The following is a 57,671-nucleotide window of genomic DNA, read 5'->3' on the forward strand; positions in this document are numbered from 1 at the left end:
GATTTCATTTTACAAGGACTCAGGCTGTGAGTCTTTTCTATTTGGTTAATTTGTTGCACTTACATTGTAAATCCGTCCGACAAAAAAGAAGGCCCACCGCCGCAACGAGCGGACGTGAGCCTTCCTTTGAAGCGTCAGGGGCCAGTTATGTCGCCCGACTCAGCGTGACTGGTTTGCCTTGAGGATCGCCTCAGCCTTGGCCTGCAGCGCGGTGAAGGCCGTTTTGCCCTCGGTGTTCTTGGTCAGCGTGTCGTCCACCGTCGTCATCAGCGCGTTGCGGTAGTCGGTGTAGCCGGCAAAAATGGTGGAGGCAAAGGCGTTGTTCGACGCGTCCACGGCCGCCTTGAAGGTCGGGTTGGCCTTCAAGTGCTGCTGGTAGGTCGCGTCCGCCGCGCCAGCCTTGGTGACCGGCACATAGCCGGACTTGGCGGCCCAGTAGGCGCTGTTCTTGGCCTTCAGCAGGAACTTCTGGAAGGCCCACGCGCCGGCCTTTTGCGCCTTGGTGGCGCCCTTGAACAGCACGTTGTCGTTTCCGTTCAGCGCTGTGCCGTTGTGGCCGTCGACGCCCGGAATGGCGGCCGTGCCCCAGTGCAGGCCTTTTGGCGCCTGCTGCTGAAGGATCGGGATGGAAGCGGAGGAACCGATGCCGAAGACCACCTTTTGGTTGATGAACGGCACGGAGAAGTAGCCGTCTTCGCCCGCGGTCCGCAGCATGCCGGCCTTGCGCAGGTCGAGCAGGGTGTTGACGGCGGCCAGGGTGGTCGGCGCGGTCAGGTTCGCTTTGCCATTGGCGCCGATCAGCTTTGCGCCACTTTGCTGGGCGAGCCCTTCCAGCTCAACATCGTAGGACTGATCCAAGGCGACCGCGGTCAGGCCGGCCGGCTTGAGCTTGGCGCTCATTGCAGCAAAATCGGCCCATGTCTTTGGCAGCGTCAGCCCGTACTGATCCATCAGGTCCTGGTTGTAAAACAGCACCCGCGTGGAAACCGAGTACGGCACGCCGTATTGCTTGCCTTGGTACTGACCCGCCGCCAAGAAGCTCGGGTAAATGTCCTTGAGTTGGCTGGCGCTCAACCTATTGGCCCCGGTCAGCATCTCGCTGTCCCACGGCTGGATGAAGTCATTTTTCACGTAGTCGCCAATGTTGGTGTAAGGCGCCTGCGCCATCGTGGGCAGCGTCTTGGACTTGGCGGCGGCCATGATCTTCTGCTGTAACGCGTCGTAGCTGCCCTGCGACACGGCAACCACCTTGTACTGCTTCTGGCTGGCGTTGAAGTCATCGATCATCTTCTGCTGCGCCTTGTTCCAGGCGCCTGTCATGCGGTGCCAATACGTGATCTTGACCGGGGCGGCCGCCTTGCTTGCGGCCTTGGTCTGGCCACAGGCGGCGAGGGTCGCCACCAGTGCGAGCCCGGCAACTGCTGCGAGTAGGTGCGTGAATCGTCTGTTCATCATGCGTCCTCCAAAGAATCGTTTAGTGTCTTGACACCCCCTATTATCCATATGTCGTCGCTAAAAGCAACGGAACCGGTCAGCCAAACGCGTTTGTACTATAAATGGAAAATTTTCATTGCCCGGGAAATAATCCCCTTCCGCGCGTTCCAGCGTCAATGCCGCGGTTGTCTAATCATGCGCCCTCCAGCGACAGTCCGCATTTAGGCTGTGACATCAGGCGCTGATTCTCATCTCACCCTCTGGGGCGGCTCTGATCGGCGGCAAGACGCCCCTTCGTGAACGTGCTACACTGTAAGCGCAAGTTCAATTCACGGAGGCCAACAAATGTCGAACGCATACGATGATCAGTCCTTCTTCGCGGCTTACGCCCAGATGCCGCGCAGCCAGCACGGGCTGGACGCGGCCGGTGAGTGGCCGGACTTCCAAGCGCTTCTGCCAGCGCTGGCCGGCCAGCGCGTGCTGGATCTCGGCTGTGGCTACGGCTGGCACTGCCAGTACGCCGCCGCACAGGGGGCGCAGTCGGTGCTGGGCGTCGATAGTTCGCCGCGGATGCTGGCGGAGGCCCGCGCCCATCACAGCGCCCCTGGCATCACCTACGAATTAGGCGATCTGACCACCTTCACCCGCCCCGCCGGTAGCTTCGACGTGATCATCAGCTCACTGGCCTTGCATTACGTCGCCGACCTCGCCGCTCTGATGCAACGCATCGCCGCGATGCTGGCGCCGGGCGGCGTAATGCTGGTCACCATCGAACACCCGCTGTTCACCGCGGAAGGGCATGAGCAGTGGGTGACGACCACCACCGGTGAGCAGGTGTGGCCGGTGGATCGGTATTTTGACGAAGGCGCTCGGGCAACCCAGTTTCTCGCCCACACCGTCACCAAGTATCACCACACCCTGAGCACGCTGCTGACCAGCGTACTCGCCGCCGGGCTAACGCTGACCGCCGTAGCGGAACCGCGCGGCACCGCCGCCGACATTGCGCAGCGTGCAGGCTGGACGCGAGCGCCGATGATGCTGATCGTGCGCGGAGAAAAACGCTGACCGGGCGCAGCCGCTCCTAGGCAGGTCCCGCAACAGGCGTGCTAGACCGCTTGGGCTGAACCGGCCTGTTTCACGTGAAACAATACCGTCGGCCCTACCTCAGCGATGAAGGTTCGCTGCCTCGCCCCTTGACCGGGGAAGGCCCGCCACCGCGCGCAAAAACCCGTCCTGCCACTACGGCAAGGACGGGTTTTGCGCGTTATTCGGCGATCGTGTCGGCCGCCGCGCTGGCGGTGGCGCGCTCGGTGGCGACTTGGTCTTCGGTGTAGTACTGCGCCTGCGCGTTGAACAGGTCGCGGTACAGGCCCGGGGCCGCCATCAGCGTATCGTGCGTGCCGTCCTGCACCAGCTGGCCGTGATCGAACACGACGATGCGCTGGGCAAACCGGGTGGAGGACATGCGGTGGGAAATGTACACGGCGGTTTTGGCGCCGATCAGCGCGTCGAAGCGCTGGTAAATGGCGTACTCGGACAGCGGATCGAGGGCCGCGGTGGGCTCATCGAGGATCACGATCGGGGCGTCCTTGTACCAGGCGCGCGCGATGGCAATTTTCTGCGCCTCCCCACCGGAGATGTCGATGCCGGTGGCGTCCAGGGCCTGGGTGATCGGCGTTTCGAGCCCCCGCGGCATGGCGGCCACGCGGTCCTTCACGTCGGCCACAGCCAGTGCTTCCCAGACCCTTGCTTCGTCATAGTCGGCACTGGCCGCCACGTTTTCGGCGATCGAATAGGCGAACAGGCGAAAGTCCTGGAACACCACGCCCAGCAGGCTCTGGTACTCGGCCTCGTTATACTTGTCGATGTTGATGTCGTTGAGCGTAATGACCCCTTCCGTGGGCCGATACAGCCGGCACAGCAGCATGATCAGCGTCGTTTTGCCCGAGCCGTTGGGTCCCACCACCGCCAGCCGCTCACCGACGTGCAGGGTCAGGGTGACGTGGCGCAAGGCCCACGTGTCACTGTCTGGGTACTTGAAGGAGACATCTTCGAAGCGAATGGCAAACTCGTTGTCCGTGCGCTTTTCAACCGGCAGGTGGCCGCTTTGGGTCGCGTCCGGTAGCGCGAAGAAGGTGCTGTAATACTGCAGGTAGTCGACCATGTTGTTGTACCAGCCGACGTCGCTGATGAACGCATTGACGGTGGTCATGAACTGCTGAAGGTAGCCCACCGCCACCAGCACGGTGCCGATGGCGATGCCGCCGCCCAGCGCCTGCAGGCCGATCAACAGGTACAGCACGCCGACCAGCAGGTTGACCGCGATGTTCGGGATCAGGGTGTAGTGCAAGTAGCCGAGCTGGCCGTACCAGTAGTTGTCGTTGCTGGCCTTGGTGGCGTCCCGCTGGATGGCCAGGATCAGCTCATCGGCGCGGTACAGCCGGATCAGTGGCCCGTGCAGAAAATCCTCCACGAAACTGCTGAAGTAGGTGAAGGCCCGGTTCCCGCGGATGATCTGCTGGATCATGGCCGCCTGGCGAACGTTGGCGTGGCGAACCGCCCACGCCCCGATGACCAGCGGCACCACCAGCAGCCCGACCATCAAAAGCGGGTACCCCGGGCCGTTGAACAGCCCGGCTGCCAGCGCTGTGGCGCGAACGTGCCCGCGGACAAGCGTGACGAACACGCCGACCGCAAACCCGGCCGCGATCACCACCGAGAACAGGTCGTGGAAGCCGTTTTCCAGCAGGCTGGTCATGCCGCCGTTCATCGCGGTGCCACGGCGCACCCCTTCGTAGGCCTCGCGCATGCTGGCGGACTGAAAATCGGGATAGCTGATGGTCAGCAGCTTGCTGGTGGTTTTGGCGTCGAGGCGCTCGTTCACCAGCTCTGTGTGGTCGGCCGCCAGCTTCTTGCCCCAAGCCGCGCCGGCGGTCAGCACGAACCGTGCCGTCAGGAACCCACCCAGCAGGCTCAAAAGCGCCGGCGTGGCCCAGTGATCGGCCAGCGCGATCAGCAGGCCGCCGAGAAAGGCAATGTTGAGGTACGGCACGGCGATCGCCAGCAGGGCCGCCGCGAACTCGATCGGCAGGGCCGCCGGGTCAACGTCCGCGACCACCTTGGCCACCGCCAGGTACCGGCGCACTAAATTGGTGTTAGGCTTCTTCATCTGCGGTCACCTCCGTCTGGTAGTACTTGCTTTGCACGGCGTACATCGTCGCGTAGTCGCCGCCTTGCGCCATCAGCGTTGCGTGGTCGCCACTGGCAGCGATGCGGCCGTCCTTGAGGAACAGAATGCGGTCGCAAAAGCGCGTTGAGGCCAGGCGATGCGAGATGAACACGGCCGACTTGTGGGCCGTCAGCGCCGCGTACTCGGTGTAAATGGCGTTTTCCGCCAACGGGGCGAGCGCCGCCGTGGGTTCGTCCAGCACCAGCACCGGCGCATCCTTGTACAGCGCCCGGGCCAGCATCAGCTTTTGCAGCTGCCCGCCGGAAAAGCTGATGCCATCATCCACGATGTTGCGCGTCATCGGCGTCTGCAGGCCCTGCGGCAGGGCGGCCACCACGGCAGCCAGGCCGGCTTCCGTCAGCGCCTGCTGCACCCGCGCCAGGTCTGGCGTCGCCGTCAGCGCCACGTTTTGCGCCACGGTCAGCGCCAGCACCTCACTGGTCTGAAACACGGGGGCAAACAGCGCGCAACGCGCCGCGGCGTCAAGCGTCGCCGCGTCCACGCCGTTGATCAGGATGCGCCCGGTGGTCGGGGTGAACAGCCCCATCATCAGCTGCGCCAGCGTGCTTTTGCCCGCGCCGTTGATGCCCACCAGCGCCAGCCGTTCCCCGGCGTGCAGCGTGAACGACACATCCGTCAGGCTGGCCGTCGCGCTTTTCGGGTAGGTGTAGCTGACGTGGTCGAACTGAATGGTAACCGGCCGCTGCGCCAGCGCGGCTGGGGCCGCAACCCCGGCCGGCGGCTGCTTGAGGGCCAGGAATGCGCGCACCTCCTGCAGGTCAATGCTGGCCTTGGTCAGCTGGTCCCAGTCAGCCAACAGCTTGGTGGTCAGGCCGACGAACTGGTTGACCACGCCGAACAGTAGCGTGAACGCGCTGAGGGTCAGCGTCTGGCTGACCATCCCCAGCAACAGCAGGCCATATGCCGCGCCATCGCGCACGAGGCCGGCCGCATTGCCGATCAGGCCGGCCACCAGTGCGCGGCTGCTCTGGCGCTTTTGCCACGCCATCCGGGTCGCGATCAGCTGGTCAAAATGCGTCTGGTACCATGTCTGCGTGTGGTACAGGCGCATGTCCTTCCCGTTGGTGTCCGCGTAGGCCGTGCGGCGCAGGTAGCTCTGCTGGCGCGCAGTGGCGCTCCAGGCGTCCTTGTTGGCCGCGTACCAGCGCCGGTAGTGCTGCATCGCCCAGTAAGCCACCGCCGCCGCCAGCAGCACCAGCGCGAACAGCCACGGCGTGAACGCCGACAGCGTGCCCATGAACAGTAGCAAGAGCACACCATCCGCCAGCAGGTTCTGGCAGCCAAAGAAAATGGCCTGCGCCCCGGCCAGCGTCCAGCTCACCCCGTTGGCAGCCGCGCGGTGGTACAGCTCCTGCGTGTCCGGGTCGACGAGCTGCTGGTAAGCCAGCCCGAAGACCTGCGCGTACATCGTCAGGCTCACCGCGCTGCGAACGTTGCCGCTGAAGTTATTGCCGTAGATTCTCAGGTAGTAGTTTACCGCCGTGGCGCCGGCCACCGCCGCCGCCATCCCCAGCGCCACCCCGGCGAAGTGGCCGAAGTGGGCGCTGGCGGCCAAGAGCCCCACCAGCCACGCCGGTAGCACCACGCCGATGACGCCGAGGATGGCGGTCATCACCACGTAGCCGAGCAGCGACCATTTGAGCTGCGGGTGCGCCTGGTTCATCACGCCCCAGTACCAGCGGATGTTATCGCGCAGCGAGTACTGCGCTTTCGGTTGTTTCATCGGACCCCTTCCCTTCATGACCCCTTCACCTTACAAAAAAACGACCGCGCTGGGTCGTTTTTTGCGCAAACGGTCAGTTTTGCCCCGTAAGCGGCAGGGCGATCTCTGTCACGAAGACCTCATCCTCGTACTGCCGGTTGATCACCCCATCGTACTTGGCGACTAGCTGATTGATGCGGCGGATGCCTAGGCCGCGCCGGTCGTCCTTAGTGGAGGCATAGTGCAGGTCGATCTGCTGCGCCACCGGCCGCGTGTTGGTCACGCTGATGTACAACTGCTGCTTCAGGATCGCAATGTAGACGCGCAACCGGCGCTTTTCCCCTGCTGGCTGGGCCGTGATGGCCTCCAGCGCGTTGTCCAGCAAGTTGCCGACGATCACGACTAGGTCCAGGTCAGCGATCAGCGGCTGCGTGCCCACGAAGACCTTGACATTGGTGGGGATCGCCGCGCGTTCCGCCAGCGTCAGCTTGGCGTTGACAATGGCGTCCAGCATCGGGTTGCCGGAGTGCACCAGCGTGTCCACCGTGTCGAGCTTGTCTTCCAGCGTGTCGAGGTAGGCGCGCGCCCGCGCCGGCTCGGCGTCATCCAGGTACGCCTTGAGCGCCTGCAAGTGGTCATGGTAATCGTGCCGCCAGCCGCGCATGTTCGCGTAGAGCGTCTGCACCTCTTGGCTGTACTGCGCCATCATCTGGTCCAGCCCGTGCGCAAACACGGCGTCCTGCTGGGCCAAAAAGCGCTGGATCAGCGTGCTGAGCGTGAGCACCGCCAACAGCGCCGTGCACGTCGCGGCCACCAGCGCACCGCCGGTCGTCAGCCAAAGGCTCGCCCCGATCGCCAGGCCCAACCCCACAAGCGCCAGTCGCACCGTCACAAGTTGTTGACTGCGCCAGATCAAACCGCCACCCACCAGCACCACGCCGGCCACCAGCCCACGCACGCCCAGCCACGGCGTCAGGCCGCTGGCCAGCAGCAACGGCACCGCCACCCCGCCGGCCAGCAGCGGCGCATGCTGACGCAAAAACCAGCCCGCGCTGGCCCCGGCAGCCACCAGCTCGATGGCCCAGCCCCAGCCGACCCACGCCAACCCAGCTGCCAGCCCCGCGGCCGCTATGATCAGCGCCAGCTGAACGCGACCGCGCCGCGTGCCCGCCACCAGCGGCACCAGCGTCGCGCTGGCCAGTGCACTAATGAGTATCGTCATGCGCTAACCCCCGATAATGCGCGAAGAAGGCCGCCTTGACCCGCGCGCGCTGGCTGCGCGCCACCGGATAGTGGCTGCCGTCCGCCATGACCACCGCACTGGCGGTCAGCTGCCGCACGAAGCTCAGGTTCACCACCACGGAGCGGTAGATCTGAATGAACCCTGGCAAGGTCAGGTAGTCTTTGAGCTGACCCGGGGCCTCCAGCACCTGGTCTTGCAGGTGAAACGCCAGCGCGTGGTCGCGCACTTCGATCGCCATCAGGTCGTACAGCGGCACCTGCTGGGCCCCGCGCCCGGTCACCACCAGCACGGTGGCCGGCGGGCGGTGCGCCTGCACCTTGGCCAAAAGCGCCGCCACCTTCGCGGCCGTCAGCGGCTTCATCACGTAGGCCAGCGCGTTCACATCGTAACCCTCGAAAACGTACTCGTCGTAGTTGGACACAAAGGCCAGCGGCACCGCGGGATCGATCGCCCGCACCGTTTTGGCCAGCGTCATGCCGTCCATCCCCGACAGCCGAATGTCGAGCACCAGCAGGTCCACCGCTGGCCGGCTGAACTGGTACGCCTCCGCAGACGCAAACGCGGTCACGACCACTGGCTCATGCGGCGTGCCGGCGGCCTCAAACAACGCCGCGTTGGCCGCCCGCGTGCGCGCGTCGTCTTCAATCAACGCAATCTCCATCATGCCCCTCCGCCTCGCGTAATTAAGCAAATTATAACACCCCGCCGCGCGCTTTTCGGGTATGCTGAAGAAAACGCTTGGAGGTGCCTCATGACATACGGCTACATCAAGAAAATTCGCAGTTTGGTCGGCCACACCCCGATCATTTTGAACTGCTGCGGCGGCATTTTGCTCAACGACAAGCGCGAGGTCTTGCTGAACCTGCGCCAAGACACCGGCAACTGGAGCCTGCCCGGCGGCTACCTCGAGTACGGCGAAAGCTACGCCGAGGCGATCATCCGCGAGTACAAGGAGGACTCCGGCATCGACGTGCGCGTGGTGCGCGAGCTGCACCTGTTCGACAAAGGCGAGACGCGCTACCCCAACGGTGACGTTGCCCACACCATCGCGATGCTCTACCTCGTCGAGCAGGTCGGCGGCGCGCCGCTGACCACCCCCACCGATGAAACCGTTGCGGTCAAGTACTGGCCGTTCGACCACCTGCCGCCACTGTTGAACCAGCAAAACGCCGATATGCTGGCGTATGCGCGGGAGAATGCGTAAGCCCAACCGGCAGGCGCGTCTGTGTCACCCAAGAAAGGACAATGCCTTATGCAAGCCATCGTGTTACGCACTCCCGGGGACGCCAGCGTCCTGCACCGCGAAACCGTTCCTACCCCCGAAGTAAAACCGGGGTGGTCCCTGCTTCAAGTCAAAGGCTTCGGGATCAATCGCTCCGAGATCTTCACCCGCAATGGCTGGTCCCCCAGCGTCACCCTGCCGCGGATCCTCGGCATCGAGGCGGTCGGCGTGATCGCCGCCACCACCGACCCGACGCGCCTGCCGGTCGGTCAGCGCACCGTCACGCTGATGGGCGGGCTCGGACGCGAATTTGACGGTGGCTACGCGGAATATGCGCTGGTGCCCAACGCCCAGCTCTACCCGGTAACCACCACGCTGAGCTGGCCCGAGCTGGCGGCAGTGCCGGAGACCTACTTCACCGCGTATGGGTCACTGCGCAACCTGCGGCTCACCCCCAGTGACACACTGCTGATCCGCGGTGCGACCAGCGGGGTCGGCGTGGCGGCGGCCAAGCTGGCGCGCGCCATGGGCGTGGGTCGCGTCATCGGCAGCACTCGGAACTTGGCCAAAACCGCCCAGCTGACGGCCGCGGGGTTTGACGCCGTGGTCGCCGATTGCGATGGCGTGCTGGACTGCCCCGCCGCCAGCGCCGAGAAGGTGCTGGAGCTGGTCGGCCCCCTGACCATGACCGACTCACTGCGCGTGCTCAAACCCGGTGGCATCGCCTGCGTCACCGGCGAGCTCGGCGGCGTGTGGTCCGCCGATTTTGACCCGATCAGCGCCCTGCCCACCGACGCTTACCTCACCGCCTTTTCCTCTGACAGCGTGACCGAGGCCAAGTTCCAGGCGATGCTCGACCTGATCACGACCCACCACCTCGACGTCACCCCGACGCGCACCTTTGACCTCGCCCACACCGCCGAGGCCCAGGCTTTTTTGGACAGTGCGGGCAGCTTTGGCAAGGTGGTCGTGCTGGTGTGAACCGAATGACGCAGATGGCCGAGATATAATTAACGGCCCAAGAATGAATCGCAACTGTCCCAGGACAGTACGAAACGAAAAGCAACGCCCTACCTAACGGATGTCTGCTCGTAACTCACTGCGTTCGAACGAGCAGAGCAAGCCGTATAAGCAAGGTCTCCTACAAAACCTAAGTTCGGGTTTTGCAGGAGACCTTACTTATACTCTGGGCTAAAAACGCTTTTCGTCTCAGCCTTTTTGTCTAGTTACCACGTATAATCCGCATCCTGAAAGACTTGGCCGGCATATGCGGCCCACTCGTCCACGTTGAAGTTTTGCCAGCCCACCTGATCCAGCCCCACCACCTGCGTGTTGTACGCCACGGGCTGGGCTTCACCGGTGAAGCCGTGCCCCGCGATGGTGTAGTGCAAGCGGTTGGCATCGATCAGCGCATAGTCCAGCCGCGCGTTCAGTGCGAGCTGGCCGGGGTGGTAGCCGGCGTAGCGAATGTTTTTGATCCCGTGAAACGCGCCACCGGCAGACGCCTCCGCGTACCAGTAGACGTAACCGGCATCGGCCGGACCCTGCTGGTCAGCCGCAAGCGTTGTGATCGGCGCCTTCAAGACTACGTAACGCGCCCCTGCGTGCCCCGGTGCGGCTTGCGGAAACAGCCGGAGCGCCGCCTCCGCTGGCGTGAGATTGGCTCGCCGCGCGAGGTCTTGAATCGTTGCCGTGCGCGTCATCAAGCGCGCGGCGCCGGTGCTGATGGGCGTCTCCTCCGTGCCCGCCAGCGGTTGCGCGGCGGGCAATTGCGTGCCCAGTGCAAGCCCCCCGGCCACAATGGCGCTGAGCCCGAGCGCCGCTAGCCCAACTTGATTCCTGCTCATCTGGTGTCCTCCATTAGCCAAATAGACAGCGTTTTCATATTAAGGCTATTCTACGCGCTCCGTCGGCTAATCGCACGAATTTTTTGTAACTGACCAAGCATCGACGAAGCAAAAATTGTTCGTTAGACTGACAGTGAGGTGATTCCAATGACGATGCGCATTAAAATTACGCTAAAACACTGGGACAACGACGCTGGCGTTCACATCACCAAGGAAATGCTGGCCGCCGCCCACTTTAATCCTGACGCGCCAATTCAACTCACGGTGAGCGCTGGAAAGCTCTTGATCCAACAACCGCGCCCCTCACTTCACGACCTGTTCGCGCATTATCACGACTTCTATCTCCCCACCGATCAAGAATCCGCTTGGCTCGCCGCTCCTGCGGTGGGCGCTGAGTTGCGTTAACTCAGCCCAGCCAGTCCGCAACGACTTGACCCGCACGCTGCGGGTCTTTTTTGATTGCCGCCGCGCTGATCAGTCCGCGCCATTTTAAGTGTTGACGCGCCGCAAGATGGAAGATATAATTTACCTCGGATGGAAGATAAACATTCCATCACACCGCCCAAAGGAGCTGTTCGCCGTGCCCAATCAAGTCCGCGCCCTGCGCCTGGCCCTGAACCTGACGCAACGAGAAGTGGCCGCGCGCGCCGGCATCACGCGCCAGACGCTGAGCCTGATCGAGAAAAACGACTACAATCCCTCACTGAAACTCTGTCTGCAACTCTGCTACATTCTCAACGCCACGCTGGATCAAGTCTTCTGGGTGGCGCCAACGGAGGAAATCTGATGAAACGAATCACTGATGAACGCCTGATCCTGCGCAATTTCAAGAACATTCGGCTCGCGTTTGCGCTGGAAAACCTCGTGCTGATCGGCTTCTTGATCGCGCAGGCCGCTCAAACCGGCGACTGGAGCAACCTGTTCGCCTGGGACAACCCGCTGGTGATCATCCTGATGACCGGCTGCTACACGCTGGTGGTGCTTTCCGTGGGCATCCGCGCTGCTATCGACGACAAACCCAAGCACTCGTGGGTGGCGGTGGCGCTGCTCGGCGTCGTGCTGCTGACGGTCATCACCGGCCTGTTTTACTTCCTGATGCTCGGCCAGCGCCGGTTCCTGCTTGCGCTGTTGTGCGGCGCCATCGTCACCGCAGTGGTGCTGGCGATCGACCTGTACTACCGGTTCAACTCACCGACAGACTAACCCAAGGGGCTGAGCCCAAAGGCGATTTTAGCCCAGAGAATTAAGCGGGCGGTACTGACAAACCCGTACTTAGGTTTGACAGTACCGCCCGCTTATTCGGCCAGGCCGCCTCTTTGGGGATTGTACTATTCGGAATAGTCGTGGCTCATTCTTGGGCCGTTAATGATGCCTCGGCCCCTTTTTGATCACTCGAACGTTTCGCCGCTTTCCGCCGCGATCGCGGCCCAGTCGATCCGCCGGTCCTTGAAGTAAAACTCGCGGTCGTGCTGGTTGACCGCGCGCAGCACGCGGCACGGGTTGCCGACCGCGACCACGTTGGCCGGCAGGTCGTGGGTGACGACGCTACCCGCCCCGACCACCACGTTATCGCCGATGGTAACGCCGGGGAGCACGATCGCGCCGGCGCCGAACCAGCAGTTTTGGCCGATGTGGATCGCCATGTTGTACTGGTAATCCAGCGGCCGCAGCGCGGGCCACACCGGGTGGCCGGCAGTGGCGAGCACGACGTTGGGGCCGAACATGGTGTTATCGCCGACGTAGATCGGGCCGTCGTCCACCATCGTCAGGTTATAATTGGCGTAGATGTGCCGGCCAAAATGGGCGTGGTGCCCACCCCAGTTCGCGTGCATCGGGGCCTCGATGTAGCAATCCGGCCCGATCGCGCCAAAGAGCTGCTGCAGCATCGCGCTGCGCTTGGTTTGCTCGGACGGCAGGGTCTGGTTGTACTGTACCAGCAGATCCTGCCACTTCAACTGTTCCGTCACGAGCGCCGGGTCGCTGGGCCGGTACAGGGCCCCACTGCTTAACTGATCCATTGGGTTCATCGCTTCTTTCTCGGGTATTCGAGGGAGATCATGGGTGACCAGCGTGCCCGGGGCTACCGTGACGCCGCTGGCAATGGTGATTCCGGGCAGCACCACCACGCCGGTGCCGAGCGTCACGTGCGCGCCAATGGTGATGGCCTGGTTGTGCACGTAGCCGGCGCGCCGCAGCGCCGGCCACACCGGGTGGCCCCCGGTGGCCAGGGTCACGTTGGCCCCGATGCGCGTGTGCGCGCCGATGCTGATCGGCCCGTCGTCCACCAGCGTGAGCCCCGCCGCGATCTGGACGCCGGCCCCAAGTGTCACATGCGCGCCGCCCCAGTTCGCATGCAGCGGACTGGCCACCGCACAATCCGGCCCGACCGCCGCAAACAGCGCGCGCATCGCGGCCGGCCGCTTCGGGTCACTGGGCGCCAACGCGTTGAAGCGCGCCAAGTCGTCTTGATGCGCCAGCTGCGCTGCGAGCATCGCTTCTCCGGTTGGCAGGTACAGCGACCCGTTGGCCAATTCTTCCCATGCCATCTCCTCACCTCCGTCTCATTGTAACCGATATCACACCAGTGTGGGGGGCCGTTCGGCGACAAAGTGCACGCGATCATAAAAAAAGCGCCCCTCACGCGGGAACGCTTGTATCGATTTAATCGTCGTCTTCGTCGTCATCCACTTCGACGAGGTCCTCCCAGGCCGTTTTGCCCAGGAAAGCCTGCAGCTTGCGGGTCTGGGTGTTGTTGCTGGCGCGCAGCTGGGTCAAAAAGGCGGCCATGGCCGGGCGACTTTCGCGCTCCGCGAGCTTGATCGCGCGGTCGATGAACAGGTTGGCGGTGGTGAGATCCTGCGCCGTCGCGGCGACCACCGCATCGGCATCCGCGTACTTCAGGCGCGGGTCCTCCGCGATTTTGGCGTAGGCGGCAACCTCGGCAGTGGTGGCCGGCGGCAGCTCGTTTTCGTCCAGCAACAGGCCCCCGAGTTCATCGATCTGGCTGCGGTTCAGCGCGATCAGGTCGGTGTACGCCTGCTGCAGGGCGTAAGACTGCGGGCCGTGGACGAACCACAGGGCCTGATGCAGCTTCACGTCCAGCACCCAGAGGTTGCTCAGGATGTGGCCGGTCATCGCGCCGGCAGTCGGCTTGTGGTGATCGACATCGGCCTGCTTGATTTCGGCTTGGTACTTGGCTTCAATGGCTTCTTGTGTTGGCATGAGATGACCCTCCTTAGAGATCCTTGACCTTGACTTGCTGCACGGTGTACCCGAGCTTGGCGACCACGCCGCTCAGCGTGTCGGCGCTGACTTGGCTGTCGTCGAATTCCGCCTTCACCTTGCCGGCGTTGAACAGCACTTTGACGGTGCCGACGCCGGGGGTGTTCTTGACCGCCCCTTCGATCTTGGTCAGGCATGACGGGCAGGTCAGCTCGTCCAGTTGCATGATGATTTTTTTGTTCATGAGAATCGCTCCTTTGTTGACTTACCCCCTTAGTCTAAAACCAACCGCGTCCGCGCAACTTGACGCGCGTCAAGTTTGCGCCATTTATTTCACGCGGCCGCCAAAATTGATCAGCCGCATCGCGTTGAAGATCACGACCAGGATGCTGGCCTCGTGCACGAACATCCCACTGGCCATGTAGATGAACCCGGCGATCAGCCCGAGCAGCAGGAACGCGACCACCGCAATGGCGATGACGACGTTCTCCCGCGTGTTCAGCACCGTTTTTTTCGCCAGGCGAAAGGCGTGGGTCAGCGCGGCAAAACTCGACTGCATCAGCACCACATCGCCGGTTTCGATGGCAACATCCGTGCCCGATCCCATCGCGATGCCGATATCAGCAGTCGCCAGCGATGGCGAGTCGTTGATGCCGTCGCCGACGAATGCGACGTGCTGGCCGTTGGCTTGAAACTGCTTCACATAGGTGACTTTTTGCTCAGGCATGAGCTCGGCGTGCACCTCATCGAGGCCCAACTCGCGCGCCACGGCCGCTGCCGTGACCCGGTTGTCCCCGGTCAGCATCACCAGGTGCTTGGCCCCGGCCTGGCGCAGCTGTTGCAGCTGCGCGGCGACGCCTGGGCGCACCACGTCGGCCACGCCGATCAGCCCCTGCACCTGGCCGTCAACGGCAATGAAGATCAGTGAGCTGCCACTTTGCTGCAAGGCATCGCGATCGGCCTGTTGCGCCGGTGTCAGCGTGACGCCGTGGGCCGCCAGCAGCTTCTCGTTGCCGGCGCAGGCAGTGTGGCCCGCGACCTGCGCGGTGACCCCTTGCCCCTGAACCGTTTGATGGTCAGCCACTGCCAGTGCTTGGTAATCGAGCTGGTGCGTGCCGGCGTAGTCAAGTACGGCGCGGCCCAGTGGGTGCGCGGACAGCGCCTCAAGCGCCGCCGCGGTGGTCATCACGGTCGCTTTTGTGGCGCCGTACGCGTGCACCGCCGTCACGGCGGTTTCGCCCTTGGTCAGCGTGCCGGTTTTGTCAAACACGAAGGTGTCGACCCTGGCGAAGGCGTCCATTGCGGTGCCCCCCTTGACCAGGATGCCGCGCTTGGCGCCGTTGCCGATGCCCGCCACGTTGGACACCGGCGCGCCGATCACCAAGGCGCCGGGGCAGCCGAGCACCAGCACGGTGATGGCGAGCTTGAAGTCGTGGCTGACGGCAAACACCACGAGCGCGATCAGCAGCACGGCCGGTGTGTAGTATTGCGCAAAGCGATCGATGAACTTCTCCGCGTGACTCTTAGTGTCCTGCGCGTCTTCGACCAGCTCAACGATCTTGGCGAAGGTGGTGTCGTCGCCGACCTTGGTGGCCGTCACCTCCAGCGCGCCATCGCTCAAAATGGTGCCGGCGTATACGGCATCCCCCCTCTGCTTGCGTACCGCGCGGGACTCGCCGGTGACCGCAGCCTCGTCAGCATAGCCGCTGCCGCCGGACACGGTGCCGTCGACCGGCATGGCCGCCCCGGTTTTGACCATTACGACGTCGCCGATCTCAACATCATCGACATCGGTCGCCACAGTGGTGCCGTCCGGCTGCAGCACGGCGGCCGTGGTCGGCGCTATCGCCGTCAGCGACTTGATGGACGCGCGCGTTTTCGCCAGCGTTTTTTGCTCCAGGAAGTTCCCGAACAAAAACAGGAAGGTGACGATCGCGCTTTCGTTGTACTCGCCGATGATGAACGCGCCAACCACCGCGATGGTGACCAGCAGCTCGATCGAGATGACCTTGGCCGCAAGTGCCGACCACGCGTGCAGTGCGATCGGCACCACCGCGATCAGGCTGGCGACCGCAAGCGGCAGCGCGAACCAGAACGGGGCGAGGCCCGCGAACTTGGCGGCGTACCCCAGCCCGATCAGCGCCGCGCTGCCCCAGGTGATGGCCGGCGTCTGCTTTTGGATCCATTGTTGTAACTTCATTTGCGCCACTCCCTTTGCTTTCGATACCCTCAGTATAAAGACGCTGGCGCGGCGAAAAATTGACCGGCGTCAAGTTTGGTGACTTTTTGTCAGTTGCACTGTGGCATAATGGATAGCAGGAAGGTGATTCGATGGCTAATTTGATTGACTACGCCCGCGCCGTGAGCGCGCAACCCTTTGCGACCCTGCCACCGACGCCGGTGGACGGGGTCATCCTCGCCCAGCTGGCCTACTTTCCGTTCGCCCAGCTGGCCGGCGCCCGCAACCGCTTCGGGACCCTGCGCGACCCGGCGGTGCTGACCGCTCTGACGCAGGACACCTGGCGCCCCGCGCAGAACCTTGCGCTGCTCACGGCGCTGGTGACCAGCCCCCGCTACCGTGATGTGCGCTGGCACTCGGCGGTCACCGAGCTGGACGTGGCGGCCGAAAAACAGTTCTCCGCCATCACCTTTTCGCTGCCCACTGGCGTGCACGTGCTGGCTTTTCGTGGCACCCGCGCCAACTTCGTGGACTGGAAGGAAGACTTCAACCTCGCGTACCTGCAGACGATCCCGTCGCAGCGCGCCGCCTTGGCCTACCTGACCCACGTCGCGGCCCACTACCCCGGACGCTACGCCTTGGTCGGCCACTCCAAGGGCGGCAACCTCGCCACCTATGCATTCGTGCACGCCGCCCCCGCCTTGCAGGCGCAGGTGCTGGCGGTGGTGAACGCCGATGGTCCGGGACTGGGCACGCCCCTCCCCGCGGCACTGCGGCCGCGGGTGCACAAGCTGGTGCCGCAATCCAGCCTCATCGGGACGCTGTTTGACCCGACACAGGATTACCAAGTGGTCGACAGCGCCGCGCACGCGTTGAACCAGCACGACCCGTTCAGCTGGCGCGTGCGCGGGCATGATTTTGCCACGCGGCCCGCGCTGGACGGCGGGGCCCAGTACACCCAGCGCAGCATCGCCGCCTGGGTGGCGAGCCTCGACGACGCCACCAAGCAGCAGGCCTTGGCCGCCGCCTACGCGCTGGTGACCGAGACCCAGGCCACCACGTTTGCCGAGCTGCTGGCGGACTGGCCGCAAACCACACGCACGCTGCTGGCCGGCCTGCGCGCCCAAGACGAAACCACGTCAGCGCAATGGCGGCAAGTGCTGGCGCAGCTGATCGCAGCGCTGTGGGCCAGCCTGCCCACGCCGGCACGACCGGATTGGCCGGCCCGTTTACCGCGTCTGTTTCACGTGAAACATCAAGGAGGTCCCGATGAAAAGTCCCCTCGTCTTTAGCGACATCGACGGTACGCTGCTCGATGATCACCACCAACTACCGGCCGCGGTGATCGCCGCGGTGCGCGACTACGCCCAAGCCGGCGGCCACTTCTGCCTCGCCTCGGCGCGGCCCCCGCGCGGCATGACTGCCTTGGCCGCCCGGCTGGGCCTCACCCTGCCACTGGTCAGCCTGAACGGGGCGCTGATCGTCACCGAAGCCGAAGCTGGCCGCTTCACCACGCTGTTTGAGCAACCGCTCCCGACCGGCGCCGCCGCCCATGTGGCGACCGTGGCAGCCACGCTACCGGTCAGCCTGAACCTGTTCGCCGGCCTCGACTGGTGCGCCGCGCCCAGCGACTGGGTGACACAAGAAGTCGCCATCACCGGCTTTGCCCCGACGCTGCGTGACCCGGCCGCCTTACTGGCTAGCGGCCGCGCCGTGCACAAGATCCTGTGCATGGGGGTCCCTACCGCCATCGATGCGTTGGCTGACGCGCTGGTCGACCAGCCGCTGACGCTGGCGCGTTCCAAGCCCACCTACCTGGAGATCACGCACCCCGCCGTGTCCAAGCGTGCGGCGCTGCACGCGATGGCGCGCTACTTCGATGTGCCGATGACGGCCACCCTGGCGATGGGCGATGGCGACAACGACCTCGCGATGGTGCAAGCCGCCGGTACCGGCATCGCGCTGGCCAACGGCACCGCAGCGTTGCGCACCGCGGCGACACATGTGGTGGCGGCCAACACCGAAGCCGGTGCGGCTCAGGCGCTGCGCGAGTTTGCCATGTGACACGCCGTGAGCAGCGCTTAACAGCGGCGCCTCATGGTGGCATAATGAATCTTATCGTTTAATTGTAAAGGAGGTGCGCCGCCGTGGATGACGCGCAACGAGAACAAGGCCCCTGGAAGCGCAACTTGTACGTGCTATGGTTCTGCACGTTTGTCGCCGGGATCGCCTTTTCAGAAATCATGCCGTTTCTGTCCCTGTACGTCGGGCAAATGGGCGACTTCTCCAAGGCGCAACTGACGTTTTGGAGCGGGCTGATCTACGCGGTGACCTTTTTGATCACCGCCATCGTCAGCCCGATGTGGGGGGCCTTGGCCGACCGCACCGGCCGCAAGGTGATGCTGATCCGCACCAGCTTTGGGATCGCGGTGGCGATGCTTTTGATGGGCCTGTGCACCAACGTCTGGGCGCTGTTGGCCTGCCGCTTCTTCCAAGGCTTTTTCTCCGGCTACATCCCCAACGCCCAGGCGCTGGTCGCCTCGCAGACTCCACGCAAAAAAGCCGGCGTGGCGCTCGGCACCCTAGTGACCGGCGCCATCTCCGGGACGCTATTCGGCCCGATCGTCGGCGGCGTGCTGGCAGAGCTGTTCTCGATCCGCAACACCTTCTTCATCACCGCCGCGCTGCTCGCCATCGTCGGGCTGATGTCGGCCTTTCTTGTGCAAGAATCCTTTGTCCCCGTTGAACACCCGAAAGGCGCCCCGCGCACCTCGCTACTTCAAAAAGTCGCCGACCCCAAGCTGATCGTCATCCTGCTGGTTTCGACCATGATCGTCCAAACTGGGAACGCCTCGATCTCCCCCATCATCTCCCTTTACATTAAGGAACTGATGCACGGTCAGGGCGCGTACACCGTCATCGCCGGCGTGATCGCCGCGCTGCCTGGCATCTCCAACATCCTGGCCGCCCCGCGGCTCGGACGCTACGGCGACACCCACGGCTCCGGGCGCGTGCTGATCGCCTGCTACCTGTTCGCGGTGCTGGTGTACTTCCCGCAAGGCATCATCGGTAGCGTCGTCGGTTTGGGCGTCTTGCGCCTGTTCGTCGGCATCTCGGACGCGGGCCTTTTTCCGACCATCCAGACCCTGTTGACCAAAAACACCCCGCCGGAAACGACCAGCGCGATTTTCTCCTGGAACCAGAGCTTCCAGGCCTTGGGCAACATGTTCGGTGCCTTCCTTGGCGGCACCCTGGCCGGCATCTTCGACTACAACGTCGTCTTCATTTCGACGGCCTGTCTGCTACTGATCAACCTGATCTTCCTGCGCGTCAGCGAACCACAGCTGCTGCGCAAAACCGACTGACCTGAAAACGCGCCATGACCGCTGCCCCGCTTAGGGCCGGTCATAGCGCGTTAGTTTATAAATAGATTGATAACGATTTCGATATCGGGTAAACTGTCGGCAACCATTATCTTGTGAGGTGCTTCATGACACACAAAACCGCATGGCTTGCCGGCCTGACCCTCCTGCTCACCGCCCTCATCTGCGGCGGCCTATACTGCTGGCCCCGAACGCTGACCTTTCACCACAGCTTTACGGTGGGCCAGTCCCCGCTACCGGTGACGATCACGGCCAGGAGCCTCCGCAACAGCCCCCGCACCCTGCGTTTCGCGCACGTACCCAAGCTCACGTTTTATAGCCAGCTACCCGCCGATGCCAATGCGGCGCCCTACACCCTGACCGCCACCCTGCGTGACCGCCACGAGCGCTTTCTCGCCACCTTCAAGTGGACGCTGACGCCGACCCAAGACGATTTGGTCGCCACGCGCCTGGTGACCCAAACCGTCACGCAGAAGCCGGTGCGGCTGCGCAACACCGGCAATCACCTTCGCATCACTATCCAAAATAGCCGCCACCAGCTGTACGCTAAAACCGCGGCGCTCACCTTGTCGGCGGCCAACGGGTCGTTTCAGTATTAATGCGCGAGAAGACATCATGGTAGTGCTGACACACTGATAGTAACGGCTACCCATCTTAGGGGAATCGCGTACGAGAATTATGAGAGACGTTCTGCGCGTTTTTCGCGTATTTTTGCCTTTTCCAGTATGATGGTTGAGACAAGGAAAAGCCGGACGGTGGCTAGCTTCAATCGAAAGATGGGAGTGATGCCTATGATTCTTTTGGGTTGTTGCTCTGAAAGGAACACTCATGAGCGTTTTCGAAGCGCTGTCCCTGATGATCGCTTTTGGCGGCCTGATTGTGGCAATCATGAAAAACGACACAAAAAAATAATCGTCTCGTGCTTGCCGGCTACGACGATTATCTTTTGTTAGGTAATTAAGCTAAGCTGGCCACCGGAGAAATCCGGCCTTGCCTTGCCGGTGGCGCATTGCGTCATCGGCTTTTTTAATTCACCAATAGTATAGCACGTGCCTTCAAAACGACCAACTTCAGGCCGTGGCCTCTCATAAAACTTAAGCTGTCCCCGCACCACTCCCTGTGCGTTGCTCCGGCCAACTACCGCCGTTTCGGCAGTAAGTTCACCCCGAAATTCACCACATACAGCATCGTCGAAAGCATTAACAAGAGAAAGAAAATTTGCGTCGGCTGATCCGTCACATCCAGATCCCGAATCACGCCGTACACGAACTCAAAGCAGGCCTGCTGAACCAGGACCAGGGTATTGATCAGAATCGCCAAGAGAAATCCTCGTTTGGTTCGCTCAGTGCTGAAAATCAGGGTGCAGACTTGTACACCAATGCCCAAACACCCTGCGATGACGAGTAAGTTGCGGATGGGTTCCATCGGTTTCACCCTTTCAGAGATGCGCATTCGCTCCCTCATCAGCGCTCACTTCTGCACCACATACGCGGTCTTGTAGCTCCACTGCGTTCCGGCCGTGTTGTGTACGATTCCCTTCACGGACGGCTGTTGCAGGAATGCGGTCACAGTCTGATACAGCGGCGTGAAGCCCTGGGTCGCGTTGAACCGAGTCGCGGCCTGCACCAGGTCGGCCCAGCGCGCGGTCGGGTCGTTGGCGTCGGTGGTGCTGGCCTTGGTCACCAGCGCCGTGTACGCCGGATCGTCAAAGTGGCCGTAGTTGTTGCTGGTGGTCGGCAGCGGGATCTGCAGGAAGGAGATTGGATCGTTGAAGTCCGCGCCCCAGCTGCCAAGCGCCAGGTCAAAGTCGCCCGACTGCTGCAACTGCCGCGCCATTGCACCCGGCACGGCGCGCAGGTTCAGCGTCAGCCCCGGCAGCTCCTTTTCCAGCTGTGCCTTCACGTAGGTCGCCGCCGTGTTTTGCAGCGCATCATCGTTAGCCACCAGCAACTCCAGCGTCAGCTGCCGCTCGCCCAACGCCGCCAGCCCCTTCAGCCACAGCGTGCGCGCGGTGCCCGGCGCGTAATTGAGCGTGCCCGGCGCGGTCGCCTCCTTGGCAAAATCGACCCCGGTGCGCGGATTCTTCGCCAGCCCGGAGGCGACGAATCCCAGCGGCACCGTTGAGCCGTTCCCCAGCGCCTTTTGCGTCAGCGCCGTGCGGTCCAGCGCGTGGGAAAACGCCAGGCGAATGTCCTGATTGCTGACGGCGGCCTTCACCTGACTGTCCTTGGCCGCGTAGTTGTACGCCAGCCAGGCCACCTGCGCGTACGGGTAGGCCTGAAACGCCGGGTCCGTCTTGTATTTAGGCACCTGATTGGCGGCCAGCGGGGTCATGTCAAGCTTGCCCGTCTGGTACAGGCTCAGGCCGGTCGCCGCATTTTCCACCACCTGGTACGTGATTTGATCCAGCAAGACCTTCTGCTTGTCCCAGTAGTACGGGTTTTTCACGAACGCCCAGGTGTCACCGGTGCCCGTCCAGCCCGTCACCTTGAACGGGCCAGAGTACACCATGTTGGCCGCCTTGGTGCCGTACGCCTTGCCGTACTGCGTCACCGCCGCCTCACTTTGCGGCGCAAACAGCGGGTACGCCATCAGCACCTTGAAGTAGGCGATCGGCTGATCGAGCGTGACCACGACCGTGCGCGCGTCTGTCGCCCGGATGCCTAGGGTGCTTGGCGCTGCGGTGCCGGCGTTGATCTGAGTCGCGTTCTTGATGCCATTGAACAGATACGCGTACGGCGACTTAGTGGCTGGCGTGATGGTGCGCCGCCACGAGTACACGAAGTCCTGCGCGGTCAGCACGCTGCCGTCACTCCACTTGAGGTTCGGCCGCAGTGTGAACGTCCACGTCAGGCCATCCGGCGAGACAGTGCCACTTTGCGCCAACCCCGCCACCGGCTGCCCATTGGCCCCCAGCCGGTAAAATCCTTCAAACACGTTGCCCGTCTGCCCGTAACCGGTCGCCTGAGCGAGGTCGATCGTCGCCAACGGTGCCTGTGCAGAGAGCCGCAGCACCTGCTTTTCGGCCGAATTGGTCGTTGGCCGCGCGCAGCCCACCAGCACCAATAAGCCGGTCGCCACTGCCAGTAGTACGCCAATCAATGCTCGTTTCATTGTCTTCTCCTTTGCTAGAGCCGTGTCTGATGCCACACAAAAACGCCGTGCGCAACCAGTGAATGACGATTCACCGAAGCCCCACGGCGCCACCTTGACGGAAGTCTACCAACACGTCAAAAAGCCGTCCGAGCGCGCCTGGGTCAATCGTGCACACAACATCCAGCACCGACAAGTTGAACCGAGTTGTTGAACCATCACCAAACGCCTCCTTGAATTGAATGTGTCGTCATGATACCGGCGGTGACAACTTCTGTCAACTGATTCGCCTCGGCCGACCACGCGCCACGGTGACCCCGGCGCAGCAGACGCCAAACGAAAAGCCCACCGCGCGAAAAACGTCGGTGAGCGGCTTATTGATCGTGCCGTTAATTATCTTCCGTGAGCTCGTCGACCAGCCACTGCTGCCACTGCAAGCTATCCGTATCCTGTCCGTGCGTCAGCGTCCAGTGTAGCCCGTGCACAATGCTGGCGGCCGCCGCACTGATGCGGTACTCACTCACCGCACTGCCCGCCGCCAGCGTTTGGCGTAACTGGGCCGCCAGCGCGGCCTGCAAGTCCAGGTCCGCTTCGTGGATCGCCAGCAGGGCCACCAACGGCGCCCGCAGCGGCCATGCGGCGGTGGTCAGGCGCGCCACAAGCTCAGCACGCGTGCCGGTCAGCGCAGGCACCAACAGCCGCATCGCACCATCGATCTGGCGTTCCAGCCAATCGTTTTTGTCTAAGTAGTAACTGTAAAACGTCGGGCGCGTGATGTGCGCCGCGACGCACCACGCCTGCACCGACAGCTGGGCAAAGCCACCCTGCGCAAGCATTGCGTAGCCGGCCCGGTCGATGGCCGCGATGGTCTTCAGTGTTCGCTTGTCCGTCATATGCTCACCTCACTGGTATCGTATCAGCCCACGAGGCAATAGTACAGCCCGCTGAGCCCAATGAACGCGTACACCAGCTGACTGACCCGCTGTGCGTCCAGGTGGGTCACGAGCCGACTGGCGATCGCCGTGCCCACCAGCGCGCCGATCAATCCGATGGCGGCCAGACCGAAGTCGCTCACTTGCAAAATGCCGTGTGCAAACCGCAGACTGGTCACGTACACCCCGTCCATCAAGAAAAAGGTCTGAATGCTCGCCAAGTACTGCGCCTTGCTTTTGCTTTGAAGCAGAAAATATAGCGCCATCAGCGGTCCGCCGATACCGAACAGACCGTTAAAGAAGCCCGAGATGATCATGAACGCCGCGTTCACCGGTCAAGGATACGGATGTATCGCTGATTTACGCAGTGTAAAATAAGCCGCAATAACCAACAGCAACCCACCCAGCAGCCGCTTGAGCACCCCCGTGTCAAGCAACTGCCCCAGCGGGACCGAAACCGTCGCCACCGCGGAATACACGATGAACGGCACGATCAGCTGCCGCAACTGCAGCGCTTTGCGGTAGCGCCACGCCAGCCACGCCGTCGCCACAAACATGGTCATGCCCGCGACCCCGGCGGCCTGCGCCACCGGCATCAGGGCGGGGAGAAAAATCATGAGGATGATCCCCGAACCGAAGCCAGTCAGGCCTTGCACCAGGCCAGCGAGCAGGGCCGGCAGAATGAAATAAAGTAGCGTCACGCAGGGGCATCCTTTCAGTGACTGAGCAATAATTACCAAAGAGTAATTTTAGCATTAATCAGTAACCTCACCTAGCCCCAAACCGTGATTGCGACGAACCAGCCGCATCGACTTCCTTGGCCGCAACCACGTGCAGAACAGTCGGGGCCTAATTGTCCGGTCCTGATACCGCAACAGTTGCTCAGCGCGCCAATAGCGCTTGACTTGCGCCGCACCCCTGTAGCGGCAGCTCTAGTCGCGCGTCACCGGCCTACCCGGCTCCCCCCCACTGATCGCGGTCAAGTCATCCAGCCCACTCGGCCGTTCAAAAAAGGTGCCCCTCGGGGCGATCGTGAGTCATGCTGTCATCACGCGGTATCAACTTGGTATTGGTCTAAAGATCAAGCCAAGTGACGGCCGCCGCCGCCCCGCCCGGCCAGCCGCGCAACAGCAGTCGACCAAAATGCCGCAGGCGCGGGCCTTTGCGCCCACCGCCGGGTCTATCCGTTTAGACCAACTTCACAGCGACGCGATTGACGCCTGGCAACGCGCTCGCTATCTTGGGTGAGAAAGCGCTTACTTTTTAGTGCTTGGCGTTAACCGTTCAGATGGCAGTCGGCACATCAGTGATTGGAGGAGCATCAATGAAAAGTGCTTGGAGCAAAATGGGCATTGCGTTGGGAACGCTTGCCGTATTGGGGGCTGTAGGGTTCAGCCAGGGGCAGTCCGCGCAGGCGGCGACATCGCCCAACGGCAAGCGGTACGGGGTGTATTTTCGGTCGTGGTTAGATAAATCACTCGTCGGGGTCCAAACCGGCGCCAACGTGGCGTTGACTCAGGGCCTCGATGACATTCCCTGGGGGGTCGATTACCTGACCGTCTTTGGCCCGACCTCGGACACCGTGGGGGCGCAAGCGCAGGCGGCCTCACCATTTTATCAACACCTCGCCACGTATGCAGACACGCTGCACGCGCGGGGCACGCAGCTACTCAAGGCAACGGGCTACAAGTCCGCGATCCTGCCAATTGCGCAACGGTACAATCATGATATGACCGTGGATTTTGACCAGATCGCCAAGGATTACGCTGACAACCTGGTCTTCAAGTATCACCTTGACGGCATTGATGTGGATATGGAAATGACGCCGACCGCAGAGGACGTTGCGTGGACTGATCAGTTCTTCGCAGCGCTCGGCCACTACCTCGGCCCGCAGTCGATCAACCCTGGCACGCTCATGGTGTACGACACTGTTGATGGCCACACCACGGCGCCTTTGGTCAACGTCAGCCAATACTTCAGCTACCTTGGCAACCAGCAGTACGGGAGCACCTCATCGCGCACGGTACGCGATTTCACTAAGTTCGGGGCCGCCGGGATCGCGCCGAGCCAGATCCTGGCTGGCCTGAGCTTCGTTGAAAACAACGGCGCCAACTGGGGCGACACCGGTGAGGACTACAACACCAGTCACGTGCACGAGCTCGCAACGGCCTCTGCAGCGGGCGAGTTCATGGGCATGTTCATGTACGCGGTCGATCGCGATGGCCGCAGTGCCACCGGCCCCGATCACACCACGCTTGGCCCATCCACGTTCCGCTGGACCAAAGCCTCCATCCTTGAGACCAAGGGCTACACCCTCGCCCAAACCAAGGCTGCGGCTGAGCAGCACATCACCCGGGTCGCGCCAGCGAAGAACTGGTCCGCCAGCCAGATTGCCACACTGCAAGCACAGATTGCGGCTGCGCCGACCATCTTTGACGTCATCACCGTCTTCATAACCGATGACTTTGACACGACGCTGGACGCCAGCTTCGATCCATTTTATGAAATCAACACCCCGCTGACGGACACTGCCCCACTTGAGGCCGCGCTTCAGGCCGCCGGTGCCACCCAAGCGGCCGCTTACACCGATGCCTCCTGGCAGGCACTTGCCGCCACCGTGACCGCGGGCCAGGACCTGCTGGCCACGCACCCGACAGCCGCCGCCGCAACGCAGGCGGCCACAACGATCGGGCAGGCCATCGCGGCGCTTGTCCCGGCCGACACCGTGCCGGTCGACAAAACGCATCTGACCGCGTCGTTGAAGCTAGCCGCCGAAGTGACCGATGATGGCTACTCCGACAGCACCTGGGCCGCACTGGTTGCCGCACAGACCACCGCCCAGCAAGTGGCCGCCGATCCAGCCGCCACGCAGGACGCCATCACGGTCGCCGCCGCGGAACTGGCGCGCGCGGTGTACAAGCTTGTGCAAGACGAACAGCAACCGCAAGCCAATAAGGAAGCCCTGACCACGCTGATCGCGGGATTGCCTGAGCTAACCGAAACGGATTACCACCCCACCACTTGGCAGACTTACGTGACCGCCCTGGCCGCAGCCAAAACGCTCAAGGCAGACACATTGGCGACCCAAACCGCCGTGGACACCCAAGTTCAGGCGCTGCAGGCCGCATTGGCCGGCCTGTTGCCAAGCGACGCCCAGTTACCGGCCGAGGCCGCAAAAGCGCGGGTGACGGCCGCCGCAGCCGCCCACCACGACTACATGGTCGCCGTAGCTGCCCAGCGCGAAGCTGCGGCCCAAGCCGCCGCCTACCAAGCCGGACGCCAAATCGGCGAAACCAACGCCGCGCGCCCAGACCTCAGCGCGCGCACCTCAGCTTACCAGGAAGCTTTTGCCGCGGGTGAAAAGGTCGGGCTAAGCATTCGCAAACTCAAGGCTTTCCTTGCGACCCTCGCGCAGCAAGCGGCGCTGGCGAAGCAAGCCCAAGACTTGGCTGCGCAGCTCACCAAAGATTATCCGATGATGACCTACACAGCCCTGCAACAGGCCGCGGCGGCTGGTGAGCCAGGCGCCATTGCGGAATTAGCGACCCGCACCGCGCAAGCCCAAAAAACGGCGCTGCCGACCTCAGTCAAATCCCCTGAGTATGCGATGATGGGCTACGGTCAACTGCAGACCCTGGCCAAGGCTGGTGACCAAGCGGCCGCCGCTGAACTCGCCAAGCGCCATTAGGGGCAACCCGCGCCGAAGCGGCTGGCAAATAATTAACCGTTCAAGAGTAGTCACGACTATTCCAAAACAATACGCGCCGACTGCGATGCCCTAGCCATATAAGACGAAGGTCCTGTCAAACCTGTACTTAGGTTTGACAGGACCTTCGTCTTATACTCTTGACTAAAACCGAAATTGCTTCAATTTCTTTTCGGTTACTGTGACGTCGTACCACGCAAGACGCTTGGCAGTATGTATACGAACGCACCACATTCTATCAACCAAGTGGCCCCGATAAAAATAGTTATCTGGCTACGGTTTTTAAACGTCGCCATAAGCCGTTATCGTCAACCTATAATATAACGCCTCATCATCGCCCTAGGCAGCACTCATACGCTCGACATGGCTAATTCTCATCGTTTGCTGAGGAAACATTGCCGACTCGGTGATTTTATTCATCACGTTGACAGCCACTGATGGGTCGTTCACACTGTTGATGAGAGCGGTTTTGTGTCATTCCAGATCAATCGTCACGGGAAGGATCAGTTATGCACCGATATTTGCAATTTCCTTGGGATAAGGGCGCAGCTAACAGAGAGTCATATTCGACGCAGAAAATGTTTCACCATATTTTTTCGCTGTTGATTGGGTTTAGCGCGTTGTTAAGTATCGGTATGACGCTTATCTTCACCCAGATTTTGGCTAGTCATGAATATGCCAGTACACAGGAGCGGCTTAATTTTCTTTCCAGTAACCTTGTCGATTCTTTCGATGCAATCGAGAACATCACCACAGAGATCAATCAAAATTCACTGTTACAGTCTGCACTAACTGAACTCGATCAAAGCGGATCATTAACGCCGATACAGCAAGATACGATTAAACGTAAAAGCGCAACTGAAATACACTGGCTACTTGCAAATACGCAAAACATTGATACGGTCTTCCTGTTGACCAACGATCAGGTCAATATCAACTCAAGCGGCTGGAACGATCGTTTGAGGTTTGATCACCAATCGATTCGCCGGCTCATCGATCAACAAGCGCCACAGACTCGCCAGGGCCAATGGTACTTCAATGACAACTTGACTCAAGGTCTGTTTATCCAAAACATTCTCAGTGCCAAACAATTATCACTCAGGAAGATCGGGACTCTTGTCGTCCGCGTTAATCTCAACTATATCGCATCACTCCGCCGAGAGACCAATGTCTTCGGCACCGCCGATTACTTCTCAATCAAATATGGTCAAGCACTTACCACGACCGATCCTGCACTCTACGCAGCGAATCGCCATCAGTCCGCAGTGTCCGGTGTTGTCAACGGGAGTCATTCGCTACTAAGAAATCTCGGCTCAAAATATTATACCTATCGGCGTAAGATGACCACGCGCAACAACGAATTCGAGTTGACGTACTATCTACTGAACATTCATGTCATTCAGCAACCACTGCAATTACTCATTGGCTTCACGCTACTGTTTCTTCTTTTTTATCTTATCGCCTCGCTTGCCGTGAAGCGTTATCTGACCAAGCTGATCCACCCGATCAATGAGCTCGTCACCGTAATGAAGCAGTTCGAAAAAAGCTCAGACATTCCCACTTTGCAACGCCTAACGAATAAGAAGCAAACGCGCGATCAGTCTACCGAGATTCAAGCGTTGTATTCAAGTTTTCAGCGGCTCTTGAACGAAATCAATGAGCTAGTCGTCAAAGATTACCAGGCCAAGTTACTTATTCAGGAAGTTGAGTACAAATTTCTGCAAGCGCAGATCAACCCACACTTTTTGTATAACACGCTCAACTCGATCAATTGGCTGGCCATCAACAACCATGATCAACAAACCGCAGAGATGATTACAGCACTTGCAACACTGTTACGAGGCAAGCTTAGTAGCCACGATCAAGTTCATCCACTAGATGAAGAGCTCACGCAACTGCACGCTTACGTCAAGTTACAACACATGCGCTTCGCTGATCGCCTCCGTTACACAGAGTCGATCCCGGCCGAGTGCGCCAACGTGTCTGTGCCACAACTACTGCTCCAGCCACTAGTTGAAAATGCAATCAAGTATGGCGTTGAAGCAGTCAATCATCCCGTGTCAATCCATCTCGAGATCCAGCGCGTACACGACAAGCTTCAAGTTCAACTGTTCAATGACGGGCCTGCTTATGACCCACCGACACAAGCACATCGCCATACCTTACACGCGTCATCCACTGGCGTCGGGATCGATAACATACAGACCCGGCTCCACCTACTCTACGGTGAGCGCGCAAGTTTTACGATCAGCAACGTCCCTGAACAGGGCGTTCTAATCGTGATCAAGTTCCCGGTCGAGTTAACGACCACGCTAACGGAGGCGCTATGACTAAACGAATGCAAGTTGTCCTGATCGACGATGAACCACTAGCCCTGATGGGAATAAACCACCTGCTAGATGCCTATTCCGAACAGTTCGCGATCGCCGGCTCTTTTTCATCAAGCCTACAAGCACAAGCCTTTCTTCAGGCCAACCCTGATGTGATCGATCTCGTGATTACCGATATCAACATGCCCGAGCTGAGTGGAATCGACCTGATCGGCGCCCTGCAAGCGATCACGCCAAATCTGACTTTCATCATTCTGACCGGCTATGGCACGCTTGACTACGCAAAACAAGCAATGCGCTTAGGCGTTAAATACTTTCTTCAGAAACCAATTCTTGGCAATGAACTGGATGACACGCTAACTGCAGTCCGCAATGACATTCAACAGCGCCACCGGGTCTCGATCCTTAATCAAAAAGAAGCACTCAAGCGGGCCTTGCTATCAACCACCGAACCCACTCTTGATGAAATCGATCAGTTCAGCGTTTTGATCTACGCCGAGCAATATTATCAAGCTCTACAGCCAAGCATCGACCGCTTATTGGATCCCGCTTCAGTAGGAACGATTAATGTGGAGGGCCTTGTACTTACCTATATCAGTCCAATCGTTCCATTATCATCGATTCATCTCAATAAACTGCCTCAACAGGCCGCGGTTATCTATTACCGTCGACGGGTCAATGTCTCAATACTGCGCGCTGACCTGCCCGTGATCAAGCAGTTAATGCGGCTATCCTTCTACCAAAGAGGGCTTCTGGTCGTTGATGCCGACCACCTTCGGCTCACCACGACGGACCGACTCACGGTTCAAACCCACTTAACAGAGCTTATCACCCTGATCGAGATTGATCACGGTGATCTGCCATCAGCTATGATTCAGCAACTGATTGATACCGCGCGCGATGCGCACCTACCGCCGAAGGAACTGATCCGTCTCATTCAATCGAGGCTCAGTCGCACGCTTCTTTCCCAACCCGATAACCCGCCCACCTTATCTGCTGCGATTCAGCAACTTACCACCGTCTCCGATGCAGAAGCACTTCGATCACAGCTGATCGCACTGACTCGACTCGCACGACAACACCCCCGCCAAGCTGATCAATCGATTCACCACTCAATTCGAATTAACGCAATCATTGCGGCTCACTTTGCCAAGTCTGACCTGTCACTTCGATCCATTTCCAAGCAATATCTATTCCTGAATCCAGATTACCTCGGGAAGAAATACTTTCAAGAAACTGGTGAACACTTTACCACCCACCTGTTGAAGGTCCGAATGAACCATGCGACCCAGCTACTTGAGCAGGGTTATCCAGTTGCCACAGTCGCCAAAAAGACTGGCTATGAAAACAATCCCGACTACTTTAGCCAACAGTTCAAGCGCTTCACCGGCGAGACGCCGCGCCAGTATCAAAAGTATCACCTAGGCCGAGACCGTTCTTAGTCCAAGTGCGTCTGACGCAGAGAAAGGAGCAGATTCTGCAACACGACAAAAATCGGAAAGAGGTCCTCGCGATCGAACGCGTGCTCAGATCGATTGGCGTCAATATCAAAACCAAGGCACCAACTAGCGAGCACTCTAGCCAAAGTCGATGCACGCTTGGTGATCGCAATGATTGGAATGCCGATGGTCTTGACATTCGTGTTCATCTCTACGTTTTCGCCAGAATGGCTGACGCAGATCAGCACATCGCCCGGTCGAAACATGGCTTGGAGCTTTTCGAACTGAAACCGATCAGACACACAGACGTTGAATATCCCCAGATTGGTCAGTTGGCGTCCAAGATACATTCCGGCGATGCCTGACGCGACAGTCCCATAAACAAAGACGCGACTTGCATTCATAAGCGTCCGGTCAATTGCTTCCAGATCACGCATCGACAGGCTTGTCGTGATTTGCTCGATGCCGATTCGAAAGGCACTTTCCACCAATGCCGGTCGAGCCTGTGCATACTTGTAAGCACCGAATGAGGCATACCCCATTTTCTGACAGACTCTCGTCAGCATCGAGCGGCCCACGTAGAACTTCGTCGCAATTTCGCCTGCCGTCATCTCTTGAATATCGTGCTCGGTCAAATAACGATACACATCATACTCGCTCTCTGACATTTTCTCGATCACGTCTTGATCCATTTTTATCCCTGACTTTCCATGAACCATGGTCCATTTTTTTCATCTCATGTGCAGATCCAGCCGCGCCCTGCCGACCACATGTTACGCTATCGTCGAGGAGGGCATAGACCATGACTAATTTCCTAACATTTCCCGATCAATTTCTGTGGGGCGCTGCTGCAAGTGCGCCCCAGACAGAAGGTGCGGCCGATGTACAAGGCAAAGCACCGACCATTTTTGACACCTGGTATCGAAACCGGCCCGATGACTTTTATGACCAGGTCGGTCCCGATCAGGCGTCCGATGTCTACGCACAGTATCGCCAAGATATTAAGCTGATGGCCCAGACCGGCCTTAATTCTTATCGTACCTCGATTTCGTGGGCGAGACTCTTACCAGACGGTCAACATCTCAATCCGCACGCCGTCGACTTCTATAATGATCTGATTGATACGATGCTGGCTCATGGTATCGAACCTATCATGAATCTATTTCACTATGATATGCCGCAGTTGATGCAAGACCGCGGTGGCTTTCTTGCCCCTGATGTCCTAGACGACTTTGTCTTCTACGCGACCACCGCTTTTCGTTTGTTTGGCAACCGAGTCAAGCGATGGTCAACTTTTAACGAGCCCAAAGCTCAACCATACGGCGGTTACCTCTCGACGGGAGTCCCGGATGGATACCCCCCATTCCGTCACAACGCCCAAGAGGCGGCTCAAGTGATGTATCACATCGCACTGCTTACCGCACGGTGTGTCGCAACGTTCCGATCAATCATCCCCGATGGCCAGATTGGACTGATCGAGGACAGTGTTCCGCAACTTCCTGCAGATCAATCACCCGAGAATGTTCATGCCGCTCATCTGACTGACGCACTCCGAAACCGAGTTCTGCTAGATCCTGCGGTACTAGGCCGCTTCAACCCAACTGTTGTGGCATTCGTGCATGATAATGGGCTGACTCCCACGACTCGGCCAGAGGATTTGGCCTGTATCGCCCAAAATACCGTTGACTATGTCGGGCTTACCTACTACAGACCAGATCGAATCAAGGCACCAACACGCGCGCTAGCGTCTGCCGCGACCCCACGTGATATCGACTTTAGTTACATCTCTCAGGTTTTCCAACCCAATAACGTTCGGATGAACACTTCCCGCGGCTGGGAGATTCGACCAGAGTCAGTCTACGAGATCGGGATCGAGATGCGTGATCAATACCACAATATTCCTTGGTTCCTTGCTGAGAACGGGATGGGAATTGCTGGAGAGGCGGACGATATCGGGCCTGATGGTCGGATCCACGATCAGTACAGAATTGACTTCCTGCAAGAGCACCTTAGCTTTCTCCATGATGCGATCCAAGCCGGGAGTAACTGCTTCGGCTATCACGTTTGGACGTTTGTCGACTGCTGGTCTTGGCGCAATGCCTACAAGAATCGATACGGCCTGTTTGGGCTCAATCGTGCAGACCATTTTCGCCGAATTCCTAAGGACAGCGGCAACTGGTACCGCCAGGTGATTGACCGAAACGGCATCGCTGACGCAAGGAGTTAAAGCTAATGCATTGGATCGAACAACGGCTACTTCCACTGGCGGGTCGCCTGACCGCACAACCACACCTCAGTGCAATCCGAACGGGATTTGAGACACTTTCACCTTTGATGTTGCTCACATCAGGCGCGCTCCTAATCAGCAATGCCCCCCGCGCGTTTGGTGTCACAACCATCGCCCCCTGGCAGCGATGGTTGCAGTCGCAATCGGCTGCACTACTGCTGCTAATTGCACTGATCTTAGCATTCGTCATCGCGAGTCGGTTGACCACGATCTATCAATCCGGGGCTCAGTCACAACGATATGCGACCACCTCACCGATGACTGTCGGTGCTACAGCCTTGCTAATGCTTGGGCTGACACTATCCCCACACGAGCTCATCCATATCAGCAGCACCAGCTCAGGGGCGCATGGTCTGTTCGTCGCCATGCTGGTCGCCTTGATCACACCGGAGATTATGCTACGACTAGGTCAATGGCAACCTCACTTTCACCTGCCCGGCGCAGTTCCTCCCAGTGCCCTAGACTTTATCGTGACGCTATTCCCCACCAGCGTGCTTGTCGTCATCACTGCAACGTTGAACGCGCTAAGCCTATTACTCACACATCAGAGCATTCAGCAACTGATCTACGCCTGGTTGCAACTGCCAATCCTCTGGCTCGCACAATCTGCAATCGGGTTCGGATTCGCTATCTTATTAGGAAATGGCCTATTCTACCTAGGTGTTCATCAGACTGCGCTTGGGGCCTTTTTGCTTCCAGCATTTGCTAGCAATAAAATGATGTTGCTCACTGAAGCGAGCAACGGTGTGGATGTCTGGCACATGAGCGCGCCAGCCTTGCAAAATATCCAAGACATGATTGCCAACATCGGTGGGACGGGTTCTACATTGAGTCTAATCATTGCCATTCTGATTACGGGCCATCGACACGCATCATCGCGCGATCTGGCCAAGGCTGCGCTGATTCCTGGTCTGTTTGGCACCAACGAAATGGTCCTATTTGGCTTTCCAGTGGTCATGAACCCGCTCTTGGCCATTCCGTTTATCTTGGGGCCAACGATTTCTTCTGTCACTTGCATTCTCCTGATCAAGGCGCATCTGCTGCCTAATTTGCCCTTTGCAGTCCCGTGGACGACACCCCCTTTCCTGAACACCTATCTCGCATCCGGTGGCCAGATCATCGCGCCTTTATTCCAACTCCTGTGCTTGGTCTTCTGTACGCTTCTGTATTTGCCCTTTGTCGCGGTTGCCGTTCGAGTTAGAGACTAATGTTCTGGTGAAGCGTCAATCATCTATGAATCGACTTAGCGGCGACGTTGCCCTCCCTTTACCATTGGGATTTACGGCAACGTCGCCGCTAGTCGTATCCACCTAACTATCATCGCCAGCCGATGATGCCCCGTCGACTACACTACTGGTCAGTCTGATGAGACCCGCTCAAGCACTAACATCTTGCTCCAGAAGTCTTGGTGTCGGGGCGGTGTTAGCGTCAGTCCGACAGACATCAACTCATCCCCACCACAAATGCGCCCCTCCACGCGGTAGTCGGCACGTGCATCCAACCCTGCCAATTTGAGCGGCATGACAAGCTGATTTGCCTGCGCCAAAACGCGGGTAAAGAACACCACCGCTTGAGTTTGTGTTTCATCAACAATGACCCAACTCGCCTCATTCGTCTCAAAAGGACTACGTAGGCGAATCATCCGACCGTATTGTAGCAACTGACGTAATTGCTTATACTGCTTCACCCGAGCCTTAACCGCATCCACATCCGCCGTTGTCAACTCGGTCAAATCCAGTTCGTAGCCCAGGACCCCGCTTGTTGCAACGTTCTGCCGCGTTTCAATTGTCGTCATTCGGCCAACTTGCTCATTAGGTGCCGCAGACACATGCGCGCCCATCGTGCTCTGGGGATAGATGAGACTGGTCCCATACTGGATCCTTAACCTCGCGATTGCATCCGTATTATCACTTGTCCATATCTGCGGCATATAGGCAAGCATCCCCATATCGAATCGCCCGCCGCCACTCGCACAACCCTCAAACAGGACTTGTGGGTAGCGCGCGGTCAACCGGGAGATCAGGGCATATAGCCCGAGTACATATCGGTGTGCAACTTCACCTTGCTGGTCGGCCGGCAGGTGACACGAAAAAACATCCGTCATCGGCCGATTCATATCCCACTTAATATAATCAATGCCGACCAAATCAATGACGGCACTGATCCGCTCGAAAAGATAGTCTCGTACGGCAGGCATAGTCAGATCGAGTAAGTATTGATGCCGTCCAACCGCAGGCGTATAGCTTGGATCACACAGACGCCAATCCGGGTGGGTTCGGTAGAGCTGACTGTTTTGACTGATCATCTCTGGCTCGAACCAAAGCCCAAACTTCATCCCCCAGCGATGGATCGTCTTGCTCAGACCAACTAGTCCGCCTTGAAGTTTACCCGGATACTCGACCCAGTCGCCCAAAGAACTCGTATCATCATCGCGGTGGCCAAACCAGCCGTCATCTAACACGAAGAGTTCAGCGCCCACCGCTTGCCCAGCTTTGGCGATTTTTAAGAGCCGTTCACGATCAAAATTAAACGTCGTGGCCTCCCAATTATTCACCAGAATTGGGCGTTCCATGTGCTGATACCGCGTTGGAATCAACCGCTGACCGATTATTTGGTGAAAAATCTGCGACATGCCGTTCAAACCAGCCTCTGAGTAAGTCAAAACAGCCTCAGGGGTTTCAAACTGGGCGCCAGGATCCAGATGCCAACTGAAATTCTCTGAATCGATACCGATCTGCGCCCGAACGAGTGCATTCGGATCCTTTTCGATGCGACAGATAAAGTTGCCGGAATAAACCAAAGCAAATCCAAACACCTCACCCGACTGCTCTGTGGTCTCCGGAGTAACCAGAGCAAAAAACGGATTCTGCTGGGCACTACTCATCCCACGATTGCTACGAAGGACCTTGGTGCCCGTATGAACTGGCTCTCGCTCAACGTTGGCCTCCCTGGCCCAATCGCCATTGAGCTGGATGACATCAAACGCTTGGGGGCGTAAGTCGATTGAGGCACTCATGATTTCATCCAATCGCACAGGCACCGCCCCTAGGTTGCGGACTTCTACCCGCCGGATAATACTAGCAAAAGCGCGGTAAATCGTGTAATAGAGTGTCACCTCAACCGCTGTGGTCGTATCGGTCAACGTGAGTACAAGCGTCTCCGCCTCATCATCAGACACTACGAAGAACTGTGGAAGCCCTTCGAGTACAGGCTTGCCTTCACGAATCTGAAGCGCTTTGAATCGTAGCGAGGCAAGTGGGCTCCCGTTGTGCTGTCTCATCTGAAACGCTGGGTATCGGTAATCACCTTGTCCCCCGCCTGGCCACTCCGCGCAAATACTGCCTAAAGCGATATCAGCGTCAGCTAATACAGGTGTCTGCCCTGTTCGCTCAGGTTGGTTCAATGCATCCAATCGCCAATGGCGTAAGTTCGGACCCCAGTAGCGGTGAATGAGCACGCCATTGGGCTCGATCTGGAGGACATAACTGATCAACTGATTGTGAAGATGAATCACACCGGTCGTGGGTTCATAATCGATCATAAGGACTCCTTCTCGCGATTTACGCGTGCTTCATAGGCCCGAACTTCAAAAATACAAAACGTTTCCGCACCGTTGGTTGCCAAACAAGTAATTCGGATCGTATCGCAACTTTCCTGTTGGTCAAACCGGACCCGTCGATCACGTAAATAATTATCTCGCACAGATTGTGTCGCAACGACCTGGCCATCCAGCAACAACTCGACTGCAAAGTCCTTGACCAAGGTGTGCTGGACCTTCTCGTCCTGACCCTCAAGCATATTCGCAGCTAAAGATGGCATGATCTGCATCGACAACGCCGAGTCGAAGCGAATGATGACTTCCTCGATTGCAATACACCGCCGTAGTGACAAGGTCAAAGTCTGTGGCTGATCAGCCGGTGCGCGCCAACCATTGGTCTGGTCACCAACAGGCCGTGCAATTCCGTTGATTACCTGTATTGCTGGCCAATCTGACAGGGCTTCACTCGACTGAACGTCTGCCGTTCGCGCAACGTCTTGCGGATCATGATTCCGTACCCCTGGTAAGTACAAGTCTTCACGCAAGGCAAGCTGTTGCAGTTCATCAATATGCGCTAGTAATTGCGCCGGTTGACAACGATAACGGTGCGTTAAGCTAGCCGCCAATCCGACTGCCTGCCCGACCACAGAGCACGTCCCCATGACCCGGGTTGAGCCAAAAGCAACATCCGACACACTGATTGCTCGTCCTCCGAGAAACAAGTTATCAATGTTCTGTGAAAATAAGCAGCGGTATGGGATCTGGTAGAGGTCAGGCGGTAATTCGAACGTCGCAGTTGGCGGCTTAGGATTCGCTAATCCACCGGCAACATGCTGATCCAGCGGCCAGCCACCGAATGCCACCGCATCGTCGAACTGGCGATTAGACATGATGTCATTCTCTGTCAAGATGTACTGGCCGACCAACCGTCGGGACTCACGCCGTCCAGGCAAGGATTGAACCCAGTCTAGCGCATAGTTGTCCGCCCCATGATTACCACCATTCTTAATGTGATCCCAGACCCCGAAAAGGCTCCTCATCAGCTCATCGCGTATCGCCTCGGCATCGTGAACCGTCTCAAGTTGGCTGTCGCCCCCAGCCTCAAGCCACCAATAGCCGCTCTCGATGGCCGAATGATCACGCGCAGCGAGTACCGCCTCTGAATACTTGTGCGCCCAAATGGGCCGCTCAAATTGAACGGGATGCTGTAGTTTCTTGGCTGCATACATCAGCGTGCTACCATCAGCATCACCCGACGCCTGTGTCGGGGCAAGTGATTCATGGAACGTTGTCTGGGCTTCACGCCCCATCATGTATGTCGCACCGGCTAGTGCCCCGATTGTGCCATCCCCAGTTGCATCCACATATAACGGTGCGGAGAACTCAAAGCGCCGCTCGCTCGTCTGTTGTGTGCCGGACACGCTCAGAATCCTTCCGTCAGCCACACTCACCGCATCGATATGCGTATTCAAGTAGAGTTGCAAGTGTTCAGTAGTCTCAGCCGCTGCCCAAAGCACGGTGTCATACACATGAAACGAGTTTGCAGGATTGACCCATTTGTTCCTCAACAACAGTGTCTCGATCAATCCTGTTTCTCGGGCATTCTGCCGTTCCCCGTGATGATCTGCGCCGGCAACATTAATCCTGATTTCGCTACTACTATTGCCTCCCAAAACCGAGCGATTCTGCACTAAGACTGTTTCGATGCCTTGCTTAGCTGCGGTTAGCGCGCTAATCAGGCCTGACAGTCCACCACCGACCACCACCAAATCTGCTTGCTTCGCTTCACAATTCACTGAAACCTGTTTGATTACCACGATAGTTCCTCCATCCATTATAAATTAAACGCGCCAGTCACCCTCGGTTACTGACGCGAATCAATCCCTCATACTCATTAGATAATATGATACTTGTTGGACACGAGCCGCTTGAGCAACAGCGCGATTCCAGTCAGGAAGATGAAATTGCCCACGAGTACATTGACGATCGGTGCAAAGTAGCCAAGTCCGAGCCACATGATGGTCGCCAATGCGATTACCATAGACATCAAGACGCTACGCCAACCGATTAGTAGGCTGAGTTTGAGTGCGGCCAACACCGGCCGATGCCCATCCAGTGAGATGAACATTGCAATCAGCGCAACGCTACTCATGATCAAGGCGACTGTTCCGACCAACGGTACTAGCGTAACCAGTGCCTTCTGCGTCAAGCACAAGCTGAGATCGAGACCCAACAATGCCATGCCACCCACGATCACGCCATTCAACCTGATTCCGGCGCGAAAGCTCTGACGCCAGATGCGATAGTATGCCTTCAGCTGTGGCGTAACCTGTGTTTTCTGGTTGAAGATCACGAAAAACGTCCACAGGTCTGGGAGGGTCACCCATGCAGCCAACAGGTAGAGCGGACTGGTCACCAATGTCAGCTGAATACTCATACAAATCGCCAACCACGGCAACGAGAAGAGCGTATAGAACCCGACCAGCTTTACGATGCAATAGAGCTGCACGGTGAGATCATGGATTGATTGCGGCCCCAACAATGTCTTTAGCGTTTGCATTTGACCACTACCCTTTGATCCCGCCGGTTGCCATTCCTTCAACAAACTGCTTGGAGGTGGTGAAAAACAGAATAATCGATGGTAACAAACTGATCAACGACATTGCGATCACTTGATTCCAGGCAACGACCCCCGAAGAGGTGTCGATCGCCATCTTGAGCGCGATTGCGATTGGGTACTTTTGCACACTAGAGATATAGATTAACGGGCTCAAGAAATCATTAATCGACCAAATGAACTGGAACAGCGCAACTGAAACTAACGATGGCTTCAAGATCGGTAGTAAAATCTTGATCAGAATCTGGAAACTGTTGCACCCATCGATCGTTGCAGCCTCATCATAGTCTCGCGGTACGCTGCGTAAGAACTGCACGAGCATAAAGACAAAGAATGGCTCAGCAGCAAATACCGTATTCGCGATCAGCGGCACATAACTGTCCAACATTCCAAAGTTGCGCCAGAACAGGTACAACGGAATCCGTGTCACCACTGCAGGTAAGAACAGCGTGGACAACATCAACCCAAACAAGATCTTTTTACCCGGAAAATCAAACCGGGCGAACCCATATGCCGTTAGCGTACATGAAACGACGGTAAAAACAACTTTCGGGATTACGATCTTAAAGGTGTTGATAAAGTATGTCGTAAACGTGAACTCAGTACCAGTCCGCCAACCCTTGACGTAAGGCGTGAAATCAAAGGACTTCGGCCAAAAGCTGATCGATGAGAAGATCTCCGCATTAGACTTGAACGATGCACCGAATAGCCACAGGATCGGATAAAGCATGATCAATGCGACTGCTGTCAGCAGGACATACCGAACACCTGAGTTGAGACGCCGACGCCACTTAATCTGATTGTTCATTGCTGTTGCTTGCTGCATTAGGCATTGCCTCCATCCGAATAATAGACCCACTTATTCGACGTTCTGAACATCATGATCGTCAAGACCATGATGATGAGGAACAAGATCCAAGACATCGCACTCGCATAACCCATCCGGAAAAATTTGAATGCATTATTATAGATCAATAACGACGTCAGATTTGTCGCCTTCGCAGGGCCACCAGCCGTGATCAGGTACGGGGCATTGAACTCCTGCAAGGCATTCACCATTTGCATGACGAGGTTGAAGAAGATCGTCGGCGTGATCAGTGGCACTGTAATCTTAAAGAAGATTGTCCACTTCTTTGCCCCGTCCACCTGTGCCGCCTCATACAATTCAACTGGGATCTCCTTCAGTGCTGCAAGGAAAATGACCATCGCAGACCCAAACTGCCAAATACGCAGCACGGAGATCACGATCATCGCCGTGAACCCGTTGGAGAGCCAGCCAATCGGCGAGCCACCAAAAAGCGTAATGATCTGATTGATCAGACCGTCACCAGAGAACAGAAAACGCCACAGTACCGCGATTGCAACGTTACCGCCCAAAATCGACGGGATATAGTACGCCGTCCGGTAAAGATTGATTCCTTTCAGCTTAAAGTTCAGGATGAACGCGATAAACAATGCGAACAGTAACTGCGGTGGGACCGTCAGCAGCGTATATTCCAACGTTTTCCACAACGAGTTCATGAACTCCGGATCTTGCGTGAATAACTTCGTATAATTCGCAAACCCGACAAAGTGTGGCCGATTGAGCAGATTGTAGTCTGTAAAACTCAGATAAAGTGAGCTAACGAACGGATAAATCGTAAAGACAAGTAACCCGATTAGCCACGGGGTTAAGTATAGTAATCCCTGATACTTTTGGATCTTCTTCATGAATATGTCACAACCTTATTATTGATTCTTGATTTGTTTGATCGCATCTTTGACATCCGTCACGATCTTCTTCCCGGCTTCATCAGCACTCAGCTGACCCAGCCCGTAAGCTTTCATTGGCGCATCGTATGCTTCTAGGACTTGTGACATCTCATAATATGGGCTTTGGTTGATTCCTTTAGTCGTCTGTTGATATTCAGCTGCCATTTTTGTCACGTCATCGACTTGACCGTTCTTTTCGAGTATCTTAGCCGCATTGGTATTAGCCGGCAGCCCACGTGTCACCCCGAGCGTTTTGACCCCCTTAGGATCGTTCAACAAGAAATTGAGTAGCTTAGCAGCCGCCTTGGCATGTTTGGTGTCTTTGGAAATCGCGAAGAGCATTGTTGGCTTTTGCATCGATCCGGCGCGGCCATCGGCTTTGATCCGTGGCATGCTTGGAATCGTCATCTTCATCCCGCCATCTTTAAGCACTTGGTTGAATGCCGCCATATTGCCGCTCCATGCAGCGAATCCAGCGTATTGCCCATTAACGACTTCCTTAACTGAAGAGCCATCTGCTGTCCCGACATTCTCCATCACTTCTTTCATCGATGGGGTCACTTTGGCGTCCACCATTGACTGCCACCATTTCAATCCCTCTGCGACTTGGCTAGCGGTGAAGCTGACTTTACCGGACGCATCAATGAAACTCTTACCATACTTTTGGCCCAAGTAATCAGTTATTTCGTTAAAGCTGGTAATCATTAACGGATACGAACCTTCCGGAAACTTCTTAGCTGCATCCTTATAGTCATTCCATGTTTTCAACTTGCTGACATCGACGCCATACTTGGCATAGACAGTTTGGTTAACACCGTATGCATGTGTGCTATTACTGTATGGTATCGCGAGTAACTTGTCCTTAGTTGTCCCTTCTGCCAGCATCGATTGGCTATACCCGGAAAGATCGACAATATCCTTATACGCGTTGAGATCAGCAAACCCGGTCCCATCCGCGTTATAGGTTTGATACCAATCATAGGTGATCTGCATCAGATCCGACTCAGTTCCGCCTGCCATCTGCGTTGCCATTTTTTCGACTTGACCATCCCAGCCCGCATACTCTGTCTTCACGGCAATGTTGGGATTTTCTTTTTCGAATTGTTTAACGGCCGCATTCGTTGCCTTATGCCGGTCATCTGCGCCCCACCAAGAAAATCGAATCGTCACTTTTTCATCATCGCCATCCTTGGTGGATGACGCCTTCTTCTGCCCGCAAGCTCCGAGCAACAATGTGCTGGCCAGCAGTACTGACGCAGTTTGCACGATATGCTTCACTTTCATCTGAAACCCCTCCTACTTTAGCGTGAGCAACTTATACGTCTATATTGTAAGCGGAAACATTTTGCGAGACTGGGACAAAATCGGCCAATACCCTTAAAAATCAGAGGTCTCGCGATACGACTTGACTCACGACATGTTCAATGAGTCCAATCTGTTCTTGGCTAAGCGCCGCATTCCACTGGCCATCAAAACGACGGCCATCCAAAACAATATGACACAAAGCCGCTCCCCAAGTACTAGCGAGTGCATATAGTCCCGCCGGTGTATGTAAATGGATTCCATCAGACGAATATAATGAAGTTCCTCCTCGGGCTGGGTCAAAAATTGCATATTGCCTCAGCTGCTCAATAACCGTCCCAGCTGGAATGATCGGCATTGCCTGATCCTGCCCGACTTGATGGTAAGCCTGATGCAAGGCTTCGTACATCTCAGTTCGATCGTTATGGTACCGGCAGAACCTTGAACTATCATTGTGCTGTGCATACGCCCAAGTCTCATGAAGCCATAACTCAGCTTGTGGTTGTCGCAAGTGCAACATCTCTGCCAGATTCTCGATATACGGGTGGTATGTTTCGACCACACCACTGTCATGGCTAGCCTGTTGCGTAACAATGATGTCCCACGACTCAGCTCCAATTATCCCTTTCAACCTGACTAGTCTGTCGGTTTGCCGCCCATTAAGATCCAGTTCATACGCTAATAGGTCCTGTTCATAGTGAACCCAGTGGCGCGCTAACGAACACCCACCAACATACAGATTCACCACCTCAGCGGTCACACCATAACCCGCAAGCAACTGATGAAGATAAGTGGTGGCATTCTGAGAGTAACTATTCCCGATATCAAGGATCCTGATCACACTATCCGACACGTTTCTCACCTCGCGCTAGATTGACACTTGTCTATGTCTCCACTTTACAATACAGAAGTTCGGATATCTGATGGATTATCGAGGAATCACCCCAAAAACCAGTGGGCTTAGTGTCATCTGAAATCAATTAATCACCAACGGCAAGATTAACTAGCCGACTATTGATCAAACTGATATCCCAGATTGGCAGAAAAAGGCACCCGAGCGAGAGACTCAGGTGTCAGTCGATAGTCAGGTGTCTTGCGTTATAAGCTGAACTAGCTGATTGCGGGTAAGGTGCACCTCAGACAACGACGACAAGGTGATTATCGCAAAGTATGCCGCCTTAATCGTTTTGGGATTCAGCGCAAACATCCCAGCCAGCGGCATACAGCCGAGAATCAGCCGATAGTGCTGATAGACGTACGGCCTGGTCATATCGTAGATCGCCCATAATGCGCCAACGGTCACGGTCAGGCCGATCTCCTCGCGCATTTATACTTGGCGACGTTCTCCCGCGGCGAGCAACCGATCCCGACGTAGTCACCAGGCAGCGCCAACTCCCCTTGACGTCTTTCACCCAGAGCAGCTTGTCTGCGCCGGTTGAAGTCGCACACATTGACCTTCAGCGTTGGGTAGCCGGCCTACTGATTCGCTCCCCTCGTCCCAATGTTTCACGTGAAACAACCACTACTGATGCTTCAGCCGCAACGCCAGCTCCTGCCCCATTGCCTGCACCAGTGGCGCATAGGGCCGAAAATCGGTCGGCACCGTTGCTCGGGTCGTGGTCGGGCGCAACTTCAACCCCACATTGGTGGCCAGCTGGCGCATCCCCAACCCCGCTAGCACCAGCCTGATCGCGAGATCCGCCTGGATGTCGTGGTGGCCATAGATCAGCGTGCCCACCGGCTTGTCCTGCCACTCCTGATACAAGGTATCCAGCGCGTTTTTCAACACCGCCGGGTAGCCCCAGTTGTACTGTGGAAACACCAGCACGAACCCATCGCACCCGGCAATGATCGACGCAAAGGCCTGCGTGCTCGGCTGCTGGTAGTGCCCATGGGCCGGGATCTCCGGCTCATCTAAAAATGGTAGTGCGATCGTCGCCAGATCAATGCGCTGCAGGTCGTACTCGGGCCGGCGCAACTGCCCCTCAGCCCAGGCCGCGACCGCCGCCCCAATTCGTGCGGTGCGATTGCTCCCAATGATCACGCCGATGACCGGCTTATGTGTGGTCTGTGTCATCTGAATTCCTCCCGAAGCATTCACGATTGATTCACCTGAATACATTTGCTAGTATAGAAACAGAATCGCCTGTTGTCAATTTTTAATTCATATGAATGGAAATGAGCCCATGAACACTGACTTGCTTCGTGTCATTAACCAACTCCTTGCACTGGACGATCGCGATGATGCCCAGAAGACGCAACTGATCGCCCACCACAAAGACGCGCGGGTGCGCGCGCTGGCGGGCAAGCTGACTACCCGTGACATCCTCATGCTCGCCACGATCGCGCAGCAAGTGCCTTACCCCCAAAAAGCGTTGGCCGCCGCGGTCAACACCTCACAACCCACCGCTAGCCGGGCCGTCACCCGCCTGCACCGGCTGGGCCTGCTGACGCGCACGCGCATCCCCACCAACCAAAAGGAGTGGCAGCTGACGCTCACGTCACTGGGCCAGATCCTGGCGGCGGCCAAAACCGCCCACGATCAACGCCTCGCCCAGCGTGCCGCTGCGATCACCGCCGCTTACAGCCAATCGGAATTGGCGCGCTTCACCCAGTTGCTCCAAGCGCTCATCGCCTTGCAGCGCGACGCCTGACCCCCACTGCGATGGGACTACCCGCCACCACGCCCAACTGGTAAACTACAGTCAGAAGACAGGGGGAAACACGAATGAACACCAAAACAGTTCTGATCGGGGTCGGCGCCGTGGCTGCGGCCGCCGTCATTGGCGTGGGCGGCGTTTGGGCCTACCGCAACCACGTACGCCAGGCTGAAGAAGCGGCCGTGCGCACCGTGGCCACGACCTACACGCAGGCTTTCGCCAAGCGCCAGTACCGCAAGCTTGCCACGGTGGTCGACACCGGCCAACTCAAGGGGCCGGACTACCAGTACACGAAAAAAACCATGATCGCGCGCAACCAGGCCGTTTTTGACCGCGTTGGGGCCAGTGACATTAAGATTCAGAAGCTCGCGGTGAAAAAGCTGACCAAAACCGAGTACAGCATGCGCTTCAACGCGAAGATGACCACCAAGCTCGGCCCGCTGACCGTCACCGATTACACCACCACGATCCGCAAGGTCAAGGGGCAGTGGCGCGTGCGCTGGCTGCCGGCCATGCTGTTCCCCCAGATGAGCGGTACCGCCACGGTGCAACTCACGCACACCACCCCGACGCGCGGTGAACTTCTGGATCGCAACGGCAGTCCGCTGGCCGCCAACGGCACCGCCAAGGAAGCCGGCATGGTGCGCGGCCAGCTCGGCACCGGCCAGACGTTGACCGACAACCTGACCCAGATCAGCGCCGCGTTCAGCGTCCCCGTCAGCACCCTGCAGCAGCTGCTGGCCCAAGGATGGGTGACCGACGAGAATTTTGTCCCGATCAAAACCGTCACCGCTACCCCGACCCTGACCGGCGTCACGTACCAAACCGTCAGCCAGCGCACCTACCCGCTGGGCGAAGCCGCCGCGCAGCTGACCGGCTACGTCGGCGAAGTGTCGGCCGATGACCTGAAGCAGCACCCAACACTTCAGGCCGGCGATCAAATCGGCAAGGCTGGGCTGGAGCGCGCGTACAACACGCAGCTCGCCGGCAAGGCGGGCGGTAGCCTGACCATCGTCGACCAGAACAAAGTGGTCAGCACCCTCATCGCGCGCAAGAAGCAAGACGGCAAGACGATTCGCCTGACCATCGATGCCGACAAGCAGGCCAAGGCCTACGCGGCGCTGGCCGGCCAAAAAGGGGCCGTCGTGACCCTGGCGCCCAAGACGGGGCAACTCCTCACGCTGGTCAGCGCCCCGAGCTACGACCCCAACAAGTTCGTGGCCGGCATCAGCCAGGCGGATTACGACGCCTACGCGAACAGCCAGGACACCCCGTTCACTAGCCGTTTCCTGCAGCGCTACGCCCCGGGCTCCACGTTCAAGATGATCACCGCCGGCGTTGCGCTGGACAACGGCACTATCACCCCCACCACCACCCGCACCATCGCCGGCCTCAAGTGGCAAAAAGCATCGAGTTGGGGCGACTATTACGTCACCCGACTGCATGAAGCGGCCAGCGAAACCATGGCGCAGGCCCTGGCCCACTCCGACAACATCTGGTTTGCCCAAACCGCGCTGAAGATGGGCAGCACCGCCTACCTGAAGGGCGTCACACCGTTCCTGACGCAAAAAAGTGCCCTGCCCCTTACCCAGCCGGCGGCCCAGCTCAGCAACACCGGAAAGCTCGCCAGTGACATCCTGCTGGCCGACACCGCGTACGGCCAAGGCCAGCTCCTGATGACCCCACTTCAGCAAGCCACCGCGTACACCGCGCTGGTCAACGATGGCAACATGCAGCTGCCGACCCTGCGGCTGGATCAGTCTGCCAAGACCACGCAGGTCCTGAAAGCAACCAGCGCGGCCGCGGTGAAGGCGGCACTTTTGACCGTTGTGTCCGCCAGCGATGGCACTGCGCACGGCCTTGCCAGCCTGAACCACCAGATCGCGGCCAAAACCGGCACCGCCGAGCTGAAGACCAAGCAGAACACGGCCGGTGAGACGAACGGCTTTTTGATGGCCGAAGACGCCGAGGCGGACAGCTACCTGATGCTGGCGCTCGTTGAAGGCGTCCAAGGCACCGATGTCGTCACAACGATGACCCCGTACCTGAGCAGTTTGTACTAAAGCACCAAAAAGGCCGGTCCCCCGCGCAATAATGGGGTGACCGACCTTTTTTTCGTTGGTATTGGCCTGCGGTTACAGCAGCTTGCTCATCTGCAGCCCGCGCACGCTTCTGACCTGATCGGCCACGATCAGCGCCTGCGGGTCGATGCGCTCGACCAAGGGGATCACCGCGGTCCACTGCTTGGCGGTGCAGACGAAGTACAGCACGTCCTGCGCCGCGCCGCTGTGGTAGCCGGTCGCCTTGAGCAGCGTCACCCCTTGGCCCAGCTGCGCGGACAGCGCGGCAGCCAGTGCCTGGCTGTGCGCAGAGATGACCATCAGCGAGTGCTTGGCGCCGAAGCGGTCGAGGTATTGGTTCAAGACGACGGCGGAGACGTACAGCTCAAGCACCGTCAGCAGCATGTTCTCCACGCCGATGACGGCGACGGACGGGATCGCGACACACAGGTCGAACGCCAGCGTCGCGGTGCCGTTTTTCACCCCAAGGTACTTGTTGACGATTTTGGCCAAAATGGTGCTGCCGGCGATCGTCCCGTTGGCGCGCAAGATGACCCCCATCGCAAGGCCCATCAGCACCCCACCAAACAGCGCCGCGATGACCGTCTGGTCGGTGTGGTACGCCGCCACTACCGGGAGCCGCAGGAACACAGAGATCCAGACGATGGCCCACAGCGAGTAGCCGACCGTGCGCCGGTCGAGGAAGCGGTAGCCCACCACCATCAGGATGCCGTTCAGCACCAGGTTCGTCAGCGCCGGGGAAATGCGGAACGCGTAGTAACCGATCGTAGTCAGCCCCGTCACGCCGCCCTCCCCGATCCGATTGGGGATCAGAAAATAATTGATCGCTAAGGCGTAGATCGCTGCCCCCAGCATGATCATCAGCCCGTTTTTCACCGTCGTTCGAATCGGTCCCACCCCTTAGTTATTAATATCCTTATTGTAGGCCTCAACCGAATCAAAGACGAGGGTGTTTCGTGGTTTTCGGCTACACCGCCCTGCTATGCTTGAAGTGACCCAACGAGCAAAGGAGGCTATTTGAATGGAACTGATCAAGACTAAGGAAACACTGAACCAGCTGGTGGCAGATCTGAGCCAACTGTCGGTCATCGTGCACCAGACGCACTGGTATATGCGCGGCCCTGAGTTCATGCACCTACACCCGCTGATGGACAAGTACATGGATGAGCTCAACGACCAGCTGGACGTGGTGTCCGAGCGCCTCATCACCTTGGACGGCGCGCCGTACTCGACGCTACAGGAGTTCGCGGATAACACCGGCATCGAAGACGAGCCTGGCACCTACGCCAAAACCACGCCGGAGCGCCTGGCAACGCTGGCCGCCGACTACCGCATCCTCGCCGCCGTGTATCAACACGGCATCGAAGTTAGCGGCGAGGAAGGCGATGATTCCACGCAAGACATCTTCATCGGCTTCAAGACTGCGATCGAAAAACGCATCTGGATGCTGCAGGCCGAGCTCGGTCTGGCACCCGGGTTGGATCCCGCCTAAGCCGTCAAAATAAAGCGCTGCGTCGCCGGTGAGTCAGGCGTGCGCAGCGCTTTTTGGGGTGGGGTGGCAATCAAAAAGACCGCTAAACTGCTACACAGAGGTTGCGCGATCTTTTTGGCCTAATAGGATAACACGAGTGCACGACAGTCGCCGCGATCTGCGCTGACAAGCGATACTTAGCCTTGGCGCCGATAGCCAATGAGCCGGTTGATCCGCCTGCGTCTCATCTTCCCCACCACTACGCCGGCAATGGCTTCATCTGATGCGCCGCCCGCGCCACCACCTTGACCGCCCACGCCGCGTGTTGCGCGGTGACCAGCGCGGCATAATCGCCCAGCCGCATACTGCCGGTCCAACGGTAGAAGTGGGGCAGGTACAGCTGCTCATTCGTCAGGTCTTCGAGCTGCGTCATGATGGCCGCATCACTCGTCTCATAGGCTTGGCGCGCAGCGGCCAGCGTCATGGTTTGGTGCGACGCCTGAATTTTTTGACTCAGCTTTCCACAGCTGGCCCAGGTGTAAGGCTTGGGCAAAAAGCGCTGCGGCGTGCCCGCCAGGTTGGCGGTGCTCCAGGCCAAGTAAAGCTGCTGCCAAACGGCCAACTGCACGAGCACATCGCGCAGATCATGGTCGCGACCCTTGAACGGAAACGCCTGTGCTTGCGCTTTTGGCGTCAGACCATCGATGAGCGCATCTAACCGATCGTGTTGCTGATACGCACTGAGAATCAGTTCCTGTCTTGATTGTGGTTTCATGCCGATCTCCTTCCATGAATTCGAGGCACCACATTTTCCGGATCCGCCCTCATCATGGCGCAGGTGGCGCGATTATTCAAGGGGCGACAAGGCTGATCGCATCAAAAAAGCGCCTCACCCGAAGGCAGACGCTCACGTTCAGCTTAGTCTTCCGCAACGAACGGAAGCAGGCCCATGATGCGGGACCGCTTGATCGCAACGGTCAGCTTGCGCTGGTTCTTGGCGCTGGTGCCGGTCACCCGACGAGGTAAAATCTTACCGCGTTCGGAAACGAAGCGTTCCAGCAAGTTCGTGTCTTTGTAATCGATATATTCGATGTGGTTTGCGGCGATGAAGTCAACCTTACGGCGACGACGGCCACCACGACGTTGTTGTGCCATTGATGTCACTCCTTTTCAAAGATTTCTAGAACGGCAGGTCATCATCGGAGATGTCGATCGCTTTGCCGCTGTCGGCAAAAGGATCCTTGTTCGCAAAGTTGTCGTTGCCAGCCGGGGCTGGGGCGGCGTTATTGCTACTCGATGATGGGGTCGGGGTACTGCCAAAACTTGGGGCTTGTGGCGCAGTTTGCTGCGGCTGGCCACCAAAGTTCGGGTTGTAGTTGTTGGAAGACTGGTTGCCTGGCTGGGCAGGCTCGCTTGGCCGCGCTTGGGTGGTCGCACGAGATTCCAGCAGGGCAAAGTTTTCAACGACGATTTCGGTGACATAGACCCGCTGACCTTGATTGTTATCGTAGTTACGGGTCTGGATGTGGCCTTCCACCCCAATGAGTGATCCCTTACGCGTAAAATTGCTGAGGTTCTCAGCACTCTTGCGCCAGATCACGCAGTTGATGAAGTCGGTCTCTCGCTGACCTTGCTGGTTCGTGAACTGGCGGTCGACCGCCAGTGTGAACGACCCAACCGCGGTGCCGCTTTGCGTGTAACGCAAGTCGATATCGCGAGTCAGACGACCCGTCAAAGAAACGTTGTTGATCATTCCTTCAGCTCCCCTTCAGTTAATTTGACTATGAATTAGTCTTCGCGCTTCACGATCATCTGACGCAGAATGTCGCCAGAGATCTTAGCAAGCCGATCGAACTCGTCGATCGCAGCAGAGTCTTCCGCAGTCGCGTTCACGATGTGGTAGATGCCTTCGCTGTACTTCTTGATTTCATAGGCAAACTTACGCTTTTGCCAATCCTTGGAATCAATGATGGTTGCACCATTTTCCTTCAGAATATTGTCAAAACGTTCAACCAATGCAGTCTTCGCTTCTTCATCCATATCAGGACGGATGATGTAAGTGATCTCATACTTAGTTTCAGCCATGACGTTTCACCTCCTTGTGGACTTTGGCCCCTAATTCCTAGGAGCAAGGAGTAAGCCAGCCCGAGGGCACATGCTCACAAGCTAAAAGTGTACCATAAACGCCGATACGAGGCAAGATACGGGCGGGAATCTTTCCGCTGTGCCTGAGCGCTACACCATAACATTACGCAACTCGGTCCAATTGCCCCGCGCTGCCGATTTTTTGGTCGCCGGTTGACACAAAACTGCGCCGCCTTCCAGGTTGGCAGGCGGCGCGGCTTGTTCTGCACGTCACTTGGTGAAGCGGTCGTAGGCGGCCTGGCCCCAAACGCGGTCGATTTCGCCGAGGTATTCGATCACGTCTTGCTGCGGCGCAAACCGGTGCTTGAAGTTGTACAGGCCATCGCTATTGTCGGTGCCCCAGACGCCGCCCATGTCGTACTTGGCCTTGCCGAGCTGGCACGCCCAGTCGATCATTTCATACTGCAGGCGGTACGGCACCAGCAACTTGTTCTCGATGCGCTTGGAGCCGCCGTACATGTGCCAGACCTTGTCGCCAAACGCAAAGGCAACGGCGCCAGCATGCAGCTCGCCTTCGTACCAGGCGTTGTAGATCTTCATCTGGCCGGTCCCTTGGAAGGCCTCGACCATGCGCTGGAAGTACGCCTCGGGGCGGTAGGTGATGCCGTGGTACTCGCTCATCGCCTTGTAGGTTTCGAAGAAGTCGGCCATCAGTTCAGGGGAATCGCCGCTTTGCACTTCAACGCCAGTTTTCATCGCGTGGCGCATCTTGGTGCGCTCGTTGCTCTTCATGCCGGCGATCACATCCTCGATCGTCTTCCCCTGAATGTCGACGACAAAGTTCATGCGGGGTTGAATGGTGTCGTGGTTGCCGTGAAAATCACGGTTGCGCACCACGTAGCCGCGCTTTTCAAACGCATCGTTGAGTGCCTGGCTGTACAGCACTTCCGGGTCCATCCGGAGCAAAAAGGCGTTGCGCTGCTGCAAAGCCGGCGTGGCCTCTGCCACCAGCGCATCGATCGTCTCAAGGTCGGTGGGATCGCAAACCGGCCCCTTGGAGCAGTAAGCAAAGGTGTCCCCGGCCGGGTCGGTAACGGAAAGGATCGACATCGCCGCCGTCATCACGCCGCCGTCTTCGAGGTAGACATACAGCGGCTGCCAGTTGTTTTTCACCTTCCCCCAGTTCACGGACTGGGTCACGGAGGTGAATGAGGCGCTTTCCACGAAGGCTTCGTAGCGCGCCAGCTCGGCTTGATCGTTCAGGTTCACAATAGGCATAGTTGACTCCTTTTCTAAAAAATCCCGTCAGTATTCCGCTTCGCCTTTTTCTCGGCGAACCGCTTAGCGTAGCTGTCATAGTACTTCTTCACGCGGTGGTTGCGCAACAGCGACTTATCGGCGGCGTATTGCAGGGTGTTGGACGCCTTGCCCGCCGCGATCAGCTCCTGCATGTGCGCGCGCACGTCTTCGTCTTCAACGTTCGCCACGGCGTCGGCCGCATTGACCCCAAGCCACAGGTAATCCGCGCGGTTGAAGTCGGTTGCGGTGAACGGCTCGTTGAACAGCAATTCCTCAACTGCCGGCACGATCAGGTTCGTGCCGCTAGCCGTCGCGTAAAACGCAGAGCGCCCCTGCCGCGGGTTCAGCTCGATCAGCTTGAATTCGTGGTCGCGCGGGTCAAGCTTCAGGTCAAAGTTCCCAAAGCCCGAGTAGTTGATCGCTTTGACGAAGTGGATCAGTTTCTGTTCAATTTCTTCATGGTGTTCGATGAAGGTGGCCACGTAATTGCCGACCAAGAAGTCCGACGGGTCCTGCAAGAGCTGGCGCCCCATCGTGATCTGGCGCACGTTGTGGTCGCGGTCAGCGTAGAAGTTGACCGTGTACATCGCGTCATCGCCGCCTGGAATGAAGTCCTGCAGCAGCATCCGACCATCGTAGCCGGCCGCGTAGGTGCGCCGAATCATTTCGAGCATGTCGGCTTTATTCTGGAACTTGTAAGCCTTGCGTTGCCCTTCAAAGTCCAGGGCGATCTGCTGGGCGGCGTCGGCTGGCTTCATGGCAACGGGAAAATCGAGCGTCAGCGCCGCCACTTTTTCCGCGTAGTCGGCTTGGTCGACCACCACCGTTGTCGGGTACGGCAAGGCGTTGTCTTCACACAGCTGGTAGAAGCGGTCCTTGTAGTACACCGCATCCAGCACGGCAACGTCCGGGTAAGGCAACCAAACGGTGTCCTTCAGCGCCTCACGGTTGCGAATGCCGAGTTCAACATACTCATCCCCCGACATGCACATGATCGGCTTCACGCCCGGCACGCCGTACTTCGCCACCAGCTGCTTGACCGCCGCCACAAACACCGCGTCTTCCTTGAGCCCATCCACGATGGTGACATCGCAGATCTGCGAGTCGCGGGTCATGATCAACGGGGCGACCCCGAGACAGTGGGTCTTGACGCCGTACGCCTCGTGAAACGACCGCGCCATCTGGTAGGCGTTGACATCCGTTCCGACCATGATTGGAACAATTTTTTCAGTGTTGACCATATTTAGACTCCTGTATGTGTTGGAATGTGTAATCCCTTTTATTATGCCACAAAAGCGCCGCCTGCGACGGACGAAAACGGCCGGCCGTCAGCAACTGCTGAGGCCGACCGCACGGCCGCCGCGACAATCGTCTTTACAGGCTGACCGTCTGAATGCGCATGATGTTCTTGTTCAGCGAAATATCTTCGATGATATCCGCGTAGTTCATGGTTTTGGGGATCTCGATTTCATAGATGTTCACGTAGATCTGCGCGTCATCGGTTTGCGTGACACGAAAGTTCACGTCGTTGACCGTGATGTTGTGGCTTTCAAAGTAGCTCTGGATGAACTCCTTGGTTTCCAGCTTGTGGCGGTACTGGATCTCGATTTTTTTCATCGGGTTGATGTGAATCACCCGCTTCAAAAAGACTAGGACAAGGATGACCACGATGGCGCTGGCCACAGCGATCTCGTAGTTGCCCATCCCGATGGCCAAACCGATCCCGGCTACGGCCCAGAGGCTCGCGGCGGTGGTCAGGCCGCGCACAGCGCGGTGCTGCACCATGATCGTGCCGGCGCCGAGGAACCCGATACCAGACACCACTTGGGCGATCAGCCGAGCGTCATCGGCGCGCAGCACACCGGCCAGTTTGGGGTTCGCCAGCGCCGTATTCAAGGCGTTGTAGCCGATCTCCTTTTGCACCAGCGCAATGATGCAGGCCCCCACGCACACCAGCACGTGGGTCTTGATGCCGGCCGGCCGATTCTTGTGCTCACGGTCGTACCCGATCACGCCGGAGGCCAGGACGGCCAACAGTAGCCGCCCCACGATTTCCATCAAACTCAATTCAAATGTCATTGGAACCTCACTCTCTATTTCGAGGCGTGGCGAAGGCAGTGAGACACTGCTTTGCCATGCGAATTTCTTTTTGGGCTTTGGGCGCTGGCTGGCGTTGCGCCTAAGTGCGGGCGTTTTCCGGGGACTTTTAACTGCGTGGCCTCGGCCACGCGCTTTCCGACTCGCTTGCTTCTTTCGGCGCTTCGTCGAGCTACGCAAAGCAACGCAGGACTGTCTAGCTACGGACCGGCACTTGGGCCTAAGTGCGGGCCCAAGCACCAGTCCTAGGCTAGCCATCCTGCTAAGTGCGCTTTGCTTCGCTCTGGTTCGTCGAGCTGCGTGGCGCAACGCGGAAGCGGCTAGCTACGCTCAAGCACTCGCGCCTAAGTACGGGCGCAAGCGCTTGAGCTAGGCTACCCGTTCCGCTAAATGCGCGCCACTTCGCTCTGGTGAACAAACAACGGCCCGTCATCTGCCGGGCCGTCGCGTCAAATCCTATTCTGCGTCATTGTCGGGATCAGCGTCGGCCTCTGCGCGATGCAACAGCTCGTTGACCTGCGCGTTGGCGTCCCCGGCTAGTTGGTCAGTGCCGGCGTCTGGGGTCGCGGCTGCGGCCCCTTCGCCAGGCGTCCCCGCACTCGGCCCATCACTCGGTTGGCCGGTTGAGTCCACCGGCGCCGGTTCGTCCGGCTCCGGGGCCACTTTGGCCATGGTGGCGACTTTGGCGCCGTCGTCCACGCGGATCAGGCGCACGCCTAGGGTGGCGCGGCCGGTTTGGCTGACGTCCGCAATGCTGAAGCGGATCATCACGCCGGAGTCGGTCATCACCATGATGTCCTCATCCCCGTTGACCGTGGCGACGCCTGCCAGCGGCCCGTTTTTCTCGGTGACGTTGGCGGTCTTGATCCCTTTGCCCCCGCGACCCTTGACCGGGTACTCGGCGGCTGGGGTGCGTTTGCCGTAGCCCTGCTCGGAAATGACGAAGACTTCCGCGTCCGGCTTCAGCACGTCTGAGCCGACCACGTAGTCGCCTTCACGCAGGCGCACGCCGCGCACGCCGGTGGCGCTGCGGCCCATGCTGCGCACATCATCTTCGTTGAAGGTGACGGAGTAGCCGAGGTGCGTCCCGATGAACAGGGTGTCCGTGCCGGTGGTCGGGATGACGTTGCTCAGCTCATCGTCGTCCTTCATGTTCAACGCGATCAGGCCGTTCTTGCGAATGTTGAAGAAGTCGCTGATCGGCGTGCGCTTGACCACCCCATTTTTCGTGACGAAAAACAGGAACTGATCGTGCTCACCGCCTGGGGTGACGTTGATGATGGTCTGGATCTTCTCGGAGTTGGCGATGCCCAGCAGGTTGATGATCGGGATGCCCTTGGCCGTGCGGCTGTACTCAGGGATCTCGTAACCCTTGCTGCGGTAGACTTTACCCGCGTTCGTGAAGAACAGCAGGACGTCGTGAGTCGAGGTGGAGACGATGTGCTCGACAAAATCATCATCGTGCACGCCCATCCCCTGCAGCCCGCGGCCACCGCGGTTTTGCGTCTTGAACTCGCTGGACGGCAGGCGCTTGACGTAACCGTTGTGGGTCAGCGTGACCACGACGTTTTCCTCTTCGATCAGGTCCTCGTCTTCGATGTTCAGGTCCTCACCGACGAGCAGTTCCGTGCGGCGCTTGTCGCCGAACTTGCGCTGAATTTCCAGCAGCTCGTCGTAAATGATCTGGTGCACGCGTTCAGGCTTGGCCAAAATGTCCTTGAAGTCGGCGATCGCAGCGAGCACGTCCTTGTACTCGTTTTCGACCTTCTCGCGCTCCAGACCGGTCAGGCGCACCAGCCGCATGTCCAGGATCGCCTGGCTCTGCTTGTCGGACAAGGCGTACTTGTCCATCAGGATAACCTTGGCCACGTCCCCGGTTTCACTGGAGCGAATGATGTTGATGATAGCGTCGATGTGGTCCAGCGCGATCTTCAAGCCTTCCAGGATGTGGGCGCGCGCCTCGGCTTTTTTGAGGTCAAATTGCGTCCGCCGGCGGATGACGTCCTCTTGGTGCTGCAGGTAGTAGGTCAGGATGGCCTTGAGGCTCAGGGTCTTCGGCGCGCCGTTGACGATGGCGACCATGTTGAAGGAAAAGCCGGTTTGCAGCGGCGTCAGCTTGAACAGGTTGTTCAACACGACGGTGGCCGACATATCGCGGCGGATGTCGATGGTGATGCGCATCCCGTCACGGTCGGATTCATCGTTCAGGTCGGTGATGCCTTCGATCTTCTTTTCCCGCGCCAGCTCGGCGATGCGCTCCACCAGCTTGGCCTTGTTGACCATGTACGGGATCTCGGTCACGATAATGCGCTCGCGGCCGTTCTTTTGCGTCTCGATTTCGGTTTTGGCGCGCACCGTGATGACGCCCTTGCCGGTTTCGTACGCGTGGCGAATGCCGGACTTGCCCAGCACCAGCCCGCCCGTCGGAAAATCAGGGCCAGGTAGCGCGCCCATCAAGTCGAGCGTCGTTGCCTCCGGGTTGTCCATCAGGATGTGCAGCGCGGAGATGACCTCGGCCATGTTGTGCGGCGGAATGTTGGTGGTCATCCCCACCGCGATCCCGGTCGCGCCGTTGACTAGCAGGTTCGGGAAGCGCGCCGGCAGCACGACGGGTTCTTTTTCCGTGCCATCGTAGTTGTCCTGGTAGTCGATGGTGTCCTTATTGATGTCACGCAGCATCTCCAGCGTGATCTTGCTCATCCGGGCTTCGGTGTAACGCATGGCCGCGGCGCCGTCCCCATCGACGGAGCCGAAGTTCCCGTGCCCATCCACGAGCATGTACCGGTAGGAAAAGTCCTGCGCCATGCGGACCATCCCTTCGTAAATCGAGGAATCCCCGTGCGGGTGGTACTTCCCCATGACGTCCCCGACGATACGCGCGGACTTCTTGTACGGCTTGTCCGGCGTCACCCCGAGTTCGTTCATCCCATAGAGGATCCGACGCTGCACCGGCTTGAGTCCATCGCGGACATCAGGCAGCGCCCGCGCCACGATGACACTCATCGCGTACTCCAGGAAGGACGTCTTCATCGTTTTGCCGAGGTCAACGGTTGTGACCCGGCTTTCTTGGCGATCATCCAAAGTCTTGTTACTCCTTTCAAAGAGCAGCGAAGTGACTGCTCGTATGCGTCACGGATTGGCGGCAACGCGTGACATGCCATTTCTAGGTGGCAGATTGATTGAATTCGTGCAACTGGACGCTTGTGTAAGACCAGTGATTTTGATGCTTTTATTGGGGCGGCGTTCGGACTTTCCAGGGTCTTTCAACCGCATATCCTCGGCCACGCACTTTGCCGGCTCGCTTACTACTTTCCGGTCTTCGTCGAGCTGCGTGGCGCAACGCGGGCGCGTCTAGCTACGCCCAAGCACTCGGGCCAAAGAACGGCCCAAGCGCTTGCGCTAGGCTACCCGTCCCGCTAAGTGCGCGCCACTCCGCTCTGGGTCGTCGAGCTGCGCAAAGCAACGCAGGTGCATCTAGCTACGCCAAGTCACTCGGGGCC

The 57,671-nt window shown here is 58.4% G+C and carries 51 protein-coding genes and 1 pseudogene; 19 read left to right on the top strand and 33 right to left on the bottom strand.

Annotated elements, in window-relative coordinates; genetic code table 11:
• Positions 1-159: 159 nt before the first annotated feature.
• A complete protein-coding gene (locus EKM88_RS00005) occupies positions 160-1,455 on the bottom strand; it encodes an ABC transporter substrate-binding protein (protein ID WP_125702131.1) in 1,296 nt (431 codons plus the stop codon).
• Between the two features lie 324 nt (positions 1,456-1,779).
• On the opposite strand from EKM88_RS00005, the gene EKM88_RS00010 reads away from it, so the two are divergent.
• Positions 1,780-2,499, top strand: a complete 720-nt coding sequence (locus EKM88_RS00010) for a class I SAM-dependent methyltransferase (RefSeq protein ID WP_125702132.1) — start codon at positions 1,780-1,782, stop codon at positions 2,497-2,499.
• A gap of 199 nt (positions 2,500-2,698) precedes the next feature.
• Here the strand turns inward: EKM88_RS00010 and EKM88_RS00015 are convergent, their stop codons facing one another.
• The 4 genes from EKM88_RS00015 to EKM88_RS00030 form a co-directional block, all read right to left on the bottom strand.
• Positions 2,699-4,603, bottom strand: a complete 1,905-nt coding sequence (locus tag EKM88_RS00015) for an ABC transporter ATP-binding protein (RefSeq protein WP_125702133.1) — start codon at positions 4,601-4,603, stop codon at positions 2,699-2,701.
• Positions 4,590-6,407 (bottom strand): ATP-binding cassette domain-containing protein, encoded by a 1,818-nt coding sequence (locus EKM88_RS00020; protein WP_125702134.1) that lies wholly within the window; start codon positions 6,405-6,407, stop codon positions 4,590-4,592. The genes EKM88_RS00015 and EKM88_RS00020 overlap by 14 nt, the downstream gene beginning before the upstream one ends.
• A 73-nt stretch (positions 6,408-6,480) precedes the next feature.
• Positions 6,481-7,374 (bottom strand): sensor histidine kinase, encoded by an 894-nt coding sequence (locus EKM88_RS13600; protein ID WP_404819952.1) that lies wholly within the window; start codon positions 7,372-7,374, stop codon positions 6,481-6,483.
• 217 nt (positions 7,375-7,591) lie between these two features.
• Positions 7,592-8,290, bottom strand: a complete 699-nt coding sequence (locus EKM88_RS00030; RefSeq protein WP_125702629.1) for a LytR/AlgR family response regulator transcription factor — start codon at positions 8,288-8,290, stop codon at positions 7,592-7,594.
• 90 nt (positions 8,291-8,380) lie between these two features.
• Here EKM88_RS00030 and EKM88_RS00035 point away from each other — a divergent pair, with 90 nt between their 5' ends.
• Entirely contained in the window at positions 8,381-8,833 is a 453-nt protein-coding gene (locus tag EKM88_RS00035) for an NUDIX hydrolase (RefSeq protein ID WP_125702135.1), read from the top strand.
• A 48-nt stretch (positions 8,834-8,881) separates the two neighbouring features.
• Positions 8,882-9,832 (top strand): zinc-binding dehydrogenase, encoded by a 951-nt coding sequence (locus tag EKM88_RS00040; protein ID WP_125702136.1) that lies wholly within the window; start codon positions 8,882-8,884, stop codon positions 9,830-9,832.
• Positions 9,833-10,077: 245 nt separating this feature from the next.
• Here EKM88_RS00040 and EKM88_RS00045 read toward each other — a convergent pair whose 3' ends face one another.
• Positions 10,078-10,698: a hypothetical protein gene (locus EKM88_RS00045; RefSeq protein ID WP_125702137.1), complete on the bottom strand. Its 621-nt coding sequence runs from the start codon at positions 10,696-10,698 to the stop codon at positions 10,078-10,080.
• Positions 10,699-10,845: 147 nt separating this feature from the next.
• Between EKM88_RS00045 and EKM88_RS00050 the strand changes: the two genes are divergently transcribed.
• From EKM88_RS00050 to EKM88_RS00060, 3 genes are all read left to right on the top strand, one after another.
• A complete protein-coding gene (locus EKM88_RS00050; RefSeq protein ID WP_125702138.1) occupies positions 10,846-11,103 on the top strand; it encodes an AbrB/MazE/SpoVT family DNA-binding domain-containing protein in 258 nt (85 codons plus the stop codon).
• 106 nt (positions 11,104-11,209) lie between these two features.
• Entirely contained in the window at positions 11,210-11,485 is a 276-nt protein-coding gene (locus EKM88_RS00055; protein WP_125702139.1) for a helix-turn-helix transcriptional regulator, read from the top strand.
• Positions 11,485-11,901: a hypothetical protein gene (locus tag EKM88_RS00060; protein ID WP_125702140.1), complete on the top strand. Its 417-nt coding sequence runs from the start codon at positions 11,485-11,487 to the stop codon at positions 11,899-11,901. The genes EKM88_RS00055 and EKM88_RS00060 overlap by 1 nt, the downstream gene beginning before the upstream one ends.
• A 185-nt stretch (positions 11,902-12,086) precedes the next feature.
• Here EKM88_RS00060 and EKM88_RS13395 read toward each other — a convergent pair whose 3' ends face one another.
• The 4 genes from EKM88_RS13395 to EKM88_RS00080 form a co-directional block, all read right to left on the bottom strand.
• On the bottom strand, positions 12,087-12,725 hold the full coding sequence (locus tag EKM88_RS13395; RefSeq protein WP_225418412.1) for a sugar O-acetyltransferase: 639 nt from the start codon (positions 12,723-12,725) through the stop codon (positions 12,087-12,089).
• Between the two features lie 634 nt (positions 12,726-13,359).
• Positions 13,360-13,920 (bottom strand): ferritin-like domain-containing protein, encoded by a 561-nt coding sequence (locus EKM88_RS00070; protein WP_125702142.1) that lies wholly within the window; start codon positions 13,918-13,920, stop codon positions 13,360-13,362.
• A 13-nt stretch (positions 13,921-13,933) separates the two neighbouring features.
• Entirely contained in the window at positions 13,934-14,164 is a 231-nt protein-coding gene (locus tag EKM88_RS00075) for a heavy-metal-associated domain-containing protein (RefSeq protein WP_125702143.1), read from the bottom strand.
• Positions 14,165-14,248: 84 nt separating this feature from the next.
• A complete protein-coding gene (locus EKM88_RS00080; RefSeq protein ID WP_125702144.1) occupies positions 14,249-16,120 on the bottom strand; it encodes a heavy metal translocating P-type ATPase in 1,872 nt (623 codons plus the stop codon).
• 131 nt (positions 16,121-16,251) lie between these two features.
• Between EKM88_RS00080 and EKM88_RS00085 the strand changes: the two genes are divergently transcribed.
• The 5 genes from EKM88_RS00085 to EKM88_RS13405 all read left to right on the top strand — a co-directional run bounded on the left by EKM88_RS00085 (position 16,252) and on the right by EKM88_RS13405 (position 20,394).
• Positions 16,252-17,391: an Mbeg1-like protein gene (locus EKM88_RS00085; RefSeq protein WP_125702145.1), complete on the top strand. Its 1,140-nt coding sequence runs from the start codon at positions 16,252-16,254 to the stop codon at positions 17,389-17,391.
• A complete protein-coding gene (locus tag EKM88_RS00090; RefSeq protein WP_125702146.1) occupies positions 17,369-18,163 on the top strand; it encodes a Cof-type HAD-IIB family hydrolase in 795 nt (264 codons plus the stop codon). The genes EKM88_RS00085 and EKM88_RS00090 overlap by 23 nt, the downstream gene beginning before the upstream one ends.
• Positions 18,164-18,246: 83 nt before the next feature.
• Entirely contained in the window at positions 18,247-19,464 is a 1,218-nt protein-coding gene (locus EKM88_RS00095; RefSeq protein WP_125702147.1) for an MFS transporter, read from the top strand.
• 125 nt (positions 19,465-19,589) lie between these two features.
• Positions 19,590-20,081 (top strand): hypothetical protein, encoded by a 492-nt coding sequence (locus EKM88_RS00100; RefSeq protein ID WP_125702148.1) that lies wholly within the window; start codon positions 19,590-19,592, stop codon positions 20,079-20,081.
• A 229-nt stretch (positions 20,082-20,310) separates the two neighbouring features.
• A complete protein-coding gene (locus tag EKM88_RS13405) occupies positions 20,311-20,394 on the top strand; it encodes a putative holin-like toxin (RefSeq protein ID WP_225418413.1) in 84 nt (27 codons plus the stop codon).
• Between the two features lie 225 nt (positions 20,395-20,619).
• Here the strand turns inward: EKM88_RS13405 and EKM88_RS00105 are convergent, their stop codons facing one another.
• The 4 genes and pseudogenes from EKM88_RS00105 to EKM88_RS00120 form a co-directional block, all read right to left on the bottom strand.
• The gene (locus EKM88_RS00105) at positions 20,620-20,934 is read right to left on the bottom strand and encodes a hypothetical protein (RefSeq protein WP_125702149.1); all 315 of its coding nucleotides are present in this window, start codon (positions 20,932-20,934) and stop codon (positions 20,620-20,622) included.
• A gap of 18 nt (positions 20,935-20,952) precedes the next feature.
• Positions 20,953-22,596 (bottom strand): peptide ABC transporter substrate-binding protein, encoded by a 1,644-nt coding sequence (locus EKM88_RS00110; protein ID WP_125702150.1) that lies wholly within the window; start codon positions 22,594-22,596, stop codon positions 20,953-20,955.
• 368 nt (positions 22,597-22,964) lie between these two features.
• Complete coding sequence (locus EKM88_RS00115) at positions 22,965-23,468, bottom strand: hypothetical protein (RefSeq protein ID WP_125702151.1); 504 nt, start codon at positions 23,466-23,468, stop codon at positions 22,965-22,967.
• A 23-nt stretch (positions 23,469-23,491) separates the two neighbouring features.
• Positions 23,492-24,208, bottom strand: a pseudogene (locus tag EKM88_RS00120) (sulfite exporter TauE/SafE family protein).
• Positions 24,209-24,831: 623 nt separating this feature from the next.
• Here EKM88_RS00120 and EKM88_RS00125 point away from each other — a divergent pair.
• From EKM88_RS00125 to EKM88_RS00135, 3 genes are all read left to right on the top strand, one after another.
• Complete coding sequence (locus tag EKM88_RS00125) at positions 24,832-27,195, top strand: EndoS/ChiA family endoglycosidase (RefSeq protein WP_125702152.1); 2,364 nt, start codon at positions 24,832-24,834, stop codon at positions 27,193-27,195.
• A 596-nt stretch (positions 27,196-27,791) separates the two neighbouring features.
• The gene (locus EKM88_RS00130) at positions 27,792-29,543 is read left to right on the top strand and encodes a sensor histidine kinase (RefSeq protein ID WP_164511933.1); all 1,752 of its coding nucleotides are present in this window, start codon (positions 27,792-27,794) and stop codon (positions 29,541-29,543) included.
• Positions 29,540-30,985 (top strand): response regulator, encoded by a 1,446-nt coding sequence (locus EKM88_RS00135; protein ID WP_125702154.1) that lies wholly within the window; start codon positions 29,540-29,542, stop codon positions 30,983-30,985. The genes EKM88_RS00130 and EKM88_RS00135 overlap by 4 nt, the downstream gene beginning before the upstream one ends.
• Here EKM88_RS00135 and EKM88_RS00140 read toward each other — a convergent pair.
• Positions 30,982-31,662: a MurR/RpiR family transcriptional regulator gene (locus tag EKM88_RS00140; RefSeq protein ID WP_164511934.1), complete on the bottom strand. Its 681-nt coding sequence runs from the start codon at positions 31,660-31,662 to the stop codon at positions 30,982-30,984. The two genes, EKM88_RS00135 and EKM88_RS00140, sit on opposite strands and share 4 nt — an antisense overlap.
• 122 nt (positions 31,663-31,784) lie before the next feature.
• Here EKM88_RS00140 and EKM88_RS00145 point away from each other — a divergent pair, with 122 nt between their 5' ends.
• Both EKM88_RS00145 and EKM88_RS00150 read left to right on the top strand, forming a co-directional pair.
• The gene (locus EKM88_RS00145; RefSeq protein ID WP_125702156.1) at positions 31,785-33,209 is read left to right on the top strand and encodes a glycoside hydrolase family 1 protein; all 1,425 of its coding nucleotides are present in this window, start codon (positions 31,785-31,787) and stop codon (positions 33,207-33,209) included.
• A 5-nt stretch (positions 33,210-33,214) separates the two neighbouring features.
• Entirely contained in the window at positions 33,215-34,477 is a 1,263-nt protein-coding gene (locus EKM88_RS00150) for a PTS transporter subunit EIIC (protein ID WP_125702157.1), read from the top strand.
• A 149-nt stretch (positions 34,478-34,626) separates the two neighbouring features.
• Here the strand turns inward: EKM88_RS00150 and EKM88_RS00155 are convergent, their stop codons facing one another.
• The 9 genes from EKM88_RS00155 to EKM88_RS00190 form a co-directional block, all read right to left on the bottom strand.
• The gene (locus EKM88_RS00155; RefSeq protein WP_125702158.1) at positions 34,627-36,810 is read right to left on the bottom strand and encodes an alpha-galactosidase; all 2,184 of its coding nucleotides are present in this window, start codon (positions 36,808-36,810) and stop codon (positions 34,627-34,629) included.
• Positions 36,807-38,624: an FAD-dependent oxidoreductase gene (locus EKM88_RS00160; RefSeq protein ID WP_164511935.1), complete on the bottom strand. Its 1,818-nt coding sequence runs from the start codon at positions 38,622-38,624 to the stop codon at positions 36,807-36,809. Before EKM88_RS00160 ends, EKM88_RS00155 begins: the two co-directional genes overlap by 4 nt.
• A gap of 77 nt (positions 38,625-38,701) precedes the next feature.
• Positions 38,702-39,244 (bottom strand): hypothetical protein, encoded by a 543-nt coding sequence (locus EKM88_RS00165; protein ID WP_125702160.1) that lies wholly within the window; start codon positions 39,242-39,244, stop codon positions 38,702-38,704.
• Positions 39,245-39,374: 130 nt separating this feature from the next.
• Positions 39,375-40,250, bottom strand: a complete 876-nt coding sequence (locus EKM88_RS00170) for a carbohydrate ABC transporter permease (protein ID WP_125702161.1) — start codon at positions 40,248-40,250, stop codon at positions 39,375-39,377.
• The gene (locus EKM88_RS00175) at positions 40,250-41,134 is read right to left on the bottom strand and encodes a carbohydrate ABC transporter permease (RefSeq protein WP_125702162.1); all 885 of its coding nucleotides are present in this window, start codon (positions 41,132-41,134) and stop codon (positions 40,250-40,252) included. Before EKM88_RS00175 ends, EKM88_RS00170 begins: the two co-directional genes overlap by 1 nt.
• 18 nt (positions 41,135-41,152) lie before the next feature.
• Entirely contained in the window at positions 41,153-42,460 is a 1,308-nt protein-coding gene (locus EKM88_RS00180; protein WP_125702163.1) for an ABC transporter substrate-binding protein, read from the bottom strand.
• A 100-nt stretch (positions 42,461-42,560) separates the two neighbouring features.
• A complete protein-coding gene (locus tag EKM88_RS00185; protein ID WP_164511936.1) occupies positions 42,561-43,331 on the bottom strand; it encodes a DUF4886 domain-containing protein in 771 nt (256 codons plus the stop codon).
• Between the two features lie 231 nt (positions 43,332-43,562).
• Positions 43,563-43,805 (bottom strand): NUDIX hydrolase, encoded by a 243-nt coding sequence (locus tag EKM88_RS13170; RefSeq protein ID WP_164511937.1) that lies wholly within the window; start codon positions 43,803-43,805, stop codon positions 43,563-43,565.
• A gap of 195 nt (positions 43,806-44,000) precedes the next feature.
• A complete protein-coding gene (locus tag EKM88_RS00190) occupies positions 44,001-44,555 on the bottom strand; it encodes an NADPH-dependent FMN reductase (protein WP_164511938.1) in 555 nt (184 codons plus the stop codon).
• A 109-nt stretch (positions 44,556-44,664) separates the two neighbouring features.
• Between EKM88_RS00190 and EKM88_RS00195 the strand changes: the two genes are divergently transcribed.
• Together EKM88_RS00195 and pbp4 are read left to right on the top strand one after the other, a co-directional pair.
• Positions 44,665-45,132: a MarR family transcriptional regulator gene (locus EKM88_RS00195; protein WP_164511939.1), complete on the top strand. Its 468-nt coding sequence runs from the start codon at positions 44,665-44,667 to the stop codon at positions 45,130-45,132.
• 74 nt (positions 45,133-45,206) lie between these two features.
• A complete protein-coding gene (pbp4, locus tag EKM88_RS00200) occupies positions 45,207-47,201 on the top strand; it encodes a penicillin-binding protein PBP4(5) (RefSeq protein ID WP_125702167.1) in 1,995 nt (664 codons plus the stop codon).
• Positions 47,202-47,273: 72 nt separating this feature from the next.
• Here pbp4 and EKM88_RS00205 read toward each other — a convergent pair whose 3' ends face one another.
• The gene (locus EKM88_RS00205; protein ID WP_125702631.1) at positions 47,274-48,080 is read right to left on the bottom strand and encodes a YitT family protein; all 807 of its coding nucleotides are present in this window, start codon (positions 48,078-48,080) and stop codon (positions 47,274-47,276) included.
• A 160-nt stretch (positions 48,081-48,240) separates the two neighbouring features.
• Here EKM88_RS00205 and EKM88_RS00210 point away from each other — a divergent pair, with 160 nt between their 5' ends.
• Positions 48,241-48,711 (top strand): Dps family protein, encoded by a 471-nt coding sequence (locus EKM88_RS00210; protein WP_125702168.1) that lies wholly within the window; start codon positions 48,241-48,243, stop codon positions 48,709-48,711.
• A 238-nt stretch (positions 48,712-48,949) separates the two neighbouring features.
• Here the strand turns inward: EKM88_RS00210 and EKM88_RS00215 are convergent, their stop codons facing one another.
• The 8 genes from EKM88_RS00215 to gyrA form a co-directional block, all read right to left on the bottom strand.
• On the bottom strand, positions 48,950-49,465 hold the full coding sequence (locus EKM88_RS00215) for a ClbS/DfsB family four-helix bundle protein (RefSeq protein ID WP_125702169.1): 516 nt from the start codon (positions 49,463-49,465) through the stop codon (positions 48,950-48,952).
• A 143-nt stretch (positions 49,466-49,608) separates the two neighbouring features.
• A complete protein-coding gene (gene rpsR / locus EKM88_RS00220; RefSeq protein WP_054718320.1) occupies positions 49,609-49,845 on the bottom strand; it encodes a 30S ribosomal protein S18 in 237 nt (78 codons plus the stop codon).
• Positions 49,846-49,870: 25 nt separating this feature from the next.
• Positions 49,871-50,443, bottom strand: a complete 573-nt coding sequence (ssb, locus tag EKM88_RS00225; RefSeq protein ID WP_125702170.1) for a single-stranded DNA-binding protein — start codon at positions 50,441-50,443, stop codon at positions 49,871-49,873.
• 35 nt (positions 50,444-50,478) lie between these two features.
• Positions 50,479-50,775 carry a 30S ribosomal protein S6 gene (rpsF, locus tag EKM88_RS00230; RefSeq protein ID WP_125702171.1) on the bottom strand — a complete coding sequence of 99 codons (297 nt, stop codon included), beginning with the start codon at positions 50,773-50,775 and terminating at the stop codon, positions 50,479-50,481.
• 270 nt (positions 50,776-51,045) lie between these two features.
• On the bottom strand, positions 51,046-52,053 hold the full coding sequence (locus EKM88_RS00235) for a lipid II:glycine glycyltransferase FemX (RefSeq protein ID WP_125702172.1): 1,008 nt from the start codon (positions 52,051-52,053) through the stop codon (positions 51,046-51,048).
• A gap of 14 nt (positions 52,054-52,067) precedes the next feature.
• Entirely contained in the window at positions 52,068-53,315 is a 1,248-nt protein-coding gene (locus EKM88_RS00240) for a carboxylate--amine ligase (RefSeq protein ID WP_125702173.1), read from the bottom strand.
• Positions 53,316-53,448: 133 nt separating this feature from the next.
• Positions 53,449-54,153 (bottom strand): MgtC/SapB family protein, encoded by a 705-nt coding sequence (locus tag EKM88_RS00245; RefSeq protein ID WP_125702174.1) that lies wholly within the window; start codon positions 54,151-54,153, stop codon positions 53,449-53,451.
• A 474-nt stretch (positions 54,154-54,627) separates the two neighbouring features.
• Positions 54,628-57,252 (bottom strand): DNA gyrase subunit A, encoded by a 2,625-nt coding sequence (gene gyrA, locus EKM88_RS00250; protein WP_125702175.1) that lies wholly within the window; start codon positions 57,250-57,252, stop codon positions 54,628-54,630.
• Between the last annotated feature and the right edge of the window lie 419 nt (positions 57,253-57,671).

It is taken from the genome of Lacticaseibacillus daqingensis (assembly GCF_003946115.1).
Taxonomy (GTDB): Bacteria; Bacillota; Bacilli; order Lactobacillales; family Lactobacillaceae; genus Lacticaseibacillus; species Lacticaseibacillus daqingensis.

Excerpts from the sequence above, each read along its gene's own strand:
- EKM88_RS00005 (WP_125702131.1), bottom strand. The coding sequence starts at position 1,455 with ATGATGAACAGACGATTCACGCACCTACTCGCAGCAGTTGCCGGGCTC.
- EKM88_RS00010 (WP_125702132.1), top strand. The coding sequence starts at position 1,780 with ATGTCGAACGCATACGATGATCAGTCCTTCTTCGCGGCTTACGCCCAG.
- EKM88_RS00015 (WP_125702133.1), bottom strand. The coding sequence starts at position 4,603 with ATGAAGAAGCCTAACACCAATTTAGTGCGCCGGTACCTGGCGGTGGCC.
- EKM88_RS00020 (WP_125702134.1), bottom strand. The coding sequence starts at position 6,407 with ATGAAACAACCGAAAGCGCAGTACTCGCTGCGCGATAACATCCGCTGG.
- EKM88_RS00030 (WP_125702629.1), bottom strand. The coding sequence starts at position 8,290 with ATGGAGATTGCGTTGATTGAAGACGACGCGCGCACGCGGGCGGCCAAC.
- EKM88_RS00035 (WP_125702135.1), top strand. The coding sequence starts at position 8,381 with ATGACATACGGCTACATCAAGAAAATTCGCAGTTTGGTCGGCCACACC.
- EKM88_RS00040 (WP_125702136.1), top strand. The coding sequence starts at position 8,882 with ATGCAAGCCATCGTGTTACGCACTCCCGGGGACGCCAGCGTCCTGCAC.
- EKM88_RS00045 (WP_125702137.1), bottom strand. The coding sequence starts at position 10,698 with ATGAGCAGGAATCAAGTTGGGCTAGCGGCGCTCGGGCTCAGCGCCATT.
- EKM88_RS00050 (WP_125702138.1), top strand. The coding sequence starts at position 10,846 with ATGACGATGCGCATTAAAATTACGCTAAAACACTGGGACAACGACGCT.
- EKM88_RS00055 (WP_125702139.1), top strand. The coding sequence starts at position 11,210 with ATGGAAGATATAATTTACCTCGGATGGAAGATAAACATTCCATCACAC.
- EKM88_RS00060 (WP_125702140.1), top strand. The coding sequence starts at position 11,485 with ATGAAACGAATCACTGATGAACGCCTGATCCTGCGCAATTTCAAGAAC.
- EKM88_RS13395 (WP_225418412.1), bottom strand. The coding sequence starts at position 12,725 with ATGAACCCAATGGATCAGTTAAGCAGTGGGGCCCTGTACCGGCCCAGC.
- EKM88_RS00070 (WP_125702142.1), bottom strand. The coding sequence starts at position 13,920 with ATGCCAACACAAGAAGCCATTGAAGCCAAGTACCAAGCCGAAATCAAG.
- EKM88_RS00075 (WP_125702143.1), bottom strand. The coding sequence starts at position 14,164 with ATGAACAAAAAAATCATCATGCAACTGGACGAGCTGACCTGCCCGTCA.
- EKM88_RS00080 (WP_125702144.1), bottom strand. The coding sequence starts at position 16,120 with ATGAAGTTACAACAATGGATCCAAAAGCAGACGCCGGCCATCACCTGG.
- EKM88_RS00085 (WP_125702145.1), top strand. The coding sequence starts at position 16,252 with ATGGCTAATTTGATTGACTACGCCCGCGCCGTGAGCGCGCAACCCTTT.
- EKM88_RS00090 (WP_125702146.1), top strand. The coding sequence starts at position 17,369 with ATGAAAAGTCCCCTCGTCTTTAGCGACATCGACGGTACGCTGCTCGAT.
- EKM88_RS00100 (WP_125702148.1), top strand. The coding sequence starts at position 19,590 with ATGACACACAAAACCGCATGGCTTGCCGGCCTGACCCTCCTGCTCACC.
- EKM88_RS13405 (WP_225418413.1), top strand. The coding sequence starts at position 20,311 with ATGAGCGTTTTCGAAGCGCTGTCCCTGATGATCGCTTTTGGCGGCCTG.
- EKM88_RS00105 (WP_125702149.1), bottom strand. The coding sequence starts at position 20,934 with ATGCGCATCTCTGAAAGGGTGAAACCGATGGAACCCATCCGCAACTTA.
- EKM88_RS00110 (WP_125702150.1), bottom strand. The coding sequence starts at position 22,596 with ATGAAACGAGCATTGATTGGCGTACTACTGGCAGTGGCGACCGGCTTA.
- EKM88_RS00115 (WP_125702151.1), bottom strand. The coding sequence starts at position 23,468 with ATGACGGACAAGCGAACACTGAAGACCATCGCGGCCATCGACCGGGCC.
- EKM88_RS00125 (WP_125702152.1), top strand. The coding sequence starts at position 24,832 with ATGAAAAGTGCTTGGAGCAAAATGGGCATTGCGTTGGGAACGCTTGCC.
- EKM88_RS00130 (WP_164511933.1), top strand. The coding sequence starts at position 27,792 with ATGTTTCACCATATTTTTTCGCTGTTGATTGGGTTTAGCGCGTTGTTA.
- EKM88_RS00135 (WP_125702154.1), top strand. The coding sequence starts at position 29,540 with ATGACTAAACGAATGCAAGTTGTCCTGATCGACGATGAACCACTAGCC.
- EKM88_RS00145 (WP_125702156.1), top strand. The coding sequence starts at position 31,785 with ATGACTAATTTCCTAACATTTCCCGATCAATTTCTGTGGGGCGCTGCT.
- EKM88_RS00150 (WP_125702157.1), top strand. The coding sequence starts at position 33,215 with ATGCATTGGATCGAACAACGGCTACTTCCACTGGCGGGTCGCCTGACC.
- EKM88_RS00155 (WP_125702158.1), bottom strand. The coding sequence starts at position 36,810 with ATGATCGATTATGAACCCACGACCGGTGTGATTCATCTTCACAATCAG.
- EKM88_RS00165 (WP_125702160.1), bottom strand. The coding sequence starts at position 39,244 with ATGAGTATTCAGCTGACATTGGTGACCAGTCCGCTCTACCTGTTGGCT.
- EKM88_RS00170 (WP_125702161.1), bottom strand. The coding sequence starts at position 40,250 with ATGCAGCAAGCAACAGCAATGAACAATCAGATTAAGTGGCGTCGGCGT.
- EKM88_RS00175 (WP_125702162.1), bottom strand. The coding sequence starts at position 41,134 with ATGAAGAAGATCCAAAAGTATCAGGGATTACTATACTTAACCCCGTGG.
- EKM88_RS00180 (WP_125702163.1), bottom strand. The coding sequence starts at position 42,460 with ATGAAAGTGAAGCATATCGTGCAAACTGCGTCAGTACTGCTGGCCAGC.
- EKM88_RS13170 (WP_164511937.1), bottom strand. The coding sequence starts at position 43,805 with ATGCGCGAGGAGATCGGCCTGACCGTGACCGTTGGCGCATTATGGGCG.
- EKM88_RS00190 (WP_164511938.1), bottom strand. The coding sequence starts at position 44,555 with ATGACACAGACCACACATAAGCCGGTCATCGGCGTGATCATTGGGAGC.
- EKM88_RS00195 (WP_164511939.1), top strand. The coding sequence starts at position 44,665 with ATGAACACTGACTTGCTTCGTGTCATTAACCAACTCCTTGCACTGGAC.
- pbp4 (WP_125702167.1), top strand. The coding sequence starts at position 45,207 with ATGAACACCAAAACAGTTCTGATCGGGGTCGGCGCCGTGGCTGCGGCC.
- EKM88_RS00205 (WP_125702631.1), bottom strand. The coding sequence starts at position 48,080 with ATGATCATGCTGGGGGCAGCGATCTACGCCTTAGCGATCAATTATTTT.
- EKM88_RS00210 (WP_125702168.1), top strand. The coding sequence starts at position 48,241 with ATGGAACTGATCAAGACTAAGGAAACACTGAACCAGCTGGTGGCAGAT.
- EKM88_RS00215 (WP_125702169.1), bottom strand. The coding sequence starts at position 49,465 with ATGAAACCACAATCAAGACAGGAACTGATTCTCAGTGCGTATCAGCAA.
- rpsR (WP_054718320.1), bottom strand. The coding sequence starts at position 49,845 with ATGGCACAACAACGTCGTGGTGGCCGTCGTCGCCGTAAGGTTGACTTC.
- ssb (WP_125702170.1), bottom strand. The coding sequence starts at position 50,443 with ATGATCAACAACGTTTCTTTGACGGGTCGTCTGACTCGCGATATCGAC.
- rpsF (WP_125702171.1), bottom strand. The coding sequence starts at position 50,775 with ATGGCTGAAACTAAGTATGAGATCACTTACATCATCCGTCCTGATATG.
- EKM88_RS00235 (WP_125702172.1), bottom strand. The coding sequence starts at position 52,053 with ATGCCTATTGTGAACCTGAACGATCAAGCCGAGCTGGCGCGCTACGAA.
- EKM88_RS00240 (WP_125702173.1), bottom strand. The coding sequence starts at position 53,315 with ATGGTCAACACTGAAAAAATTGTTCCAATCATGGTCGGAACGGATGTC.
- EKM88_RS00245 (WP_125702174.1), bottom strand. The coding sequence starts at position 54,153 with ATGACATTTGAATTGAGTTTGATGGAAATCGTGGGGCGGCTACTGTTG.